The 54,068-nt window shown below is 70.7% G+C and carries 56 protein-coding genes and 3 pseudogenes (2 of these 59 cut by a window edge); 30 read left to right on the top strand and 29 right to left on the bottom strand.

Going from position 1 to position 54,068, the window contains the following annotated elements; genetic code table 11:
* Together WA670_RS31665 and WA670_RS31660 are read left to right on the top strand one after the other, a co-directional pair.
* Positions 1 to 1,063, top strand: the 3' portion of a protein-coding gene (locus tag WA670_RS31665; RefSeq protein ID WP_134728347.1) for a permease. Its footprint begins 77 nt before the window's first position; 1,063 of the gene's 1,140 nt are visible here — the last part of the coding sequence; its start codon lies off the left edge, out of view; its stop codon occupies positions 1,061 to 1,063.
* 360 nt (positions 1,064 to 1,423) lie between these two features.
* Positions 1,424 to 1,615: a hypothetical protein gene (locus WA670_RS31660; protein WP_336159760.1), complete on the top strand. Its 192-nt coding sequence runs from the start codon at positions 1,424 to 1,426 to the stop codon at positions 1,613 to 1,615.
* A 105-nt stretch (positions 1,616 to 1,720) separates the two neighbouring features.
* Here WA670_RS31660 and WA670_RS31655 read toward each other — a convergent pair whose 3' ends face one another.
* Positions 1,721 to 2,641 (bottom strand): LysR family transcriptional regulator, encoded by a 921-nt coding sequence (locus WA670_RS31655; protein ID WP_336159758.1) that lies wholly within the window; start codon positions 2,639 to 2,641, stop codon positions 1,721 to 1,723.
* Between the two features lie 89 nt (positions 2,642 to 2,730).
* Between WA670_RS31655 and WA670_RS31650 the strand changes: the two genes are divergently transcribed.
* Together WA670_RS31650 and WA670_RS31645 are read left to right on the top strand one after the other, a co-directional pair.
* Entirely contained in the window at positions 2,731 to 3,921 is a 1,191-nt protein-coding gene (locus WA670_RS31650) for a cytochrome P450 (protein WP_037806094.1), read from the top strand.
* 18 nt (positions 3,922 to 3,939) lie between these two features.
* Entirely contained in the window at positions 3,940 to 4,263 is a 324-nt protein-coding gene (locus tag WA670_RS31645; protein ID WP_037806095.1) for a 2Fe-2S iron-sulfur cluster-binding protein, read from the top strand.
* Positions 4,264 to 4,276: 13 nt separating this feature from the next.
* On the opposite strand, the gene WA670_RS31640 is transcribed toward WA670_RS31645, so the two are convergent.
* Positions 4,277 to 5,179: a LysR substrate-binding domain-containing protein gene (locus WA670_RS31640; RefSeq protein WP_336159755.1), complete on the bottom strand. Its 903-nt coding sequence runs from the start codon at positions 5,177 to 5,179 to the stop codon at positions 4,277 to 4,279.
* 116 nt (positions 5,180 to 5,295) lie between these two features.
* Between WA670_RS31640 and WA670_RS31635 the strand changes: the two genes are divergently transcribed.
* From WA670_RS31635 to WA670_RS31625, 3 genes are read left to right on the top strand one after another with little or no spacing between them, the layout of a single operon-like run.
* Positions 5,296 to 6,063, top strand: coding sequence for an enoyl-CoA hydratase/isomerase family protein (locus tag WA670_RS31635; RefSeq protein WP_336159753.1), 768 nt, complete (start codon positions 5,296 to 5,298; stop codon positions 6,061 to 6,063).
* 11 nt (positions 6,064 to 6,074) lie between these two features.
* A complete protein-coding gene (locus WA670_RS31630) occupies positions 6,075 to 7,628 on the top strand; it encodes an acyl-CoA synthetase (protein WP_336159751.1) in 1,554 nt (517 codons plus the stop codon).
* 14 nt (positions 7,629 to 7,642) lie between these two features.
* Entirely contained in the window at positions 7,643 to 8,944 is a 1,302-nt protein-coding gene (locus WA670_RS31625) for an MFS transporter (RefSeq protein WP_336159749.1), read from the top strand.
* A gap of 10 nt (positions 8,945 to 8,954) precedes the next feature.
* Here WA670_RS31625 and yczR read toward each other — a convergent pair whose 3' ends face one another.
* Complete coding sequence (gene yczR / locus WA670_RS31620) at positions 8,955 to 10,481, bottom strand: aminotransferase-like domain-containing protein (protein WP_336159748.1); 1,527 nt, start codon at positions 10,479 to 10,481, stop codon at positions 8,955 to 8,957.
* A gap of 20 nt (positions 10,482 to 10,501) precedes the next feature.
* Between yczR and WA670_RS31615 the strand changes: the two genes are divergently transcribed.
* From WA670_RS31615 to WA670_RS31595, 5 genes are all read left to right on the top strand, one after another.
* A complete protein-coding gene (locus WA670_RS31615) occupies positions 10,502 to 11,746 on the top strand; it encodes a Tm-1-like ATP-binding domain-containing protein (RefSeq protein ID WP_336159747.1) in 1,245 nt (414 codons plus the stop codon).
* Complete coding sequence (locus WA670_RS31610) at positions 11,733 to 12,554, top strand: phosphoenolpyruvate hydrolase family protein (RefSeq protein ID WP_336159746.1); 822 nt, start codon at positions 11,733 to 11,735, stop codon at positions 12,552 to 12,554. The genes WA670_RS31615 and WA670_RS31610 overlap by 14 nt, the downstream gene beginning before the upstream one ends.
* Before the next feature lie 19 nt (positions 12,555 to 12,573).
* Positions 12,574 to 12,996, top strand: coding sequence for a cupin domain-containing protein (locus WA670_RS31605; protein ID WP_037806104.1), 423 nt, complete (start codon positions 12,574 to 12,576; stop codon positions 12,994 to 12,996).
* Between the two features lie 101 nt (positions 12,997 to 13,097).
* Positions 13,098 to 14,459 carry a solute carrier family 23 protein gene (locus WA670_RS31600; protein ID WP_336159745.1) on the top strand — a complete coding sequence of 454 codons (1,362 nt, stop codon included), beginning with the start codon at positions 13,098 to 13,100 and terminating at the stop codon, positions 14,457 to 14,459.
* A gap of 34 nt (positions 14,460 to 14,493) precedes the next feature.
* On the top strand, positions 14,494 to 15,318 hold the full coding sequence (locus WA670_RS31595; protein WP_336159744.1) for an SDR family NAD(P)-dependent oxidoreductase: 825 nt from the start codon (positions 14,494 to 14,496) through the stop codon (positions 15,316 to 15,318).
* Between the two features lie 26 nt (positions 15,319 to 15,344).
* On the opposite strand, the gene WA670_RS31590 is transcribed toward WA670_RS31595, so the two are convergent.
* Entirely contained in the window at positions 15,345 to 15,869 is a 525-nt protein-coding gene (locus tag WA670_RS31590; RefSeq protein ID WP_336159743.1) for a GNAT family N-acetyltransferase, read from the bottom strand.
* A 49-nt stretch (positions 15,870 to 15,918) separates the two neighbouring features.
* Here WA670_RS31590 and WA670_RS31585 point away from each other — a divergent pair, with 49 nt between their 5' ends.
* From WA670_RS31585 to WA670_RS31575, 3 genes and pseudogenes are all read left to right on the top strand, one after another.
* Positions 15,919 to 16,488 carry a CGNR zinc finger domain-containing protein gene (locus WA670_RS31585; RefSeq protein WP_336159742.1) on the top strand — a complete coding sequence of 190 codons (570 nt, stop codon included), beginning with the start codon at positions 15,919 to 15,921 and terminating at the stop codon, positions 16,486 to 16,488.
* A gap of 123 nt (positions 16,489 to 16,611) precedes the next feature.
* Positions 16,612 to 17,304, top strand: coding sequence for a helix-turn-helix transcriptional regulator (locus WA670_RS31580; RefSeq protein WP_037806107.1), 693 nt, complete (start codon positions 16,612 to 16,614; stop codon positions 17,302 to 17,304).
* Between the two features lie 68 nt (positions 17,305 to 17,372).
* Positions 17,373 to 18,692 (top strand): annotated as a pseudogene (locus WA670_RS31575) (amidase family protein).
* Positions 18,693 to 18,700: 8 nt separating this feature from the next.
* Here the strand turns inward: WA670_RS31575 and WA670_RS31570 are convergent.
* The 5 genes from WA670_RS31570 to WA670_RS31550 form a co-directional block, all read right to left on the bottom strand.
* Positions 18,701 to 19,336 (bottom strand): TetR/AcrR family transcriptional regulator, encoded by a 636-nt coding sequence (locus WA670_RS31570; protein ID WP_336159741.1) that lies wholly within the window; start codon positions 19,334 to 19,336, stop codon positions 18,701 to 18,703.
* Positions 19,337 to 19,340: 4 nt separating this feature from the next.
* Positions 19,341 to 19,910 (bottom strand): D-alanyl-D-alanine carboxypeptidase family protein, encoded by a 570-nt coding sequence (locus tag WA670_RS31565; RefSeq protein WP_336159740.1) that lies wholly within the window; start codon positions 19,908 to 19,910, stop codon positions 19,341 to 19,343.
* Between the two features lie 143 nt (positions 19,911 to 20,053).
* Positions 20,054 to 20,350: a YrhK family protein gene (locus tag WA670_RS31560; RefSeq protein ID WP_037806109.1), complete on the bottom strand. Its 297-nt coding sequence runs from the start codon at positions 20,348 to 20,350 to the stop codon at positions 20,054 to 20,056.
* A 296-nt stretch (positions 20,351 to 20,646) separates the two neighbouring features.
* Complete coding sequence (locus WA670_RS31555) at positions 20,647 to 21,447, bottom strand: pentapeptide repeat-containing protein (protein WP_037806110.1); 801 nt, start codon at positions 21,445 to 21,447, stop codon at positions 20,647 to 20,649.
* Between the two features lie 46 nt (positions 21,448 to 21,493).
* Complete coding sequence (locus WA670_RS31550) at positions 21,494 to 21,910, bottom strand: hypothetical protein (RefSeq protein WP_336159739.1); 417 nt, start codon at positions 21,908 to 21,910, stop codon at positions 21,494 to 21,496.
* An 86-nt stretch (positions 21,911 to 21,996) separates the two neighbouring features.
* Here WA670_RS31550 and WA670_RS31545 point away from each other — a divergent pair, with 86 nt between their 5' ends.
* The 4 genes from WA670_RS31545 to WA670_RS31530 all read left to right on the top strand — a co-directional run bounded on the left by WA670_RS31545 (position 21,997) and on the right by WA670_RS31530 (position 25,345).
* Positions 21,997 to 23,169 (top strand): sensor histidine kinase, encoded by a 1,173-nt coding sequence (locus tag WA670_RS31545; RefSeq protein ID WP_336159738.1) that lies wholly within the window; start codon positions 21,997 to 21,999, stop codon positions 23,167 to 23,169.
* A complete protein-coding gene (locus WA670_RS31540; RefSeq protein ID WP_037806115.1) occupies positions 23,166 to 23,771 on the top strand; it encodes a response regulator transcription factor in 606 nt (201 codons plus the stop codon). The genes WA670_RS31545 and WA670_RS31540 overlap by 4 nt, the downstream gene beginning before the upstream one ends.
* Positions 23,772 to 23,842: 71 nt before the next feature.
* Positions 23,843 to 24,421, top strand: coding sequence for a TetR/AcrR family transcriptional regulator (locus WA670_RS31535; RefSeq protein ID WP_134728331.1), 579 nt, complete (start codon positions 23,843 to 23,845; stop codon positions 24,419 to 24,421).
* A gap of 45 nt (positions 24,422 to 24,466) precedes the next feature.
* Positions 24,467 to 25,345, top strand: a complete 879-nt coding sequence (locus WA670_RS31530) for an alpha/beta fold hydrolase (protein WP_336159737.1) — start codon at positions 24,467 to 24,469, stop codon at positions 25,343 to 25,345.
* Between the two features lie 9 nt (positions 25,346 to 25,354).
* Here WA670_RS31530 and WA670_RS31525 read toward each other — a convergent pair whose 3' ends face one another.
* From WA670_RS31525 to WA670_RS31510, 4 genes are all read right to left on the bottom strand, one after another.
* Positions 25,355 to 25,843, bottom strand: a complete 489-nt coding sequence (locus WA670_RS31525; RefSeq protein ID WP_336159736.1) for a DinB family protein — start codon at positions 25,841 to 25,843, stop codon at positions 25,355 to 25,357.
* A 162-nt stretch (positions 25,844 to 26,005) separates the two neighbouring features.
* Positions 26,006 to 27,097 carry a hypothetical protein gene (locus tag WA670_RS31520; protein WP_336159735.1) on the bottom strand — a complete coding sequence of 364 codons (1,092 nt, stop codon included), beginning with the start codon at positions 27,095 to 27,097 and terminating at the stop codon, positions 26,006 to 26,008.
* A 199-nt stretch (positions 27,098 to 27,296) separates the two neighbouring features.
* Positions 27,297 to 27,632 (bottom strand): hypothetical protein, encoded by a 336-nt coding sequence (locus tag WA670_RS31515; RefSeq protein ID WP_336159734.1) that lies wholly within the window; start codon positions 27,630 to 27,632, stop codon positions 27,297 to 27,299.
* A 145-nt stretch (positions 27,633 to 27,777) separates the two neighbouring features.
* Positions 27,778 to 28,407 (bottom strand): helix-turn-helix domain-containing protein, encoded by a 630-nt coding sequence (locus WA670_RS31510; protein ID WP_336159733.1) that lies wholly within the window; start codon positions 28,405 to 28,407, stop codon positions 27,778 to 27,780.
* 169 nt (positions 28,408 to 28,576) lie between these two features.
* Here WA670_RS31510 and WA670_RS31505 point away from each other — a divergent pair, with 169 nt between their 5' ends.
* On the top strand, positions 28,577 to 29,077 hold the full coding sequence (locus tag WA670_RS31505) for a hypothetical protein (protein WP_336159732.1): 501 nt from the start codon (positions 28,577 to 28,579) through the stop codon (positions 29,075 to 29,077).
* Between the two features lie 4 nt (positions 29,078 to 29,081).
* On the opposite strand, the gene WA670_RS31500 is transcribed toward WA670_RS31505, so the two are convergent.
* Positions 29,082 to 30,062, bottom strand: a complete 981-nt coding sequence (locus WA670_RS31500; protein WP_336159731.1) for a GNAT family N-acetyltransferase — start codon at positions 30,060 to 30,062, stop codon at positions 29,082 to 29,084.
* Positions 30,063 to 30,114: 52 nt separating this feature from the next.
* Positions 30,115 to 31,005, bottom strand: coding sequence for a LysR family transcriptional regulator (locus WA670_RS31495; protein ID WP_336159730.1), 891 nt, complete (start codon positions 31,003 to 31,005; stop codon positions 30,115 to 30,117).
* Positions 31,006 to 31,137: 132 nt separating this feature from the next.
* Here WA670_RS31495 and WA670_RS31490 point away from each other — a divergent pair, with 132 nt between their 5' ends.
* The gene (locus WA670_RS31490; protein ID WP_336159729.1) at positions 31,138 to 31,839 is read left to right on the top strand and encodes a flavodoxin family protein; all 702 of its coding nucleotides are present in this window, start codon (positions 31,138 to 31,140) and stop codon (positions 31,837 to 31,839) included.
* Positions 31,840 to 31,884: 45 nt separating this feature from the next.
* Here WA670_RS31490 and WA670_RS31485 read toward each other — a convergent pair whose 3' ends face one another.
* Entirely contained in the window at positions 31,885 to 33,006 is a 1,122-nt protein-coding gene (locus tag WA670_RS31485; protein ID WP_336159728.1) for an FAD-dependent oxidoreductase, read from the bottom strand.
* A gap of 78 nt (positions 33,007 to 33,084) precedes the next feature.
* On the opposite strand from WA670_RS31485, the gene WA670_RS31480 reads away from it, so the two are divergent.
* Both WA670_RS31480 and WA670_RS31475 read left to right on the top strand, forming a co-directional pair.
* Positions 33,085 to 33,780 (top strand): TetR/AcrR family transcriptional regulator, encoded by a 696-nt coding sequence (locus tag WA670_RS31480; protein WP_037806128.1) that lies wholly within the window; start codon positions 33,085 to 33,087, stop codon positions 33,778 to 33,780.
* Positions 33,777 to 34,940 (top strand): tyrosine-type recombinase/integrase, encoded by a 1,164-nt coding sequence (locus WA670_RS31475; RefSeq protein ID WP_037806130.1) that lies wholly within the window; start codon positions 33,777 to 33,779, stop codon positions 34,938 to 34,940. Before WA670_RS31480 ends, WA670_RS31475 begins: the two co-directional genes overlap by 4 nt.
* Here WA670_RS31475 and WA670_RS31470 read toward each other — a convergent pair whose 3' ends face one another.
* From WA670_RS31470 to WA670_RS31460, 3 genes are all read right to left on the bottom strand, one after another.
* Positions 34,941 to 35,735 (bottom strand): MBL fold metallo-hydrolase, encoded by a 795-nt coding sequence (locus WA670_RS31470; protein ID WP_336159727.1) that lies wholly within the window; start codon positions 35,733 to 35,735, stop codon positions 34,941 to 34,943.
* Between the two features lie 82 nt (positions 35,736 to 35,817).
* Complete coding sequence (locus tag WA670_RS31465; RefSeq protein WP_238606386.1) at positions 35,818 to 36,561, bottom strand: hypothetical protein; 744 nt, start codon at positions 36,559 to 36,561, stop codon at positions 35,818 to 35,820.
* Positions 36,562 to 36,588: 27 nt separating this feature from the next.
* Positions 36,589 to 37,275: a TetR/AcrR family transcriptional regulator gene (locus WA670_RS31460; protein ID WP_336159726.1), complete on the bottom strand. Its 687-nt coding sequence runs from the start codon at positions 37,273 to 37,275 to the stop codon at positions 36,589 to 36,591.
* Positions 37,276 to 37,358: 83 nt separating this feature from the next.
* Here WA670_RS31460 and WA670_RS31455 point away from each other — a divergent pair, with 83 nt between their 5' ends.
* Positions 37,359 to 38,495 (top strand): FAD-dependent oxidoreductase, encoded by a 1,137-nt coding sequence (locus WA670_RS31455; protein WP_238606388.1) that lies wholly within the window; start codon positions 37,359 to 37,361, stop codon positions 38,493 to 38,495.
* Between the two features lie 4 nt (positions 38,496 to 38,499).
* Here the strand turns inward: WA670_RS31455 and WA670_RS31450 are convergent, their stop codons facing one another.
* Together WA670_RS31450 and WA670_RS31445 are read right to left on the bottom strand one after the other, a co-directional pair.
* A complete protein-coding gene (locus tag WA670_RS31450; protein ID WP_336159725.1) occupies positions 38,500 to 39,435 on the bottom strand; it encodes an AraC family transcriptional regulator in 936 nt (311 codons plus the stop codon).
* 582 nt (positions 39,436 to 40,017) lie between these two features.
* Complete coding sequence (locus WA670_RS31445; protein ID WP_336159724.1) at positions 40,018 to 40,857, bottom strand: alpha/beta fold hydrolase; 840 nt, start codon at positions 40,855 to 40,857, stop codon at positions 40,018 to 40,020.
* 113 nt (positions 40,858 to 40,970) lie between these two features.
* Between WA670_RS31445 and WA670_RS31440 the strand changes: the two genes are divergently transcribed.
* Positions 40,971 to 41,447, top strand: a complete 477-nt coding sequence (locus WA670_RS31440) for an anthrone oxygenase family protein (protein ID WP_336159723.1) — start codon at positions 40,971 to 40,973, stop codon at positions 41,445 to 41,447.
* A 19-nt stretch (positions 41,448 to 41,466) separates the two neighbouring features.
* Here the strand turns inward: WA670_RS31440 and WA670_RS31435 are convergent, their stop codons facing one another.
* The 5 genes and pseudogenes from WA670_RS31435 to WA670_RS31415 all read right to left on the bottom strand — a co-directional run bounded on the left by WA670_RS31435 (position 41,467) and on the right by WA670_RS31415 (position 45,261).
* The gene (locus WA670_RS31435; RefSeq protein ID WP_238606391.1) at positions 41,467 to 41,955 is read right to left on the bottom strand and encodes a GyrI-like domain-containing protein; all 489 of its coding nucleotides are present in this window, start codon (positions 41,953 to 41,955) and stop codon (positions 41,467 to 41,469) included.
* Positions 41,956 to 41,987: 32 nt separating this feature from the next.
* On the bottom strand, positions 41,988 to 42,311 hold the full coding sequence (locus WA670_RS31430; protein WP_037806147.1) for a YciI family protein: 324 nt from the start codon (positions 42,309 to 42,311) through the stop codon (positions 41,988 to 41,990).
* Positions 42,311 to 43,039: pseudogene (locus tag WA670_RS31425) on the bottom strand (alpha/beta fold hydrolase); the annotation flags it as partial. The pseudogene WA670_RS31425 and the gene WA670_RS31430, both read right to left, overlap by 1 nt.
* A 144-nt stretch (positions 43,040 to 43,183) precedes the next feature.
* Positions 43,184 to 44,425: pseudogene (locus tag WA670_RS31420) on the bottom strand (RNA polymerase sigma factor); the annotation flags it as partial.
* A gap of 86 nt (positions 44,426 to 44,511) precedes the next feature.
* Positions 44,512 to 45,261: a TetR/AcrR family transcriptional regulator gene (locus WA670_RS31415; protein ID WP_037806149.1), complete on the bottom strand. Its 750-nt coding sequence runs from the start codon at positions 45,259 to 45,261 to the stop codon at positions 44,512 to 44,514.
* Between the two features lie 106 nt (positions 45,262 to 45,367).
* Here WA670_RS31415 and WA670_RS31410 point away from each other — a divergent pair, with 106 nt between their 5' ends.
* Together WA670_RS31410 and WA670_RS31405 are read left to right on the top strand one after the other, a co-directional pair.
* Positions 45,368 to 47,836 carry a DEAD/DEAH box helicase gene (locus WA670_RS31410; protein ID WP_336159722.1) on the top strand — a complete coding sequence of 823 codons (2,469 nt, stop codon included), beginning with the start codon at positions 45,368 to 45,370 and terminating at the stop codon, positions 47,834 to 47,836.
* A complete protein-coding gene (locus tag WA670_RS31405) occupies positions 47,833 to 48,480 on the top strand; it encodes an SWIM zinc finger family protein (protein ID WP_134662710.1) in 648 nt (215 codons plus the stop codon). Before WA670_RS31410 ends, WA670_RS31405 begins: the two co-directional genes overlap by 4 nt.
* Positions 48,481 to 48,991: 511 nt before the next feature.
* Here WA670_RS31405 and WA670_RS31400 read toward each other — a convergent pair.
* The 3 genes from WA670_RS31400 to WA670_RS31390 all read right to left on the bottom strand — a co-directional run bounded on the left by WA670_RS31400 (position 48,992) and on the right by WA670_RS31390 (position 51,100).
* Positions 48,992 to 49,726, bottom strand: coding sequence for an SDR family NAD(P)-dependent oxidoreductase (locus WA670_RS31400; RefSeq protein ID WP_336159721.1), 735 nt, complete (start codon positions 49,724 to 49,726; stop codon positions 48,992 to 48,994).
* A gap of 141 nt (positions 49,727 to 49,867) precedes the next feature.
* On the bottom strand, positions 49,868 to 50,464 hold the full coding sequence (locus WA670_RS31395; protein WP_336159720.1) for a TetR/AcrR family transcriptional regulator: 597 nt from the start codon (positions 50,462 to 50,464) through the stop codon (positions 49,868 to 49,870).
* 45 nt (positions 50,465 to 50,509) lie between these two features.
* Complete coding sequence (locus tag WA670_RS31390; protein ID WP_336159719.1) at positions 50,510 to 51,100, bottom strand: TetR/AcrR family transcriptional regulator; 591 nt, start codon at positions 51,098 to 51,100, stop codon at positions 50,510 to 50,512.
* Between the two features lie 103 nt (positions 51,101 to 51,203).
* Between WA670_RS31390 and WA670_RS31385 the strand changes: the two genes are divergently transcribed.
* The 3 genes in view from WA670_RS31385 to WA670_RS31375 are tightly spaced (at most 19 nt apart) and all read left to right on the top strand, a layout consistent with a single transcriptional unit that may run on beyond the window.
* Entirely contained in the window at positions 51,204 to 52,715 is a 1,512-nt protein-coding gene (locus WA670_RS31385; RefSeq protein ID WP_336159718.1) for a CocE/NonD family hydrolase, read from the top strand.
* Positions 52,716 to 52,734: 19 nt separating this feature from the next.
* Positions 52,735 to 53,517, top strand: coding sequence for a cyclase family protein (locus tag WA670_RS31380; protein WP_336159717.1), 783 nt, complete (start codon positions 52,735 to 52,737; stop codon positions 53,515 to 53,517).
* Positions 53,514 to 54,068, top strand: the 5' portion of a protein-coding gene (locus WA670_RS31375) for a fumarylacetoacetate hydrolase family protein (RefSeq protein WP_336159716.1). Its footprint extends 366 nt past the window's final position; only the first 555 of its 921 coding nucleotides appear in the window; the start codon lies at positions 53,514 to 53,516; the stop codon falls past the right edge of the window. The genes WA670_RS31380 and WA670_RS31375 overlap by 4 nt, the downstream gene beginning before the upstream one ends.

Raw genomic sequence — 54,068 nt, 5'->3', positions numbered from 1 at the left:
CCTGCTGTCCGCGGTGGTGCAGGCGGTGGTGCGCAGATCCACGATCGTGCGGTTGATGGGCGACCGGCGGCCGCGGACGCTGGCGGTGTCGTCGTTGCTCGGCGCGGCGTCCTCGTCGTGTTCCTACGCCGCGGTCGCGCTGGCCCGTTCGCTGTTTCGCAAGGGGGCGGACTTCACCGCGGCGATGGCGTTCGAGATCGGTTCCACGAATCTGGTGGTCGAGCTCGGGGTGATCCTGGCGTTGCTGATGGGCTGGCAGTTCACCGCGGCGGAGTTCGTCGGCGGGCCGATCATGATCGTGCTGCTCGCGGTGCTGTTCCGGCTGTTCGTCCGGAAGAAGCTGATCGACCGGGCCCGGGACCAGGCGGAGCGCGGGCTGGCCGGTTCGATGGAAGGCCACGCCGCGATGGACATGTCGGTCCAGGCGGAGGGTTCGGCGGCGGCCAGACTGCTTTCCCCGCAAGGATTCACCGCGGTGGCGCAGGTTTTCGTGATGGAGTGGGCGGCGATCCTGCGCGACCTGCTGATCGGCTTGCTGATCGCGGGCGCGATCGGCGCGTGGGTGCCGGACGCGTTCTGGCGGGCGTTCTTCTTCTCCGGCGACCCGGTCGTCTCGGCGGTGTGGGGGCCGCTGATCGGGCCGGTCGTCGCGATCCTGTCGTTCGTGTGCTCGATCGGGAACGTCCCGCTGGCGGCGGTGCTGTGGAACGGCGGCATCAGCTTCGGCGGGGTCGTCTCGTTCCTCTTCGCCGATCTGCTGATCCTGCCGATCCTGAACATCTACCGGAAGTACTACGGCGTCCGGATGACGCTCGTCCTGCTGGCCACGTTCTACGCCGCGATGGTCGGCGCGGGTTATCTCGTCGAGCTGATTTTCGGGGCCGCCGGGCTGATTCCCGGGCAGCGGCAGGCGATCGTGGCGGCCGCGGGCGTCTCGTGGAACTACACCACCTGGCTGAACATCGCCTTCCTCGCGGTGGCCGCGCTGCTCGTCGTGCGGTTCGTCCGCACCGGCGGACTGGGCATGCTGCGCATGATGAACGGGCCCGCCGACGGGCGATGACGCGCCGCCACGGCGGTTTTCGGGGCGGCTCCGGGTGTTCCGGGACCGGTCCCGGAACACCCGGCTTAGCGTTCCCGCATGCGATACCTGATGGCCAGGACGATCCTCACAACCCTGACGGTCGCCGGGGCCGTCTCCGCGTGCGGCGGTTCGCCGACCGCATCGACGACTACGCCGCCGTCGTCTCCGGCCCCGGCGAGTACCAGCGCGACCGCGGCATCGAGCAGCGCCGCGCCCACGACCAGTAAAGCGCCGTTCCCCACGGCGGCGGACGGGACCAACCTGCGCGCCTGCGCCGACGGCGAGTGCGAGATCCTGGTGACCGGGCCGGTGACCATCCGCTTCAACAGGAGCCTCGGGATGAGTTCGCTGGACATCACCGCGGTCTCGTCCGCGGGCGTCGACTTTCAGTCCATTTCGCCGTCCGGGATGGTGATGTCGGCGATGGGCCAGACCCCGAACCAGGGTGGCGCGTCCAGCATCAACAAGCTGTCGTTCGAGGTGGTCGCGCTCGAGAGATCGAAAGCCGTCGTACGGTTCACGCACACCTGAACAGGCTCGGTGCGGATAGAACGCGGGCGTTGTGGCCGGTCCAGCGTATGCACGCCGCTGTGCGGTGCCAACCGATCCGTCGATACCTGGACCGGGACCTGACCTTCAGGCGCGGCGGCGCGGATCCAGCCGGTCAGCGTTGCGAGCGGCGAACTCGACCAGCGCGGCGGCCCGGTCGTTCAGGCGGACCTCGCGGGGCCACATCATCACCACGTTCGCGGCCGGTTCCGCGGGTTCGAGGTCGCACAGCGCGAGCGGCAGGTCCTCGTACGACCGGTTCACCGTGGGGCGCTGGATCAGCACCGAATAGCCGAACCCGCGGGCGACCAGCGAGCGGGTCAGTTCGAAGTCGGCGGTCCGGTGCGCGACGCGGGGTTCGATGCCGGCCCGCTCGTACAGTTCGCGGGTGTGCTGGGCCGCGGGCGGGAAGTCCAGCATGATCATGGGCTCGTCGGCCAGTTCGGCCAGCTGTACCGTGTCGCGGCCGGCCAATCGGTGCGCGGCGGGCAGCAGCGCGTACGGCGGGGCGCTGTACAGCGGAACGGAGTCCAGTCCGTCCGGCAGTGCCATGTCGTAGCCGACAGCGACATCGAGCCCGCCGGTCAGCAGCCGCTGCGGCAGTTCGGCTTGGCTGCCGGTGACCACCGACAGATCCACGCGCGGGTGCTGGTCGCGCACCCACTCCATCAGGATGGGGACCACCGTCGGCGCGACCGTGGAGTAGCACCCCAGCGCCAGCGGCCCGGCGAGTTCGCGGCCTCCGCCCGCGGCCGCCCGTTCGAGTTCGTCGGCGTCGCGCAGCAGGCCGGCGATGCGCTCTCGCAGGTACTGGCCGGTCGGCGTCAGCGTGATGCCGTGCGCCTTGCGGCGGACCACCAGTTGGGTGCGCAGCACGCGTTCCAGTTCGGTGAGCGCGGAAGCCACCGCGGTCGGAGTCACGTGCAGTTCCGCGGCGGCCGCCGAGATCGACTTCGCCTCCGCTACCGCCGCGAAGTACTCGAGCTGGCGGAGGGTGTAGCCAGGCATAACCAAACCTCAGCTGTGGTTGTTCGCAGGTTATTTGAACTTTACCTGTCGTGGTGGCCTGGCTCACGCTGGGAGCGAGGAGGTCGACGATGACACTCGACACGACAGCGGCGCGCGAAATCCCGACCGCGGACTGGGTGGAAATCCCCGCCCTGTACACCGACCCTTACCCGATCTACGAACGGCTCCTGGCGCGAGCGCCGATCCATTGGGTTCCGGCGCTGGATCGCTACCTGGTGGTGGGCCACGAAGCCTGCCACACCGTCGAACTCGACCAGGAACGGTTTTCCGCCGACGAAGCGCAGTCGTTGATGAAGCGCTCGATGGGCCACAGCATGCTGCGCAAGGACGACCCCGAGCACGATGCCGAGCGCAAAGCGTACGGCGGGGTGTTGCGGCCGAAGGCGGTCAAACAGCAGTGGGAAGCGGTCTTCGAGCGCAATTACCGCACGTACGCGGAAAAGTTGCGTGCCGCGGGCCCGGGCGCCGACCTCGTCGCCGAGTTCGCCGCGCCGTATGCCGCCGACAATTTGCGTGCCGTCCTCGGGTTCCGCAATGCCGGTCAGGGGGATCTGCAACGGTGGTCGCAGACGCTCATCGACGGCACCGGCAACTACGCCGACGACCCGCGGGTGTGGGCCGCCGCGGAGCGCTCGTCCCGCGAGGTGGACGAGGCGATCGACGAACTGTTGCCGCTCCTGCGCGCCGAACCCGACGGCAGCCTGCTGTCCGTGCTCGCCTCCTCCGGAATGCCGGTGGATGCGTTGCGCGCCAACGTGAAAATGACCATCGGCGGCGGGGTCAACGAACCGCGCGACGCGCTCGCGACCACGGCGTGGGCGTTGCTGACCTATCCGGCGCAGCGGGCGGCGGTGCTCGCCGGGCAACGGTGGCGGGATGCCTTCGAGGAGTCCCTTCGCTGGGTCGCGCCGATCGGCATGTATCCCCGGCAGGCGACGCGAGACACCGAACTGGCCGGGCTCGCGGTGCCCCGGGGCGCGCGGCTTGGCATCGTGCTCGGTGCGGCCAACCGGGATCCCGCGGTGTTCGTCGATCCAGCGGTCTTCGATATCGACCGGCCGCGCAAACCGCACCTCGCTTTCGGCGGGGGCAACCATTTCTGCGCAGGTGCGTGGGTCGCCCGCGCGTCCGTGGTGAGCGTCGCGCTGCCGCGGCTGTTCGCCGAATTCCCCGGGCTGCGCCCCGATCCGGCCCGGCCCGCGACGGTGGGCGGCTGGGTCTTCCGCGGCGTGCTTTCCCTGCCCGTGCACTGGGACTGAATCCTCGAGGAGAACCGAATGCCCAAGGTCACCTTCCACCGCGACGGGGCGGTCAGCACTGTCGCGGTCGCGGCGGACAGCACCGTCATGCGTGCCGCCGTGGAGAACGGCGTCGACGGGATCGTCGGCGAATGCGGCGGACAGGCGATGTGCGCGACCTGCCATGTCTACGTCCGCGAGCCCTACCTGTCGGCGGTGCCGCCGCTGTCCGAGGACGAGGACGAAATGCTCGAGTGCACCGCGGCGCCCCGCGACGAGCGACGCAGCCGCCTCGGCTGCCAGCTGAAACTGGGCGGTGCGCTGGAAGAAATCGAAGTGGACGTGCCTGACACCCAGCTCTGAATCCGGGTGCTGATCAGTCCACAGTGGACATCCCGTGCCCGGCGGCCCGCAGGGCTTCCTCGGCCACCGCGGCGAATCCGGCGATGACGTCGTTGGCGCGCGTCGGCACCCAGACGACCGAACTCGCCCACCGCAGCCGGTTCTCGTCGAGCGGACGCCAGGTGAGGCCGTCGGGCAGCGGGTGTTCCTCGTTGAAGTGCACGCCCATTCCGGCGAGCACGAGCCCGTGCGTGAAGTTCGGGTTGCGCGCGTGCCGGATCGCGCCGGGCAGGAAGCCGTTGTCGCGGCAGATCGCGAGGATGTGGTCGTAGAGCCGCGGCGCCATCTCGCGCTGGAAGATGACCAGCGGGGCGCCGTTGAGGTCGCGCAGCCGCACGACGTCCGCGTCCGCGAGCCGGTGCGCCGCCGGCAGCACGACGCCGAGCGGCCGGGACAGGACCGGCCCTGACTCCAGTCCGACGGTGTCGGAGGGGTGGCGCACGAGTCCGACGTCGAGCTTGCCCTCCCGCAGCCGGGCGATCTGTTCGTCCGTGCTCACCTCGTGCAGCTCCAGCAGCACCTCCGGCGCTTTCGCGGCGAACGCGGCGGCGATCGTGCGCAGCACCGTGGGCATCGTGTCCGGGGGAATTCCCGCGCGCAGCGTGCCCGACGTGCCGGGCAGGATCCGGCGCATCGCCTCCCGCGCGCTGTCCACGCCTTCGAGCACCGGACGCGTGTGTTCGAGCAGCAGCGCGCCCGCCTCGGTGAGCCGCACGCCGCCCCGGCCCCGATGGAACAGTTCGACGCCCAGCTCGCGCTCGAGGTCCCGGATCCGCTGCGACAGCGGCGGCTGCGCCATGTGCAGCCGTTTCGCGGCCCGCCCGAAGTGCAGTTCCTCGCTCAGGACGACGAAGTACCGCAGATGCCGCAGCTCCATCCGCCGAACCATACCAACCTGATATCGCCGCAGGTCGCAGTTGGTGTTGGCCAGCGGCGGGCTCGCGCTGTTTTTCTTGTCCGCGACGCAGACGACGAGCGAAGGAAACGACCTCCATGTGTGAAACAGTGCTGCTCGACCGCCGGGACGAGATCGCGGTCCTGACGTTGAACCGGCCGGAGAAGCTCAACGCGTGGACCCACGCGATGCGGGAGCGGCTGATCGGGCACCTGCGCGAACTGGACGAGGACCCGACCTGCCGCGGCGTGGTGCTGACCGGGGCCGGGCGGGCGTTCTGCGCCGGGCAGGATCTGGCCGAGACGGCCGCGATCCGCCCGGACGACCACGCCGCCGCGGAGGCCTGGATCGACGATTTCGACCGCCTGTACCGCGCGGTCCGCGAGCTGCGGAAGCCGACCGTCGCCGCGGTCAACGGCGTCGTCGCCGGTTCCGGCTTCCAGTACGCGCTGGTGGCTGACCTGCGGATCGGGCACGCCGGGGTCACTATGGGCCAGCCCGAGGTGGCCTCCGGGATCCCCAGCATCACCGGGATCTGGGCGATGTGGGACATCCTCGGCCGCGCCAAGACCGCCGAGTTCGCCCTCACCGCCCAGCTCGTCGACGGCGTCGAAGCGCACCGCCTCGGCCTGCTCACCCGGCTCGTCGCCGAGGACGAGGTGCTCGATGCCGCCGTCGCACAGGCCCGCGCGATCGCCGCGCTGCCGCCGGGCGCGGTCGCGCTCACCAAGGCCCGGCTCCGCGAACTGGACGACGACGCGCTGGCGCAGGCGGTGACCGCGGCCAAGAAGATCCACGCCGAGGCTTACGCGACGGGGGAGCCGCAGCGGGAGATGGCGCGGTTCCTGGCCGCCAAGAAGCGCTGAAAGGGCATCGGGTGAACTACGACGAACTGCGCGCCGGGCACGACTGGGAAGTCCCGCCGCGCTACAACATGGCCGCCGACGTGGCCGACCGCCACGACCGCGCCGCCACCGCGCTGATCTTCGAGGACCACCTCGGCACGCACCGCGAGATCTCGTGGGGCGAGGTGCAGGACCGCTCCCGCCAGGTGGCCGCGCACCTGTGGAACCGGGGAGTGCGGCCCGGCGACCGAGTGGCGGTGCTCCTTCCGCAGCGGCCCGACACCCCGGCCGCCTACCTCGGCGTGCTGCGCACCGGCGCGATCCTGGTGACCATGTCCCTGCTGTGGGCCGACGAGCCCATCCGCTACCGGCTGGCCGACTCCGGAGCCACCGTGCTGGTGACCGAACCCGAGGCGCGCGACCGCGTCAGCGGCTTCGCCGGGCACATCGTCGAGATCGACGACCCGGCGATCGAAAAACTGCCGCCGCGATTCGAGACGGCGGACACCGCCGCGGACGATCCGGCGCTGATCTTCTACACCTCGGGCACCACCGGCAAGGCCAAGGGCATCGTGCACGCGCACCGGACGCTGCTGGGGCACAACGAGTTCCGCTATTGCCACGACCTGCGCCCCGGGGACGTCTTCTACGGAGCCGGGGACTGGGCGTGGTCGATGGCGAAGCTGCTGGGGCCGCTGCGCGCCGGCGCGACGCAGCTGGTCTACCGCCCGGCCGGCGGGTTCGACCCCGAGGGCCTGCTCGATTCCCTGTCCCGCAACGGGGTCACCACCGCCTTGGTGAACCCGACGTTCCTGCGCAAGATGGCCGCCGACGTCCCGGACGCGGGCCTGCGCTACCCGTACAAGCTGCGGGTGGTGTGCTCCTCGAACGAACCGCTGACCGCCGACCTGATCGACTGGTTCACCGGGCAGTTCGGCGTGCCGCTGCTGGACTACTACGGCTCCACCGAGTCGTACCCGCTGGTGGGCAATTTCCCCGGGGTGCCGGTGAAACCCGGTTCGATGGGCCGTCCGCTGCCGGGCTGGGACGTCGCGCTGCTGGACGCGCGCGAGCAGCCGGTGCCGCAGGGCGAACCGGGCGAGATCTGCCTGCGCGCCCGGTCGAACCCGCAGTACCCGCTGGGGTACTGGAACCGGCCGGAGGACTCCGCGGCGGTCTTCGGCGGCGGCTGGTACCACACCAACGACCAGGCTTTCGCCGACGAGGACGGCTATTTCTGGTTCCTCGGGCGCACCGACGACGTGATCAAGACGTCCGGGTACCGGGTCAGCCCGTTCGAGGTGGAACACGCCCTGCGGGCCCACCCGGCGGTGGCCGACGCCGGGGTGGTCGGCGTTCCGGACCCGGTGCGCGGCCAGGCGGTCAAGGCCTGGGTGCAACCCGCGCCCGGCTACGACGGCGGCGACGCGCTCGCCGAAGAACTGCGCGTATTCGCCAAGGAGACGTATTCGCGTTTCGCCTACCCGCGGCACATCGAGTTCGTGAACGTGCTGCCCCGGTCCGCCACCGGCAAGATCCGCCGGGCCGACCTCCGGGACCGCGATCGCGGCCCCGGCACCGACTGACGAGGAGCCGGCCAATGACCGTCCGGACCGAACAGCCCGCGACCCTTTCCCGCGGCAGGCGGAAGATCGCTCTCGCCTCGGGCATCGGCAATTTCACCGAATGGTTCGACTCCGCCGCCTACGCGACGATGTCGTCCACTATCGCCGCCGAGTTCTTCCCCAAGAACGACCCGTCGGCGGCACTGCTGGCCACGTGGGCGATCTTCGCGGGCGGGTTCGTCGCGCGACCGCTGGGCGCGGCGTTCTTCGGGCACTACGGGGACCGGATCGGCCGCAACCGGACGCTCGCGCTGAGCGTGCTGCTGATGAGCGGGGCCACGTTCCTGATGGGCGTGCTGCCCACGTACTCCGCGCTCGGGGTCGCCGCGCCCATCTTGCTCTTCGTTCTCCGGACGCTGCAGGGGTTTTCCACCGGCGGCGAGTACACCGGCGCTTCGGCGTTCATCATGGAGCACGCGCCGGACGGACGCCGCGCCCGTTTCGCCAGCACCGTGCCCGCCACCGTCGGCCTGGCCAGCGTCGCCGGATCGGCGGTCGGGGTGCTGCTGACCTCCACTTTGTCCTCGGGCGCGCTGCACACTTGGGGCTGGCGGGTGCCGTTCCTGCTGGCCGGCCCGCTCGGGCTGATCGGGCTGTACCTGCGCCGCCGGGTCGAGGACAGCCCGGTGTTCCGGCAGCTGCAAAGCGAGAACTCCGTGCAGCGCAAGCCATTGCGTGACGCGCTCCGCTCGCACAAGCGGCAGATCTTCACGCTCTTCGGCTACAGCATCACGAACGCGATCGCGTACTACCTGATGAGCAGCTACATGATCACGTACATGGCCGACGAGCTGCACTACTCGCGCACCCAGTCGCTGATCGCGAGCGTGGTGTCGATGCTGTGCTACAGCGCGGCCTGCCCGTTCATGGCGTCGGCGAGCGACCGGTACGGACGCAAACGGATGCTGCTGGTGTCGTGCCTCGGGTTCGCCGTGTGCACGCTGCCCGCGTTCGCGCTGATGCACGCCGGATTCGCCGGGGCGCTGGTCGGCACCGCGGTGCTCGCCGTGCTGGTCGCGGTCATCGGCACGTCGAACGTGCCGGCGATGGTGGAGATGTTCCCGGGCCCGGTCCGCGCCAGCGGCTCGGCGATCGGCTACACGGCGGCGTATGTCCTTTTCGGAGGGACCGCGCCGTTCGTGGCGACCGGGCTCGTCACGCTCACCGGCAACTCGCTGGCGCCGGGGGTTTACCTGATGGCGATCGCGGTGGTGTCGTCCCTGGTGGTCGGGTTCGCGTTCCGGGAGACCAAGAACCTGGACCTGGCGAGGCGGTGACTGGGCGAGGTCACCTGACGCTCGCGATGCCAGCCAACCGTGCGACGGCTTCCTCCAGGCGGCCAGTCCGGCCAAAGGGAAGCCGGAGCATCTCGGCCTGCCCGCCGACTGACGAAAACGCCGGTCCCGGCGTGAACCGCACACCCGAGAGCCTTGCCGCGTCGGCCAGGCTCTCGGTGTCGACTCCGGGGGCTCTGACCCACAGCCCGCTTCCTCCGTCCGGCCGGGTCCACGACCAATGCGGCAGGTGCAGCGTCAGGGCCTGTTCGAGTTCCGCCAGGCCGTCGAGCAGCGTGGTTGCCCGTGTGTTCATGGCTTCGGCGATGTGCGGCAGCAGTTCCTGCGCCAGGATCTGGCTCGGCAGCGACGTTCCGAGGTCCATCGCGACCTTCGCTCGCTGGAACCGCTCGATCATCGGACGCGGCCCGCGGATCCAGCCCACCCGCAGGCCTCCCCAGAACAGCTTCGACAACGATCCGATGAGGACCGACTGCGCGGGGTTGACCAATCCGAACAGGTTCGCGGCCGGCGGCGGGCGGAAGGCGAGGTGCGCGCTGGACGCGTCTTCGATCACCACGAAGCCGCGTTCGTTCGCGAGATCGGCGACCGTCTGCCGTTTTTCCGCGGACATGTGGACGCCGGTGGGGTTGTGCGAGGTGGGGAGGAGGTAGACGAAACGCGGATGGGTGCGCCGGGTGATGCGTTCCAGCGCCTGGACGTCGGCGCCGTCGCGTTCGACCGCGATGGTGTACATCTGCGCGCCGCGGGCCCGGAACGCTTCGAGCGCGCCGCGGTAGGAAGGGTCCTCCACGACAATGGGCTCGTTGTCGTCGATCCACGTGCGGGAGATGATCTCCAGAGCCTGCTGGGACCCCGAAGTCACGAGAATCTGGTCGGGGTCGGTGGGAACTCCGGTGCTCGTGCAGAGCGCGGCGATCGACTCGCGGAGGGGGAGGTGGCCGCGCGGTTCGTAGCCGTCGGCGGCCAGCAGCGCGTCGATGCCCCGGTCGGCGGCCCGCCGCCAGGCTTCGCCGACCATGGGCAGGCCGGGGAGGCTGCCGCTGGAGAGATCGACGAACTGGCCGGGACGGGATTCGTCGCCGGCCCGGTCGGAGAAGCTGCTCAGGCGGCTGTCCGGCTCGAAGCTGGGCAACGCCGGGCTTTTCCGGCTGCCGTCGGGCCGGTGCAGGCGGGAGCCGCTTCCCTGCCGGCTTTCCAGCAAGCCTCCCTCGCGCAGCAGCGAATACGCCTCGGTGATCGTGGTGCGGCTGACGCCCAGGGCAGCGGCCGCGGCGCGTTCGGCCGGGAGGACCGAGCCGAAGGGGATCTCTTGCGCTTGCAGCGCGTCGAGAAGCGCCGCGGCCACCTGCTCCGCTTTGCGGCCGGCGTGCTGCTGCCACCCGGCGATGGCCTGCGCGAATTCCGTCGCGGATACCTGGCGCACCGAGTCCTCCAGCCAATTTCGGCCGATTGGCCTAGATGATCCAATTATCGTCTGGGCACACTCTAGCCCGGCCGGACAACGAAGACGGCGCACGATGATCCGTAGGGGAGTCAATGGCTACCGTGGCGATGCTCGGGACCCTCGATACCAAGGGCGCGGAGTTCCAGTGGATGCGCAGCCAGCTCGAAGGCTTGGGCCACCGCGTGCACCTGATCGACGCCGGTGTCGCCGGCCAGCCGGTGGGCACGCCCGAAACCACGCGCGAAGAGGTCGCCAGGCGCGCGGGAACCAGCATTCGCGAGCTGATCGAGGACGACGACCGGGGAAAGGCGCTGGCCGCGATGAGCGCCGGAGCCGCCCGGGTCGTCGCCGAGCTCGCCCGGGACGGCTCGATCGACGGGTTCCTTTCGGCGGGCGGTTCGGGAGGCTCGTCCATCGCCGCCGCTGCCATGGAGGCGCTGCCGGTCGGCTTCCCGAAGCTGCTCGTGAGCACGATGGCTTCCGGGGACGTCTCGCCGTACGTGGGCGCGTCCGACGTGACCATCATGTACAGCGTCGTCGACATCGCCGGAATCAACCGGCTTTCGAAGGCAGTGCTCGGAAACGCCGTGGCAGCGATAGCGGGGATGGCCGAGCGCTACGCCGCCCGCGAACCCGGGCCGGACGAGCGGCCGCTCGTGGCCGCGTCGATGTTCGGGGTGACCACGCCGGTGGTCGAAGCGTGCCGCGCCATTCTCGAGGACGCGGGATACGAGGTTCTCGTCTTCCACGCGACCGGTGCCGGCGGCCGCGCGCTGGAAGGGTTGGCAGCGGGCGGTTTCCTGGCCGGCGTCCTCGACCTCACCACCACCGAACTGGCGGACGAACTGGTCGGCGGGGTGCTCACCGCCGGTCCGGACCGGCTCACCGCGGCCGGGGCGCACGGCATCCCGCAAGTCGTCAGCCTCGGCGCGCTGGACATGGTCAACTTCGGAGCCCGGGATACGGTTCCCCCGCGGTTCGCGTCGCGCCTGCTGTACGAGCACAACGCGACCGTCACGCTGATGCGCACGACCGTCGAGGAGTCCGCACAGCTGGGCGAGATCCTCGGACGCAAGCTCGCCGCGGCCTCCGGCCCCACCGCACTGGTCGTCCCGGGCCGCGGAGTGTCTGCTTTGGACACTTCCGGCGGCCTGTTCGAAGACCCCGCCGCCGACGAGGCCTTGACAACCGCCGCGGTCGCCGCCGTCGCCGACAGCCCAGTCGAGGTGCTCCACGTCGACGCGCACATCAACGACCCCGAATTCGCCCGCGCGGCAGCAGAGACCCTGCTCCGCTACCTGACGGTGTCCGAGGAGAACAAGAATGCAGAGAACTGACCGCCTTTCCGCCTGGCGCGCCAAAATCGGCTCCGGCGCGCCGATCATCGGAGCGGGCGCCGGAACCGGTCTCTCCGCGAAGCTGGCCGAGGCCGGCGGGGCGGATCTGCTGGTGATCTACAACTCCGGGCGCTACCGGATGGCCGGCCGCGGGTCGCTCGCCGGACTGCTGCCCTACGGGGACGCCAACGCGATCGTGGTCGAAATGGCGAGCGAAGTGCTGCCGGTGGTGTCGGAGATCCCGGTCTTCGCGGGCGTGTGCGGAACCGATCCGTTCCGCGTCATCCCGAAATTCCTCGACGACCTCAAGGACATGGGATTCGCCGGGGTGCAGAACTTCCCGACCGTCGGGCTCTACGACGGCGTCTTCCGGCAGAACCTCGAAGAGACCGGGATGGGGTACCGGCTCGAAGTGGACCTGGTCGCCGCGGCCCGGGAGCGGGACCTGATCACCTCGCCGTACGTCTTCGACCCCGAGCAGGCCAGAGCCATGACCGCGGCGGGAGCGGACATCGTCGTGCCGCACCTCGGCTTGACGACGTCCGGTTCCGTCGGGGCGCGCACGGCAGTCACGCTCGAGGTCGCCGTCGAGCGCATCCAGCAGATGCGCGACGCCGCAGTGGCGGAGAACCCCGACGTAATGGTGCTCTGCCACGGCGGCCCGATCGCCGAACCCGAGGACGTCCGCTACGTCCTCGAGCACACCACCGGGGTCGCCGGATTCTTCGGCGCCTCGTCCATGGAACGCCTGCCGACCGAGCGGGCGATCGTCGACCAGGTCAAGGCATTCACCGCGCTGCGCGCGTGACCGAACCGAGGAGAACCGCATGCATGTCGAACCGGAAAAGACGCCGACGATGGTCCTCGACTGGGGAACCCTCAAGTGGCTGGTGAACCCGTCCACGATCGAGGGCGCCGAAACCACCGTCGGCGAAGTGATCGTCTACCCCGGACGCGGGCACGCGATCCACAACCACCCCAACGCCCAGGAAGTCATCTACGTCATCGAGGGCGAGGGAGTGCAGACGGTCGGCGACAGCGACGCGTTCCCGATCAAGACCGGCGACGCGGTGTTCGTGCCGCGCGGCGCGGACCATTCGACCTTCAACACCGGATGGCGGGCCCTGCGGCTGATCGTGACCTACAGCCCGGGCGGGGAAGAGCGCAACTTCCGGTCCCTGCCCGACTACGAGGAGGTCCCGGCCGGGATCACCCCGACCTGGGTCCGGGAAGCGCGCCCCGCCGAATGATCCGTTCAGCCGGGCAAGCCTGACCTCCCGGCCGCCGCTCGTGCGTGGGGGACGCACGGCGTGATCCACGCCCAGCCCGCCCCGTTCCGAGGGAGACGATCATGGTCGATCGGCCCAGAACCGCCCCGAACACCGCCCCCGCCGACGCCGACGCAGCCGTCGACGAGGTGCCGAGGCTCGGACGGTTCGCGCTCTACAGCGTCCAGCACCTGCTGACCTTCTACGCGACGGTTCTCGTGCTTCCGGTCATCATCGCGGCCGGCATCCACCTTCCCCAAGCGGAGACAGTGGTGTTCCTCGCCGCCACGGTCCTCGCCGGCGGCATCGCCACAATCGTGCAGACGGTCGGTGTCTGGCGGATCGGGATCAGGAAACCGCTGGTGCTCGGCGGTTCGGCCGTGGTGATCGGCCCGGCGATCGCCATCGGCAACGCCAACGGCGGCGGCATCGGCGGACTGCTGGCCGTCTTCGGCGCTTCCATCGTCGCCGGGCTCGTGCTCGCCGCCGCCTCGCCGCTGTACGGGGCGCTGCTCCGGGTGTTTCCGCCGGTGGTCACCGGATCGGTGATCGCGATGGTCGGGCTCTCGTTGCTGCCGATCACGGTCAAGCTGATCGGCGGCGGCGAGCCGGGCACGAAGTCGTTCGGGAGCGCGGCCAATCTTGCGGTCGCCGCGACGACCGTCGTGACCGTTCTCCTCATCTACCGGTTCGGCAAAGGCCTGCTGAAGAGCATCGCCATTCTCGTCGGCCTGGTCGCCGGGGGAGCGGTGGGCGCCGCCGTCGGGGTCGCCGACTTCAGCGGAGTCGCCGACGCGAACTGGTTCTCGTTCGTGGTGCCGTTCCACTTCGGACTGCCGACGTTCAATCTCAGCGCCGTCCTGGCGATGACCGTCGCCGTCCTGATCGTGGGCGTGGAATGCACGTCCAGCTACTTCGCGGTCGGCGAGATCCTCGGACGGGGCCCCACCGACAAGGAAGTCCGCCGCGGGATCCTCGCCGAAGGCGTCGCCGCCGTACTGGGCGGGATCGTGGGTTCGGTCCCGCCGACCACGTTCAACGGCAACATCGGCCTGGTGCGAGCCAGCAACGTGAAAAGCCGCTGGGTCGTGGCCGCCGCCGGTGTTCTGATGGTCGTGCTCAGCTGCCTGCCGAAGGTGGCCGCCGTGGCCGCGGCGTTGCCGGCTCCCGCGGTCGGCGCCGCCCTCATGACGCTGTTCGGCATCATCGCCACGGTCGGCATCCAGACCCTGGGAAAGGCCGACCTGCACAACGACCGCAACCTCATCGTCGTCGCGATAAGCCTCGGAGCCGGTTTCGTCCCGACTTCCTACCCGGAGATCTTCAACGCCTTCCCGCAGGGCCTGCAAATGGTGCTGCAAAGCGGAATCGTCGTGACCGCAGTCGTGGCAGTGGCCCTCAACCTGATCTTCAACGGGCTGCAGCGGCACGCTCCCGCCGAATAGGCGAATCCGCCTGCCCAGCAAGGAGAAATGCATCATGCACATCAAGACCACGGCGACCCGGACCCTGCCGGTCCGGCACCCGGAGGTGTTCCCCGTCCACGCGGGCAAGCGCTTCATCGTCACCGGCGCGGCCGGCGGCCTGGGCCGAGCGACCGCGGAACTGCTGCTCGCGGAAGGCGCGCGCGTCGCCCTGATGGACGTCCGCGGCGACGCCGTCTCCGCCGCGGCCCGCGAACTCGGCGGGCAAGCGGCGCCGTTCGTCGTCGACCTGAGCTCGCCGGAGAGCATCGCGGACGCGGCAGCCGAAGCCATCTCGCACTTCTCGGGCATCGACGGCCTCGCCAACGTCGCCGGCATCGTCCGCCATTCCGACCCGCTGCAGATTCCGCAAGCAGACTGGGAAAACCAGCTCGCGGTCAACGTCGTTGGCCCCTACGAACTCTCCCGGCTCGTGGCACAGCACCTGATCGAGGAGAACCGTCCCGGCGCGATCGTGAACGTCGCCTCCGAGGCGGGAAAGGTCGGCCACGCCCAATCGCTCGCCTACAGCGCGAGCAAAGCCGCGCTGATCAACGAAACCAGGATGATGTCGGCAGCGCTGGCCCACGCGGACATCAACGTCAACTGCGTGTGCCCCGGAGGCCTGCCGACCGCGATGCTCCGCCAGGTGGCCGACGCCTATTCCGACCGCATCCACGAACCGGCGGGCGACATCTTCGACGCCATGATCACCGAACAAGCCGGACGGCACCTCGACCTGACCGAGGTCGCCCGGGTCATCTCGTTCCTCCTGTCGGACAACGCGTTCGCGATCCGAGGGCAGGCGGTGAACGCGGACGGCGGCGGAACTCCGTATTGATCGCGACTGGCCCGTCCGGTTCCCGTCTAACCGGCAGCGTCCGCCGCGCCGGGACGGACGGTTTTGACGTATCGGTGGACTGGGACGCCGACAGTGCCACGCCGGGTGGGCGCTTGGTGGACCATCGGCCCGGCGTCGCGCCAGCCCGCTCGCTCGTAAAGCCGCCGGGCGGTGGCATTGGCCGGAACGACGGCCAGCCACGCCTCCCGGTGGGTTTCCGCGATCAGGCGCTCGGCGGCATCGAGGAGAGCGGACCCGACACCCGTGCCCCGCGCGGCCCGGTCCACTCCGAGTTGGATCACCTCGCCGTCGCCGACCCCGACGATGACCAGCCCCAGCAGACCCGGCCCGCCGTCGGTGGCGACCAGCGTCGTGCTCAGGTGGTCGGCCGCGAAGGTGGTGAAGTGCTGGGAATCGCGCACCGCCATGAGCTCGTCCGGGACACGGCCGCGGTGCCCGTCGAGCCACGCGGCCTCCCACATCGCGGCGATCCGCGGCAGGTCGGACGGTTCCGCCGCACGCAGGACCGGTGCGGGCGAGGTACGCGTCATGGGACTTCCTTCCGCCGATGGACGTCACTGCCGTAAGCTGTTTATGCCAGTGACGCTACTGAACAGGGAGGCAGGCAAGCAAGTGCGCCTGGACGCTTACGCCGACACCGGGCTGCTGGTCGCGATCGACCTCGTCAACCGCCTAGTCCTGCACCCGGACGACAGCGTCTTGGCCGAGATCCTCGCCGTCGACCCGCCGTCAGCGGCCCAGGTGACGGCCGACGACGCCCCCGGATTCACCGCACTCGCCAACGCACTGCGGCCGGTACTCGACAACCTGCGCACCGGTGACGAGGACAGCGCCGCGACCAGGCTCAACAAGCTGCTCTCCGCGTACCCCGCCCACCCGCACCTGGCGCGGGAAGAAGGACGCTGGCGCTTGCACCATCACCCGGCCGAAACGTCCCTGGTGCCGATGTGGTCGGCGATCTGCGCGGAAGCCCTCGCCCGGTTCCTCGCCGACGGTCACGCCCACCGGATCGGCGAGTGTGAGGCACCTGGCTGCGGACGGCTGTTCGTCGACACCACCCGCAACCGCATCCGCCGCTTCTGTTCGACCGCCTGCCAGGACCGCGTCAAAACCGCTGCGGCGCGTCGCCGCCGGACTGCTGAGGGCTGAAATTTCTTGGGCCATGTCCGGCGCAGTCTGCTGTCTTCAGGGGTTGCCTCGTAGACTCTCGTCCGAGCAGGGAGCCGACGGAGCTGAAGTCGCGCTCGCTACTTCGCACCGAAGCGAGGCAGTATGGCCCAGGAGTACGCACTGACGTGCGAAGCGATCGACATCGTCCTCTCTGACTCGCCGCTGAAGGCAAAACGCCTCCACCTCGGCGAGGTCCTGCGCCGCATGTTGCGCGCGGACATCTTCGCCTCCTATGTCTGCGATTCGTCCGGCCCCTACTCCGACCCGGTCCAGCTCGACCTCGGCGACGACGCGCTTCGCGCCTACGACAGGCATTTTCGGCACGTCGACGACCTGACCCCGAAGCTTTTCGCGCGGGGGAGCGCTTCGCGGATCACTCCGGCCGCCGGGGTATCCACCGAGTTCGTCCAGGACTTCCTGCATCGCGGCGGGATGTACCACGGCATGAACTACTTCGCCGCCGGAGCCGGTCCTGGTTCGGTGGACCTGCGGCTGTGGCGGGGACGCGGCGGCCGCGCGTTCACCGAGGACGAGGCGCGGGTTTTCCGGTCATTCGGGGACCTGGTCGCGCGGACCTGGCCGAGGGAGGCCGTGTCCGGGCAGAAGCCGTTGTCCCGGCGCGAAGCGCAGGTCGCGGAGCTGGTCGCGGACGGGTACAGCGACAAGCAGATCGCCGCGGCCCTCGGGATCGCGCCGCCGACTTTGCGGACCCACCTGAGCAACGCGTTCGCCAAGACCGGAGCCGCCAACCGCGCGGCCCTGGCGGCGCATCACCTCCGCCATCGTCAGAAATGACGATGGCGGAGACCGCACGGCATGCCGAGACTCCCGGATAAGCCTCATTCGCTGCAAAGGAGCCCCGGATGCCGCTTTCTCCGGCGGGCGTCACCGCCCACCCCGCTGTCCTCGAGCCGGTCGGACGACCGGAACCGGGGGAGTGGACGCAAACCTGTACTGCCGAAGACATCGCGACCCAGTTGCCGCTGGCGGGCGGGAAGCCGTATCCGCTCGCGGTGAAAGCGAACATCGCGGTGCGCGGACTGCGCCGGTCCGCGGGATGCGAGCTGCTGGACCTCGGCCCGGAGGGGGCCGACGCCCCGGTCGTCGCGCTGCTGCGCCGCTCCGGCGCGGTGGTCGTGGGCATGGCGAACATGCACGAACTCGCCTTCGGGATCACGTCGCAGAACGCCTCCTACGGCGCGGTGCGCTTGCCGGATCGTCCGGGCTATCTGGCAGGGGGATCCTCGGGCGGCAGCGCCGCGGTCGTCGCGCGCGGCCACGCCGAGGTCGCACTGGGCACGGACACCGGGGGCTCGATCTCGATTCCCGCCAGCCTGTGCGGGGTCGCCGGATTCCGCCCCAGCACCGGACGCTGACCGACGGCGGGCATCGTCGGCCTGTCGTGGACACGGGACGCCCCCGGGATCTTCGCGCGCTCGGTGCGCCGCCTCGCCGAGATCGACCGGACGATACTCGGCGAAACAACGGAGCAGGACCTTCCGCGGCCCCGGATCGGGGTGCCCGCCGAGCTGTTCCGCGAACTGCACCCCAGCACGCGAGCGGCGACCGACGCGGCCTTCGACGCGCTCGGGGACGTGGTCGAGCTGGTGCCGGTGCACCTCGAGGAGATCTGGGAGCTGAGCCACGCGGCGGCGATGCCGATCGTCTGCTGGGAAGCCCGCCGGCTGCTCGGAGACGCCGTCGCCCGCGCCCTGGGCATGAACCCGGAGGAGGCGTTCGCCCGGCTGGTCGCGGGAGTGCGCAGTCCGGACGTCCGGCAGATCCTCGAAGCGGAGGCATCGTCCCCGGTGTCGCCCGACGAATACGCGATCGCCCAGCGACAAACCGAGCAAGCGCGAGCGCGCTACACGGAACTGCTGCACAGGCACGCACTCAACGCGCTCGCGTTTCCCACCACGCCCGCACCGGCTCCGCCCGTCGACTGCGACGGCACCGTGGAACATCTGGGCAGCCGCGTCGACGCTTTCGAGCTCTACACCCGGAACACCACGCCAGGCGCCATGCTCGGGGCGCCCATGGTCACCTTCCCGCTCGCCACCCCCGCGACCGGCCTTCCGGTCGGGCTGACCGTCCAAGGAGGACGGTTCGACGACCGCCGGACCCTGCGCCTCGCCGAACGAATGGCGGAAACACTGTCGGACATCGTCAACCAGGCCGGTTGACCACCCGGCTACCGCGACTTCTTGGTTGTTCTGCGGAGTTTGCCGCGCAGCGCGCGGAGGGCGATCGGCCCGAGGTCGTCGACCACCTCGATGAGCACGGCCAGCCGGTCGAGCGCGTCCAGGGCCGCCTCGGTCCCCTCCGGGTCGACGCCCTCGTAGAGCTCCAGTCCGACGAACCCGGCGCTCACCGCGCGTGCGAGGCCCGGCGTGTCGATCACCTCGGCCACCGGGGAGTCGGCCAGCAATCTGGTCAAGGCACTCTCGATCGGGGCGATCCACAGCTGCAGGGCCGTCGCGGTCGCTTCGGCGAGTTTGGGGTCGGCCTGCGCGCCGGCGAGCATCTGGGCGAGCACCGTGACGTTGCCTTGCGCGCGTTCGTCGGCGTGCAGGGCGCGGCCGAGCGCAAGAAGCTGCCGCAGGTCGGTGACCTCGTCGAGGCGTTCGGCAAACGGTGCGACCCTGGCCTGGGTCGCGGCGAGGCACGCGGCCTGCAGCAGGTCGTGGACGGTGCCGAAGTGGTAGAAGACCAGCGCCTGGTTGACCCCGGCGGTCGCCGCGATGCTCCGCGCCGTGGTGCCGTTGAGGCCGTGCGTGCGGATCGTCTCGATCGTGCCGTCGATCAGGCGTTGTCGGGTGTCGGCCACGGCTTCACCGTAGAGGCCCCGACAGCCGGTGACCGACGGCACCCGGGTGTGGCAGCCGCTCCGGACGCCCGCCGGGCCAGTACTCGAAATGCCACCACTCGTTGTCGTACACCTGATACAGGTGATGGCGCGCGCCATACCGCTCCAGCCAGCGCGAGCCCTCGACGGGCCGCACGTCCAGGGCGGTCCCCGCGACGTGTCGGGACTCGTCCGGCGGCAGCGCCCGCAACCGGGCCGCCGCCGGCGACCCGCTCCGACGGACTTCCTCGGCGAACAAGCGCTCCTGCTCCCCGGCATCCCGATATCCCGAGGTGAGCCCGATGAGCTCACCGTCTCGCCATAACGCCTGCGTGCGCGCCGCAATGAACGCGGCCCGGGTGGCGGGCGTGAGGCCGGTGAGGTCCTCGGCGGGGAAACGCACCGCCAGCGCCCATTGACAGGCGGTGCGCCGAGCCCGACCCGGCGTGATCACGAACGCCACCGGCAGCAGCGCTCTTGCCAGCATCCGGGTGACCGCCTGGTACCAGCGATCGCGGCGAAGTGCCCGGCCGGGATCGGGACGGACGCTCGTCATTGCTACCCCCACTCCGGCCGTGTGCGCGACCGCCAACCCGCTTTTGAGCAGTTGCTCAAAACAGAGGATAGACGAGATTTGAGCAACTGCTCAAGCAGGTCTCCGCCCGAGATCGCTGGCCGCGGAGCAGGGGGGCGAGCCGGTCAGAAATCGGGCGTGGAATCCACGGCCCCGTCGCGGCGGATGCGGCGGAGGTGCACCGCGCGGGTCAGCCGGATCACCGGGCGGATCAGCAGTTCGATGCTGCCGATCAGGAAGAACCAGGCGGCCAGGGTGGCGAGGGACTCGTAGAAGAACAGGATGCTTCCGGCGACGAACCAGAGGGCGATGAGGATGTCGTTGCCGATGCTCAAGGTTTCGTACCGGCGACGGATGATCAGTTCGTCGTGCCCGAAAGTGAGCACGAGGTCCGCCGTGTCCGGTCCGTTCGGGTGCGCCATGCCGCTGCATACCCGGGTGCCAGTACGGCTAATCCGCGCCGGACGCGATCTCCGCCTCCTCGCCGCGCGACCGCCGCGAAATCCGTAAGGGTTGAACTGCACTGAACCATTACCGCACGATGGCGGCATGGAAGAAAACCGTTGCCCCCGCTGTGGCTGGCCCTTGGCCGAGCTGCCCTCGTCCGCTGTCGTTCCCGCGTCGGCGGGCAGCCGGGCCGACTACGTGCGTTGTGTGTGCGGCAGCTGGATCGCGCGGCTCGGCGGGGTCGTCGTCGGGTCTACCCGCCCGCGCTGACTCACCAGTGTTCGGGGCGGTCCAGCCGCGGCGGCAGCTTGGTCTCGGCGTCGCCGCGGGCTGCGTTGACCTGGGACTGGGTAAGGAAAATGCTGTCGGTGAAGTCGGTGCCGCGGACGTCGGCGTCGCGCAGGTCCGCACCGATCAGGTCAGCGCGGCGCAGATCAGCGCCTCGGAGGTCGGCCGCGATCAGGTAGGCACCGCGCAGGTTTGTGCTGCGGAGGTCCGCGCCGGCCAGTTTCGCGCCGATCAGGTCGGCACCTCGCCGGTCCTTCTTGCGCCCGGCTCCGGCACGGACCAGTTCGCTGGTGCGCACCAGCAGCGGGTTCACCTGCGCCCGCCGGGCGTCGACGTCGATAGCCAGCACCGCATCCGCGTCCCCGGCAGTGATCTGCTCCAGTTCGGTGATCTCCGCGTCCAGGTCCGCGTGGATTTCGCGGGTCGTCGCCAGCGAGCGCGCCTCGGTGAGGTACCAGAGCAGTTCGTGCAGATGCCGCATCACCGGGAGCGCGGCGAACATCCGCTCGCGGGTTTCCGGGGCCTCCCGCCAGCTCCGGCCGCCGAAGGTCACCTGCGACACCTGCTGTCCGGCCCCGAAGCAGTCGTACCCGGTGCAGCCCGCGAAACCCTTGGGGCGCAACCGGTCGTGGATGCCGCAGCGGAAATCGGACCGCAGGTTCGGGCACGGGTCGCCGGCGCGCTTGTCGATCGCGAAATCGGCGGATTTGGTGAAGGTGAGCGCGACGCAGCAGAGGGCGAAACAGCTCGTGCAGTCGGCGGTCAGGGTGCGGCGGTCGGGCAAGGTCTCTCCAGCGAAGGCGGGCGAACCTGTCCAGCGTAGTCGCCGCTCAACTGCCCGCGACGACCACGACGCGTCGGCGGCGCGATCGCATCGCCAGCGCCGCGAGCACGAACACCTGCAGCTCAGGCTTGACGCCGGACAGGTCAGCGGTGCCCGCGGTAAGGGTGCCGACGGTGTTCCCGGCCTGGTCGAGCTGCACGTGGTCACGACGCCCGGTCCGCCGGAAACGCAGCTCCGCACCGCCGCTCTCGACGCTCCAGGTGCGCGTGCCCGGCCGGTGAGTGCTCGCGAGCACCGACCCGTCGGCCGCCAGCAACTGGTAGCTGCGCAGCCGGCGGCGGATCCGGTAGCTGACGCCGTCCAGCCGGAACTGCCCTCCGGACCGGCCCTCGATCACGGTGAGCAGGCGGCCGTCGCTGGTGATTTCGTATTTGGTCAAGCCGGACTTCGCTATCTGCAACATAGCCAAACTCCAGCATCGCCCCGTCCGAACCGCCCGTGCCGTTTGTCATGGGTGATCATCGGCGAGGCGGCCGTACCATGATCGACATGCGCGAACCCGATCCGGACCGGTTCTCGGCCCGCCAGTGGCCGGACTGGAGCTTCTGGACGGACGCGCACCGCGGAGCGCCCGGTCTGCACCGCGGCCGCGTCCGGTCCGTGGTGGTCAACGGCCTGATGATGGGCTTCCTGGCCACCTGGGTGATCGGGATCGCGGACGGGCAGTACGGACAGGTGCGCACCGGGCTCGTCTTCGGCTTCCTCGGCTGCTACGCCATCGCGTACCTGCTGGTGCTGTGGTTCGGCCCGCTCGCGCTGCGGCGGCAGCGGATCGCGATGGTCGCGGCGATGTTCGCGCTCGGCACCGCGCCCGCGCTGATCCTCGGTTCCCCGGCGTATCTGACCGGCCTCACCTACGCCATCGCCACCGGGCTCATGCTGTTGCCGCTGCGGTTTTCCCTGCTCCTCGGCACCGGAGCGGCCGTCGCCCAGATCGCGTGGATGCTGGTCAGCGACGGGCGGGTCGCCTGGGGCCAGGTCCTCACGCTCGTGGCCGTCACCGCGATCCTCGGCATCGTCTACGCGCTGACGTTCACCATCGGCCACCTCCGGCTGGCCCGCGAGCAGATCCGGCGGATGGCGGTGGACCAGGAACGGCAGCGCGTCGCCCGCGACCTGCACGACGTCCTCGGCCACAGCCTCTCCACGATGACCCTGAAACTCGGCCTGACGCGGCGGATCCTGGAGACTTCGGACAACACCGACGCGGCGCTCGCCGAGATCCGGGACCTGGAGGACCTCTGCCGGGAAGCCCTCTCCGACGTCCGCGCGACCGTGTCCGACTACCGCACGGTGTCGTTCGCGACCGAAGTCGCCGGCGCCCGGATGGCGTTGCGCGCCGCCGGCGTCCAGGCTGAACTGCCTGCCGCGGCCGACGCCGTGGCTCCGGAACTGCAGGGCGTTTTCGGTTACGTAGTAAGGGAAGCCGTGACAAACGTACTCCGCCACTCCGACGCACAGCGCTGCGTCGTCCGCGTCGGACGGGACTGGCTGGAGGTCGCCGACGACGGCACTGTCCCGGCCGAGGTCGTCCCCGGACACGGTCTGACCGGTCTCGCCGAGCGGATGGCCGCGGTGTCCGGCTCCCTCGAACACGGCCGCGGCCCGCACGGCGGCTTCCGGGTGCTCGCCCGGGGCCCGGCGACCGGAGGTGCGGCGTGATCCGGGTCCTGCTGGCCGACGATCAGGCCCTCGTGCGCGGCGCGCTGGCTTCCCTGCTGCGGATGGAATCCGACATCGAGGTGGTCGCCGAGGTCGGCTCCGGCCCCGAGGTCCTGCCCGCCGCGCAGCGGACCGCCCCGGACATCGCGCTCGTCGACGTCCAGATGCCCGGCCGCGACGGCCTCGCCGTGACCGCCGAACTGCGGCACGCGCTGCCGGAGTGCCGCGTGCTGATCTGCACCACCTTCAGCCGCCCCGGTTACCTGTCGCGCGCGATGTCCGCGGGCGCGGCCGGGTTCGTGGTGAAGGATTCGCGCCCGGAACAACTGATCAACGCGATCCGCCGGGTCCACGCCGGACTGCGGTTCGTGGACCCGGCGCTCGCCGCCGAATCGCTGGCCAGCGGCGCGAGCCCGCTCACCGACCGCGAGGCGGACGTCCTGCGCGCCGCGGCGGAAGGCGGAACAGTCGCGGACATGGCGCAGGCGCTGGGCCTGTCGGCGGGGACGGTGCGTAATCACCTGTCGTCGGCCATCGGCAAGACGCAGGCCCGCACGCGCGCGGAGGCGGTCCGGGTCGCCGAGACGAGCGGGTGGCTGTAGCGCTCCGGACGTAGCCAATCCAGGGCCCCCTTTCTTGATCGGACGTTCCAGAAAGGCGTAGAGTGCGGATCATGGTCCGCACCCGAGAGTTCGACACCGAGGCCGCGGTGAGCCGCGCGATGGAACTGTTCTGGTCGCGTGGCTACGAGGCGACCTCGGTGCGCGATCTGACCCAGCACCTCGGCATCGGGCAGGGCTCGCTGTACGCCGCGTTCGGCGACAAGGACGGCCTGTACCGGGCTGCGCTGGAGCACTACCGGGCCACGCTCGCGGCAACCGCCTTGGACAGCCTGAAAAACGGGGCCGACGCCCGCTCGGCGATCCGGACGCTCCTGGTCGAGCGGATCCGGATCGCCGTGTCCGACGACGGCCGCGGCTGCCTGGCCGTCAATGCCGTCTGCGAGCGCCTGCCGGGGGACGCCGCGACCCGGCGCACCGTGCGGGACATGCAGGACGCGAGTCAGGACGCGATCGCCGAGGTGCTGCGCGTCGCGGCGGAGCGCGGCGAGATCGCGACACCGCACGATCCGGCCACGCTGGCCGCCTTTCTGGTCACCTTCCTCAACGGACTGCTGGTCACCGCGAAGATCACCCCGGACGCCCGCGCCCTCGAACCCCTCGTGGAGGTAGCCCTCGTCGCCCTCGGCTGATGTTTTACGTCCTCAATATGGAACGCTCGATCAAGAAAGAGAACGATGCTCGACCACGACAGCACTCCCGTCCGCACCGGCCGCGCCGCGGTCAACGGAACGAGCCTCCACTACCGAACCGCCGGGTCCGGCCCCGCGGTCGTGCTGCTGCACGGCGTGCCGAAGACCGGTTACCACTGGCGGCACCTCGTCCCGAAGCTCACGCCGCATCACACCGTCGTCGTCCCGGATCTGCGCGGCCTCGGCGATTCCGCCCGTCCCGCAGGCGGATACGACTCCGCGACGATGAGCGACGACGTCGCCGAGCTGATGGCCGCCCTCGGCCACGAGACCTACGCCGTGGTCGGCGAGGATTGGGGAGCGGTGATCGGCTACCAGCTCGCCGCCCGGCACCGCGACCGCGTGCCGTCGCTGGTGTTCGCCGAGGCGTTGTTCCCCGGGTTCGGCTTCGAGGACCACACCGCGCTCACCGCCGAGAACGTCGCCGGCGGCATGCACCTGTGGCATCTGGGCTTCTACTTCCAGCCGGACGTCCCCGAAATGCTCATCGCCGGCCACGAACGCGAACTGATCACCTACATGATCAAGTTCGAGCGCAGCCGCCCGGACAGCGCCACCCCGGACGCGATCGAAGAGTACGTGCGCTGCTACTCCATGCCCGGCGGCATCCGCGCGATGCTCGCGATCTACCGGGCGATGCTCGTCGACGCCGAGCAGAATCGGCAAGCGGCGCAACGGAAACTGGACATCCCCGTCCTCGCGCTCGGCGGGTCGGCGTTCATCGGCGAACGCGCCGAGTCCCAGATGCGGATCATGGCGGACGACGTCACCGGCCTCGTTTTCGACGCCGGGCACGACCTCGCCGAGGAAGTGCCCGACGAGATGGCCGACGCGATCCTTCCGTTCCTCGCCAAGCACCGGTAGCCGGAGAGGTCAGGGGAGCGGCTGGTCGATCTGCTCGCGCAGGATGTCGCCGTGTCCCGCGTGCCGGGCGAACTCCTGGATCATCGCGAGCAGCGTCCAGCGCATGCTGACGGTTCCCTCTCCGGGAAACTCCTTGGTGTCGCCGAGTTCGAAGCGCGCGGCGATCTCCCGCGACCGCTGGCTGGCGCGTTCGTATTCGGCGATCACGTCGGCCACGGTCTCGTCGTCGGTGACGGTGAAGGTGCCGACGTCGCGCTTCGAGTATCCGTCGCATTCGGACTCGGCGAGCCCGGCCCAGAACCGCTGAAACCAGATCCGTTCCGCCGCGGCGGCGTGCTTGACCACGGAAATCGGCGTCGACAGCGACGCGACGAGCCGTCGCCGCGCGTCGGTTTCGGACAGGCCGCGGAGGGTCTCGACCAGCGCTTCGCGGTTGCGGTCGAGCGTGTTCTCGAGCAGTGCTCGTTCGGTGCCGTTGGTGATGCGTTCGGTGGGCATGGTTCTGCTCCGTTTCTCGGGCATGACTGGGGACGACCTGACGAGGCCGGGGATTGCTGAAGTGCTCACGGGAGCGCGCCTGCACGGGCCAGGAAAGGCACCGCGGGCGATGACTGTCAGCCGGTCAACCCCGGCGACGGGAGGTATTCAACCACAACCCGGTCAGGCGCCGCCGTCCTCCGACTGCTCGGTCTCTTCCGCCTGTTCCGCCTTCTCGGCCTCGCGGAGCCGCTGCAATTCGTCGATTTCCGCCTGCTGCGCATTCACGCGAGCACGCAGTTCCCCCAGCTCAGCGTGCAGCGGTGCCAGCGTTTCGGCGTAGATCTTGGTCGCCTGGCTCAACTGCGCAGCCGACTCCGCGACCCGCTGATCGGCCGCCAACTGCACACCCCGGACTCGCTCGTCCGCCTCCGCCGCCTGCTCGCGCAACCGCTGCTCTTGCTCCCGCATCCGGCTCTCGTGCTCGGCGGTCAGCGATGCCCGAAGTTCCTGCTGTGCCTCCGCGGCCGTCCGGCGCGCCTGTTCAAGATCCTCGACCGCCGTCGCACGCAACGCGGAGATCTCGCGCTGCAATGCCGTGACCCGGTCATGCGCGGCCGCCGCTTGCTCGAGCGCACGCTGCCGGTTGTTCTCGGCTTCGTCGCGGACCGCCAGCGCCCCTTCCTGCGCTTTCCTTGCCGTGGCAGCGTTGGCGAGCGCAGCGTCGCGCTCCTCCCGGTCCACTTCGGACTGTTTCCTGGCCGCGTCCTCGGCCGCTCGCGCTTCCTCCGCCGCCGCTACCGCGTGTGCGCGCTCGGCGTTAGCCACCCGGGCCTGCTCCAACGCCTCGTCGCGGGCGGCTTCGGCCTCTTCCCGCGCTTTGAGGGCGGCCGCGGTCTGGTCGGTGACGTGCGTGCGCAGCGCCGACAGTTCCGCGTGCAGCGGGTCCAACGCCGACAGCGCCGACCCGAGCTGCTCGTCGAGCGCCCGGGTGTCGAGCTGAGTCATCGGCTGGTCGGGGCCGTAGACGGTCACCCAGATCTCGCGCTGCTCGTCGAGCATCGCGCACGTGACGACCTTCGCACCCCACCGGCCGTACCGCTCCGGATCGGCCGGGCAGTAGGGCGTCGGCCGCCCGCCTTGCCGGGGGATGGGCGGCAGCGGCCGACCGCAGTACGCGCAGCCAGCCTCGTCCCCGGCGGCCAGCGCCCGCACGGTCGCTTCCCGGCGTTCCTCCCGGCTTCCGCGCCGGATCGGCGGCCCCACCGTCTCCATCAGTGCCCCTTTCCGCAGGTGGGAACCACTCTACAGTTAGAGTTTCAATACTCAAACCCTAGGTATCAGTTAGCGAAGCGGAACCGGTCGACGACGGCAGTGGCTGTGAACTATATGGATAACTGAGATTATTGATATAGTTAGCGCGCAGAGCGGGTGCCCCGCCTGTGCGAGCTTGGCGGGGCACCCGAAAAAGTGGTCAGCGGCACTGGGTGCCGACGCCGCCGGTCACTCCGCCCTTGAGGTAGTAGGCGGCCACGTAGCCCTGTTTGTAGGTGTTGCCGAGCTGGCGGACCCAGATGTCGTTGCCTTCGATGTTCTCGCCGTGGATCCAGCAGTAGGCGTCGTAGCCGTTGTTGGCGGTGACGTAGTCGACCTGCTGGCTGTGGGTCGTCGGCAGCTGGCGGACTCGCGCGTCGTGCCACGGCGTGACGCGGTAAGGGGCCAGCGCGGGTGCGGCGAGCGCTGGGCTGATCGTCGCTCCGGCGGCCGCGAGGGTCAGTGCGGCCACGGTCAGCGTCTTCGAGATCCTCATCGTGTTCCTCCCTGGTGATGGCGTTCCCCGGTCGCCACGGTGGTGGCCGATCGAGAACAGCACCAGTGCCGGGAGCGCGGCCAGAAGACCGGGTGTCCTGCCGTGTCCTGTTCTGCGCCGGACACGCGGACCTGCGGTTTCCCGGTCAGCTGTGCCGGTAGGACCGGACGGAGGTCGAGCGTTCGGTGCCGCCCAGGTGGTTGAGGACGGTGTGCGAGCCGGTGCAGTCCGGGGCGGGAAAGCCGAGCTGGCGTTCTTTGCTGCTGTTCATCTCCGAGCGGGCCTCGAACGGCAGGGCGGCGCAGTGGTTTTCACTGGCCCAGACCGGATCGAGCGTGATCTTCTGCCCGCCGAACTCCGGTTCGCTCCAAAAGCAGACGAACCCGGGCGCGCACTCGCCGACGGTCGCGGACGGACGGTTGAACACCCAGAACGTCACTGTCACGGCAGCCAGCAGCGCCGTGGCGGCCACTGCGACGAACTGCCATCGGTGCCCCGGCCCGGCCGGTTCCTTCGCCGCCGGACCGGACGCGCACAGCCGCTTGCGAACCGCGTCGAGTTCGTCGAACAGGTCCTCGCGGCCGCATCCGTGCAGGTAACAGCGCAGCTGACCGGCGGTCGGCACCTGGCCGTTCTCGAGGTAGGACACGCGCTGCCTGGTCAGCGCCTCCGAGCCGATCGCGGAACGCCGGGAGAGCGCGTGCTGGGTCATCGGCCCGCGCAGTTCGCGCAGGCGTTCGCCGAAGGTTTTCGCGTCCGGACTGCGCTCCGCCATGCTTCGCCCCTCGCCAAGCCGTCCGGACCGCGGATCAGCGTAGCGAGCGAAACCCCCAGGTCCCGGCGGCGAACGCGGTGATCCACCGTTCCGGGGACTCCGGACCGGTGGACGCGCAGCCACCGTGCCAGGATCAGCCGCCACCACGTCGGAGGTATGGGGGACGCTGATGACCGAGAGCGAGCTGCCGGGGTTTTCCTTCTCTCTGCGACCCGCTACGCGCGCGCCCGGCAGCGTCGCGCCAATGCTGAACGGCGATCTCGACTACGACGCGCTGGTCATCGAGGCATGCCAGGTGCTCGCCACGACGGATTGCGCGTTCACCGTCCGCGGCTTCGGCGGAAACTGGCCGGTGGACGTCGCCTACGACCTGTCGACGCTGGTCGAACAGCTTCCCGGCCTGCTGCGAGACCTGCGCGCCCGCCATGACGGCGAGATCGACTTCTACGGCCAGGGCATCGAGCGGACCCTGCACTTCCGGCCGCTCGCCGGGCAAGTACAGATCACCTGCGTGTCCAGGACATCCTGGACTCCGGATCCCGCGGTCGAGATCATCGACGGCACCCGTCTGGAAGAGATGATCCTCCGGCTGATGTCCGTGTTCAGCACTTCGCTGGAAACCGCGCGCTCCCCGCTGGCCGATGCGCCGCCGTTCCCTTCCTGGCGGTGAACCCTCACAACTCCCGGCTCACCACGCTGCCCGTCCGCACGGTCGCGAACCCCAGCCGGTGGTTCACCGCGATCATGTGCGTATTCGCCGCACCCGTACCCGTCCAGATTTGCGCCACGCGGGGGCGGTCCGTCGTGAACCACCGCAGCATCTCCGACTTCATCGCCAATCCCAGCCCGCGCCCGCGGTGCGCGGCGAGCACCGCGGTGTCGCCCTGGTGCAACCTCTCCGGCAGCAGCGGCCGCGCCTCCAGCTCCGTCAAGCCGACCACCTCGCCCGCCGAAGAAACCGCCACCACTGTCCGATGCTCGATGCCCCGTTCGCGATACGAGGCTTCGATCCGCCGGACCCGGTCCACCGACCAATCCGGCGCGCCGAACTCGGACTTGCCCAACGGCGCATCGCCGATCGCCGCGCGAGCCTTCGCATACGCGGAGACCAGTGACTCCGGCGCGGCGCCGACCCACCGCATCAGCCGGTATCCGGCAGGCACCGCGATGTCCCACCGCCTGCGGTCGACCTCGCTCAGCTCCATGATCTGCAGGACAGCCGTGTGCACGATCCGGAATCCGAGCCTCTGAGCCCAGCTTTCGCCAGGACCGCCGGGGGTCAGGTTCCAGCCCTCCGCCCGCGTTCGGCCGCGCGCCCGCAGCATCGGCTCCAAGGCGCGGAAGAACTCTGTCCCGATGCCCTGGCGCCGTACGTCCGGATGGACGTGGAGCCGCACGAGGGCGAGCTGTTCGTTCCCGTCGCCGGGCAGCGTCACGATCGCCCTGGCGACGAGCCGGTCGTCCCGGTGGGCGGTCCACACCAGCTGCTCGCCCGCCTGGATCTGCGGCGCGCGCACTCCGAAGATCGTCTCCTGCCGCGTCATCGGCGGACGTTCCGGGGAATCCAGCCGGCAGGCGGAAAACTGCAGCTCGTGCAGTGCGTCCCAGTCCGCGTCGCTCGCCCGGTCGGCGTCGAAAAGCCGTACGTCCAGCACTGTCGCCCCCCCCTGATCGAAATCAGCCCCTTCTGGCAACCTACCTATGTCCCTACGCTGGCACGGAAGCGCGCAGCAGCAGGTCCCGCAGCGCGAGCGCGACCTCCGACGGCTTCTCGGGCAGGAGGACGACCTGGTCGGCCGTGGTCGACGGGCCGGTCAGCGGGATGATCCGCAGGCCCGGCGGCTGGTGGTCCAGCGCCGACTCGACGGTGATCCCGATGCCCGTCCCGGCCGCGACGTGGGCGGCGATCGCCTGCACGCTGTCGGCGGTCCGGATGATCCGCAGATCCGCCCCGCTGATCCGGAACGCGGACAGCAGCCGGTCGCAGAGCCCGCTGTTGATCTGGTGCGGCCAGGTCAGCAACGCGGTCGAGGACAGTTCGGCCGCGCTCAGTTCCTTGTGCCCGGCAAGGGAATGCGCGGCGGGCACCAGTGCGACGAACCGTTCGGCGGACAGCACCCGCGCCCGCACGCCGTTGATCCCGCCGGTCGCCCAGCCGATGCCGAGTCCGACGGTTTCCGCGCGCAACGCGGCGAGTTGCGCGGTGGTCGGCATCGGCTCGGGCACGATCGTGACGTCCGGGAACTGCTCGCGCAGCCGCGGCAGGCAGCGCAGCAGCACCTGGTGGGCGGTGTATTCGGCGTGGGCGACGACGAGCGTGGTGCGTTTCCGGTCGCCGCCGGCGAGGGAGCTGCCGCGTTGCTGGAAGCGGCGCAGCTGGGCGAGGGTGGCGTGCGCGTCGGGCAGAAGGGCTTCGCCGAGGTCGGTCAGCGAGACGCGGCGGCTGGTGCGGTGGAACAGCTTGCCGCCCAAGGTTTTCTCGAGGCGGCGGACGGCGTCGCTGACCGTCGGCTGCCCGCGGTGCAGGCGCTCGGCAGCGCGGCCGAAATGCAGTTCCTCCGCGACCGTGACGAACGCTTCCAGCTCGATCCTGTCCACCGGACCAGACTAGCCCGATCGATCGGTGTCACCGATCGCTGGGTGCTGGAGAACGGCGTTGATGACGTCCGCGGATCGGGATGAGATGGAGAGCAAGCAGGGGATTTCCCCACGACCGGAAGAAGTTTTCGCATGACAGCCACTGCCGTTGACGGCATCCCCGAGGCCACGGTGACCGTGGTCTGCCATTCGGTGCACGGGCACACCCGCCTGCTGGCCGAGCATCTCGCCGAAGGGGCGCGGCAGGTGCCGGGCGTGCGGGTGCACGTCGTCGATCTGCGCGCCGAGGACGTCTCCGCGGGCCGCTGGCACGACAGCGAGGTGATGGCGCTGCTGGACCGTTCCGACGCGATCGTGATGGGCTGCCCGACGCTGATGGGCAGCGTGTCCGCGGTGTTCAAGACGTTCATGGAGGCCGCGTTCACGCCGTTCACGACGCAGGCGTGGAAGGACAAACTCGCCGGCGGGTTCACCATGTCCGCGTCGCAGAGCGGGGACAAGCTGACGGTGCTGCAGCAGCTGTCGGTGTTCGCCGCGCAGCTGGGCATGCAGTGGATCGGCGTGGGCGACATGCCGGGCAACAACTGGAGCGGCGGGTCCCGCGACGACGTCAACCGGCTCGGTTCGTGGCTGGGGCTGATGAGCCAGAGCCACGCCGACCTCGGCCCGGAGGACGCCGGGTCGCACGGCGACCGCGTCACCGCGCAGCGCTACGGCGAGCGGATCGCCCGGCTGACGCAACGGTGGGTCAACGGCGTGCCGTACGAAACCGGCCGGATGACCGAGCACGAGGCCCGTGCGCTGTCCGCTTCGCTGCGGGAGGCGGTCGCCTGAGCGCGGCGGGGGTGCGGTCCGTGACCTGACCGCACCCCCGGAGTCCTACGTCCCGGCGACGAACTCGGCGAGCAGGCCGTGCGGTGCGTCAGGGCCGAACATCTGCCGTTGCAGGTGCGCCCCCTCGGCGGCGGTTTCCGCGCCGCGCGGGAACATCGCGTGCTCGTACTCGGCGAGGGCGGTCTCCACGTCGTCCGGATGCGCGGCGAGGGCGAGTCCGAGTTCGGCGCCGTCGAGCATGGCCAGGTTCGCGCCTTCCCCGTTCGGCGGGGCGAGGTGCGCGGCGTCGCCGACCAGGGTCACGCCCGGCACCCGCTTCCATTCGTGCCCGATCGGCAGCCCGTAGTGCGGCCGGAGGACCGGCGGGGTATCGCTTTCGGTGATGAGCGTGGTCAGCGCCGTCGACCAGCCCTTGTACTCCGCCGCGATCCGGGCGGCCGCGGCGGCTGGGTCGGCGAAATCGATGCTGTCGAACCATTCCAGCGGCCGGGTCAGCCCGATGTAGGCGTGCAGGATTCCGTCGCGCTCGCGGTGTGCCGTGATGCCCTGGTCCGGCGAGAGCGCCAGCAGCATCCCGCCGCCGACCGCCTCGGCCGTGGCCGGAAACCGCCGATCGGAGTCGTAGACGAAGGTCTCGACGGCCGACGCGCCGGTGTACTCCGGCTTCGCCGAAGACAGCAGCGGCCGGACCTTCGACCAGGCGCCGTCGGCGCCGACCAACAGGTCCGTGGCGATCGTGCTTCCGTCGGCGAACGCGACCTCGTAGCCCTGAGCCAAGGCGCGCACGCCGCTGACCTTGTGTCCCCAGTGGACAGTGCCCTCCGGCAGCGAGTCGATCAGCAGCTGCCGCAACTCGCCGCGGTGGACCTCGGGGCGGCCGCCGGTGCCGTCGTCGGGTTGTTTGAACAGCACTGTCCCGTCCCGGGACAACAGCCGCAGCTCTTGTCTCCCTTCCAAAATCAGGTCGCGGAATTCCGAAGTCAGCCCGGCGGCTTCGACGGCGAGCTGACCGTTGTAGTCGTGGATGTCGAGCAGGCCGCCCTGGGCGCGCGACGCCGGGGAGGGCTCGGCCTCGTAGACGGCGGCCGGGATTCCGTGGACGTGCAGGACGCGGGCGAGCGTGAGGCCGCCGAGCCCGGCGCCGACGATCGTGACGGAGGTGTTCATGACAGGGCTCCTTCTGCCGAGAGTTCTGGTACGCCATTCCATATTGGAACGGCGTACCAGATGTGTCAAGATGGGCGCATGGCTACGGGGACGCGCCGGGCACAGCGGCGCACGGAGGCACTCTCTCGGGAGCGCATCGTCGAGGCGGCGGTGGAACTGCTGGACGCGGCGGGCGAGAGCGGCCTGACGTTCCGGGTGCTCACCGAGCGGCTCGCGACCGGGCCCGGGGCGATCTACTGGCACGTCGCGAACAAGGGCGAGCTGCTCGTCGCGGCGACCGACGCGGTGGTGGCCGACGCGCTGGCGGCGGAGCCGGCCGGATCGCCGCGGGAGGAAGTGCACGCGGTCGCGCTCGGCCTGTTCTCCGCGATCGACGCGCATCCGTGGCTGGCCGCGCAGCTGCTGCTCCAGCTGTCCCGCAGCCCGGGCGGGCCGGTGACGCCGCGGATCCTCGAAAGCCTCGGCCGCCGGGTCCGCGCGCTGGGTGTGCCCGAGGAGCACTGGTTCACCGCGACGTCGGTGCTGATGCACTACGTCCTGGGCGCGGCCGGGCAGAACGCGGCGAACAGCCAGGTCGCCGAGCCGGACGCGGACCGGGCCGAATTCCTTGCCGCCACGGCGGAAGCGTGGGAGAAGCTCGACCCGCGGGAGTACGAGACGACCCGGCTGATGGCGAGCCAGATGCGCGAGCACGACGACCGCGAGCAGTTCCTCGCCGGGATCGATCTCGTGCTCGCCGGGGTCGCCGCGCGGTATCCGGGCGGGCGCGCATGACCCTCGCGCTCACCGATGCCGGGGGAGCGGGCAAGGACGCGCGGGAGCGGTTCGGGGAGTTCCTGCGCGTGTACGCGTCGCTCAACACCCGCGTCGCGTACGCGACCGATCTCGGCATCCCGCTCGACTGGGTGCCCGGCTATCAGCCGCCCGATCCGGGACGCCGCCGCGGCCGGGCCCGACGGACCGATCCGGATGCGCTCGCATGGCTGCCGTGGTGCCTGCGCAACGGGTTCACGTCGTTCGCCGACGTCCGGGTGGAGCACGTCGAGCAGTGGCTGGACGAGCTGGCGCGGGCCGGGTACCGCGACGCGACGCGCGGCCGGATGCTGTCGGCGGTGTCCGCGTTCTATCGCAAGTACCTGCTGCGCGAAGGCTTGGCCGGGCACAATCCGGCCGCGCTCGTGGACCGGCGGGCGCAGCATCTCAACCGGCCCTCCGGAGTCCCGTCGCAGACCGCGCGCTGGTCGTTCGACGCGTGCCGGGCGTTGCTGCTCGCGGCGTGGCTGCTGGCCGGCCACAGCCGGAACGGCCTGCGCGACCGGGCGATGGTGGAGATCCTGGTCGGCACCGGCGTGCGCGCGGAGGAACTCGTCGGCGTCGATCTGGGCGACTACCGGCGGCCGACCGCGGGCGGCTTCGGCGTGCTTCGCGTGCACGGCAAGGGATCCAAGGACCGCGAGGTCGCGCTGGCCGCGCCGGTGGCCGACGCGCTCGACGCCTATCTGGCCGACCGGGCCGCGCCACAGGTCCCGGCGCTGCGCGGGCAGGTCGGCGCGAAGCGGGCGGAGCCGTTGTTCGTCACCAGCACCGGCGCGCGCGTGCACGTGTCGCATGTGACGGCGTTGCTGCGCCGGTTGTGTGCGACGTTCTGCCAGCCACCCAAGACCGCGCGGCTGCAGGAGGTGCTCAACACCGCCGAGGCCCGGTTCGTCGCGACGCACCTGCAACCGTTGTGCGACACCATCCATCCGCATTCGGCGCGCCATTCCTACGCGACGCACGCGATCGAGCGAGGGGTCCCGCCGCGCCAGGTGCAGCGCGACCTCGGGCACGCCGCGTTGTCGACCACCGAGGGCTACCTCCACGACGAGAACGCCATCCGGGATTCGGCCGCGCACGAACTGGCTCCTGCCCTGCATCGCGGCTGGCTCGGCTGATCAGCCGAACTTCGCGGCCTGTCCCCGGTGCAGGTCGCTGACCCATTCCCAGCCGGGCTTGGCCGACGGGCCGATCCTGGGATCGTCGGGCTCGCGGCCGTCGCGCAGGGCGTGCACGTACGCGCGATCCAGCTCGATGCGCGCGCGGACCTGACCGGCTGCGACAGATCCGTGGCCGGGGACGACGACGTCGACCTCATCCGCCACGGCTTCCAGCAGCTGCAGCCCGGTCAGGTAGTCCCCGATCGGGTCGGCGGTGCGGCCGAACATCGGGACGAGCACGTCGGACAGCATGTCTCCCGCGACGAGAACCCCGCGTTCCTCGATCAGCAGCGCCGCGTGCCCCGGGGCGTGTGCGGGATGTTCGATGATCCGGGCGCGCGGGCCGTCCCAGGGAAGGTACGCGGTTCCGGCGGGCAGGCCGGTGACGCGGCCGAACAGGTCCATCGGCACGTCGTCGGCGATTTCCGGCGGCAATCCTTCGGCGACAAGGGTTTTCCAGTCCGGCTTTGCCAGCAGGTCCCGCAGGGAGGCGGCGCACCGGGCGGTGCCGTAGCGGGGGACGTCGCCGAATTCGGCGTGCCAGAGCACGTGGTCCCAGTCCGGATGCGTCGCGAAGCCCGCTGCGACCGGCTGGCCGAGTTCGCGGAGATCCTGGGCGAGGCAGCCCAGTTCCTCGTAGGTGAGCCCGGGGTCGACGAGCAGCACGCCGTCGCGGCCCTGCACGACGACCGCGTTGTTCTCGAGCACCTCGCTCTGGTGCACCAGCACGCCTTCCGCTGCCTGGCTCAACATGGCGCCCCCTTCGCTCGTGGAGCGCGACAGTAGCCCGAAGTGATAGCAAAGTGCAAGCACTAGCCTGGTACCGCGGCAGCGGTCAGGCCTCGATGAACGGCTCGGTGCACAAGGTGCAGGTGATCGGCCCCAGTTCCAGGATCGACCGGGCCGCGCGGATCCGGCGCGGGGGTTCGCAACGGCAGATCGCCGCGACGTAGTTCGGCCCGCCGCGGTGCGCGCCGCGGCCGTCGACCGGGGCGATCACCACCGGCGGCGCGAGCGGTTCGGCGATCTCGTCCGGCGTTTCCGGGTCGTCCGGCGGGGCCGCGACGGCGCGTCGGGCGACCTCCTGCTCGGTGTGCCGCCACACGGTCAGCGCGGCTTCGAGCCGGGCGAGTTCTCCTTGGTACGCCTCGAGTGTCGCGGGGAGCGCGGTGGTGGCGGACCAGCCGATCCGGTCCGCCTGTTCGGCACGGAGGCCGAGTTCGGCGGCGAGCGCGGCGAAGCGTTTGTTGTGGTAGCGGCCGTCGCTGACGTCGACGATGTCGCGGGTGGCGGCGAGTCCGTGCGCGGCTTCGTGGAGCGTGGTGGAGAGGATTTCGGCCGCGCTGCGCCGCAGGCCTTCGGCGCCGAGGAAGAACTCGGCGCGCGGTTCGACGCCGTCGCCGACGTGCCAGCGGGACCGGGCGAAGTGGCCGTGGATTTCGGTGGTGGTGCCCATCGTTCCCGAGGCCAGCACCAGAATCGCTTCGGGAACGTCCGCATGCCGCCGCCGGATCTCGGCCCAGAGCTGTTCCATCGCGTGCATGACACGGGTCGTGGGCCCCAGTGCGGCGGTGTCCATGCGCCTATCTTGCCGCTTAAGCGGTAACTAGCCGAGGGCGAGTCCAGCAAGCACGCGCTCGAGGCCGGCGGCGAAGACGGTGTCGCCGTCCGGGTGCACGGCGTCGCGGGCGGTGCGGAACAGGGTGGGGTAGCGGCCGGTGTCGAACATCCGCTTCAGATACGGCGCGGCGGCGCGGTGCCAGCCTTCCTCGTCGAGGCCGGTGTCGCTGATGAGCCGCCGTTCGCGGATCTCGCTGCGGACCGCACCGGTGACATAGGAGTGCACGGTGAAGACCGTGATCACGGCGTCCTCGATCGGGCCCGGACCGGCCGCGGCGGCGAGCGACGCCTCCAGGTACGCGAGCGCGTTCGGGCCGAGGCCGGGGCGTCCGCCGATCAGGTCCGCGAACCATTCGTGCCGCTGGACGGCGGCGCGGCAGCCGTGGGCGAGCGCGCGCAGCGCGGCCACGCCTTCGGTGTCCGGGTCGGGCAGCCGAATCTCGCCGTAGACGGCGTCGGTCATCAGGTCGAGCAGTTCTTCTTTGGTGTCGAGGTAGCCGTAGAGCCGCATCGGCCCGGCGCCGAGCGCGGCGGCGACTTTGCGCAGCGACACCGCTTCCAGCCCGCCTTCGTCGGCGAGCGCGCAGGCGGTCTCGACGATGCGGGCGCGGCTCAACGGCGCCGGCGCCGCGCGCGCCGGCGGTTCGGGCCGTTCCCACACCAGTTCGTCCATGCTCGCTCCTTTTCGGGTGACAGTACCGGGACGGTTCCGATACGGTGTATTTCGCCAATACAGTGTATCGAGGGGATGTCATCATGCGAATCGTGATCGCCGGGGGCGGGCTCGGCGGGCTGACGTGTGCGCGGGTGCTGCACGCGCACGGGATCGACGCCGTGGTCTGCGAACGCGATGCCAGCAGGGAAGCGCGAGTCCAAGGCGGCACGCTCGACCTGACCGTCAGCGAGGGCCAGTGGGCGCTGCGCGAGGCCGGGCTGGAGGCCGGTTACCGCGCGATCGCCCGTCCGGAGGGCCAGGACATGGTCCTGTACGACTCCGCGGGAACCTTGCTGCGGCGGGAGGTCACCCCGGACGAGGGGGAAGAACGCTGGGGCCGCCCCGAGGCGGACCGGCCCGCCCTGCGGAAACTGCTGCTCGACGCGCTTCCGGAAGAGACTGTCCACTGGGGACACGCGGTGACGCACGCGGAGCCGCTCGGCGACGGACGCCACCGCGTCCACCTGTCCGGCGGCGAAACCCTGGACTGCGATTTCCTGATCGGCGCGGACGGCGCCCGGTCGAGGATCCGGCCGCTGCTGACCGACGCGGAACCGGCGTACTGCGGCGCGCACGGGATGGAGCTGGTCATCCACGACGCGGACCGGGCGCACCCGGCTGCTTCGGCGCTCGTCGGGCGCGGCAGCTTCTCCGCGATCGGGGATCAGCAGACGCTTTCCGCGCAGCGCAACGGAGACGGCACCATCCGGGTCCATCTGACGCTGCGGTGCAGCGAGGACTGGATGGAGTCGTCGGGGATCCCGTTCGACGACCCGGATCGCGCTCGCGCCGCGCTGAAGGAGCTCTACGCCGGGTGGCCGGCGGAATTCCTGGCCCTGGTGGATGCCACGTCCGGGCCGCTGCTGGCGTATCCGTTGACCGCGCTACCGGTCGGGGTGCGGTGGGAGAACACGCCCGGCGTGACGCTGATCGGGGACGCGGCGCACCTGATGTCGCCGTTCGCCGGGCAGGGCGCGAACCTCGCGATGCGCGACGGCGCCGAGCTTGCGCTGGTTCTCGCTGAAGGCGGCGATGTGCGGAAGTTCGAGCAGGTGATGCTCGAACGCGCCGAGCCGGCGGCGCGGATGTCGGCGGACAACCTGGAGCTGTTCCTGTCCGACGGCGCGGCGGAGAAGGTGCGGCACCTGTTCGCGAAGATGTTCGGGGAGGAAGACTGACGTCTCAGGCAGGTTCACGCAGCCGGTAGTGCTGCGGGCTGCGCCCGTACTCCCGTTTGAACGCGGCGCTCAGCGTGAAGGGGCTGCGGTAGCCGACTTGCCGGGCGATGGCGGTGAGCGTCGCGTCCGGGTGCTGGCGCAGGAGGTCGGCGGCGAGGGCGAGCCGCCAGGTAGCGAGGTAGGTCATCGGCGGTTCGCCGACCGCGTCGGTGAACCGCCTGGCGAGCGCGGCGCGGGAAACGCCGGTCGCGCTCGCGAGACCGGCGACGGTCCACGGATGCTCGGGCTGGTCCTGCAGCAGGCGCAGGGCCAGCCCGGCCACCGGGTCGCCGTGCGCGCGGTACCAGGCGGGCGCGGCCGGGCGGTCGAGCCATTCCCGCAGGACGCGGACGAGCAGGAGGTCCAGGACCCGGTCCAGGACGGCTTCCTGCCCGGGGACGTCACGTTCGATCTCGTCGGCGAGCATCGCGACGAGCGGATCCGGGCTGGTCCCGGCCCGGGCGGTGACGACGCTCGGCACGGCGGCGAGCAGACGGCGCGAAACCTCGCCGACCGTCGGGTAGGTGCCGGTGAGCAGCACGGTCGGACCGTCGGGGTCGCCGCCCCAGGTGCGGACGCCGAACTCGGTCAGGTCGGTGAGATGCCCGCCGTCGGGCGTGACGCACTCCTGCCCCGGCCGGATCACGGCCTGCGGCGGCGTCCCCGGATCGTCGGCCACGAGGTAGGGATCGGGCCCCCGGACGACTGCCACGTCACCGGTGTCGAGCCGGACGGCTTCGGCGTTGTCGGGCACGAGCCAGGCATCGCCGCGGACCACGGCGAGCACGGTCAGCGGCGCTTCGTCCTCGATCCGCAACGACCACGGCGGGCGCAGCACGGACCGGAGCAGGAACGCGCCGTGCGCACGGGGTCCTTCGAGCAACGCGGTGAGCGGGTCCACCTGGCCGAGACTAGCGCCGCGGCAAGGGAAAACTTCGTGTTTTCGCGGGTTCCCTTGCCGCGGCGCGCTTTCTTCTGCCCGGCCGGGCAGATCGCCGTCCGAGCGCTGGCCCGGTGTCGAGCAAGTCCGCTATTCCGGCTCACCGGCCGCGGCGTTGCGGGCGGTGGGACAGGGGCGAGGAAGCCCGCTAGTTTCCGGTTCCCAGCCGCGCCGACAGCCGCTGCGGGCGCTGGCCCAGTGTCGGTTGCGTCCCCCGGCTGCACAGACCGCCGTAGTGAGCGCAGCCCAGTGTCGAGGAAGTCCGCTATTCCCCCCTCCGGCCGCGCAGACGGCCGTCGCAGTCGGGCTGTTTCCGCCTCCCGACGGCGCAGACAGCCGTACCAAGCGCTGCCCGAGTGTCGACGAGGTCGATTGTTTCCTCATCCCCGGCCGCACCCACCGCCATCCCGAGCGCTGGCCAGGTGTCGAGCAAGTCCGCTATTTCCGCGCTGTCAAGGAAATCCCGCGATGCTCCGCGATCGCAGTGCCGGGCAACCGTCAAGCTGGCGCGGATGTGGCTGGGAATCAGTCCGGCGCTCGGTGTCAGGCGGCGAGCATCGCTGCGGCGACCTCTTCGGCGGCAGCGTCCGGAATCGCGCTCGCGGCGTCTTCCAGGACGACCAGCCGCGCGCCGGGGATCTCGCGGGCGAGCGCTTCGCCGTTGCCCACCGGGAAGAACACGTCCCGGCGGCCGTGCAGCACTACCGTCGGGAGCGCGATTTCCGGCAGGCGTTCGCGCCAGCGCGGCGTGCAGTCCAGTTTGGAGAACACCATGCCGAGGTGGTTGGCCATCTGCACGGCGGGCTCCGCACTGGGCGCACGGTCGAAGATGCGGGCCGCCACGGTTCGGGCAGCGTCGGGGTCGTTGCCGAGGACTTTGGCGCTGGCGGCGGCCCGGTCGGCGACGGCGGCGCGGTCCGACCAGTCCGGCATCGGCAGCGAGAACAGTTCGCGCATGGCTTTCTTGTCGTGATCGGGCAGGTCCGCGTCGACGGGACCGGGGGCCACGGGGCGCGTTCCGCAGAGCGTGAGGGCGGAAAACGCGCCGGAGTGGTCGAGGGCGGCGACTTGGGCGACCATCCCGCCGACGCCGATGCCGGCCAGGTGAGCGGGCCGGTCGTCGAGTTCTCCGGCGAGCGCGGCGGCGTCGGCGGCGAGGTCGCGCAGGGTGTAGGCGGGGGCGTTCGGGTCGATCGTGGTCGAGGTGCCTGCGTCGCGGAGGTCGTAGCGCACGACGTGCCGTCCGCCGCGGGCAAGGGCTTCGCACACGGCGTCGGGCCAGGACAGCATCGTGGTGCCGCCGGCGAGCAGGACCAGCGGCGCGGCCGGGTCGCCGAAGTGCTCGGCGCCGAGAGTGACGCCGTTGGGGAGCGAGTGCTGCATGGAGGTCTCCTAGCGAGACGATGACGCATGGCTCCGAGCGGATAACCGATGGATCGTCTCGCGGTCTGCGGGTTGACTGGGGTGCGTTGGGGGACAAGACGAAAGGCAAGGCGATGGTGATCGTTTCCAAGGCGGCGCTCGTGGCGGCGGTGGTCGCGGCAGGCTTGATCGCGGGGTTGTTCTACGCGTACACGGTGTCGGTGATGCCGGGCCTCGCCCATGCCGACGACCACACGTTCGTGACCGCGATGCGCCGGATCAACGAGGCGATCCTCAACGGCTGGTTCATGCTGTCGTTCCTGGGCGCGCCGTTGCTCGCCGTCGCGGCCGTGGTGCTGCACTTCACCAGCGGCGCGCGAGGCGGGTTGCCCTGGCTCATCGCAGGTTCCGTGCTGTTGGTGGCGATGGTGGTGGTGACCGGCGCGATCAACGTGCCGATGAACAACGCCCTCGCCGCGGACACGGTCGATTTCGCCGCGCTGCGGGCCCAGTTCGAGGAGCCGTGGGTGCGCTGGAACCTGGTGCGGACGGTGCTGTCCGCGGCTGGATTCGGGTGCCTGGTCGGTGCGGTGGTGTCCCGGGGCGCGTGACCCCGGGACACCGGTGAGGTCAGTCGGCGAGCCGGAAGCAGAGGTCGGTGTCCCAGTTGTTCGCGTCCGGCTCGATCTGCGGGTTGGTGCGGTAGATCTCGAGCCGCGCGACCCAGTGTTCGCCGTCGGCCTCGACGGTGCGGTCCCAGCGCACGTCCTCCTTTTCGCCCCAAGCGAGGAGGTCGGCGGTGGCGGCGAAGAGGCCGCTGGGCGCTCCGTGGTGGGTGGCCTGTGCGTATTTCCCGGCGGGCAGGACGTCGTTGAAGTACTCGTCGCCGAGGTCGAGCGGTTCGGTGACCGGCACGCCGACCTCGACGGTGACGGTCTCCATGTCCGCGCCGAGCACCAGGTACCGGAAGAACGGCGCGCAGGCGGGTTCGAGGCCGCGTTCGGCGAGGGCACCGATGATCGCGGCGATCCGGTGCGCGACCTCGGCCATGCCGTCGGGGCCGACGGTCGCGCGGTAGCCGACGTAGCGCTGTTCGTTTCTGTCCACAATGGAGGGCAAGAGGGGTTCCTTTCCGGGAGCGGGTGCGGGAGTCAGCCGAGCAGCGGGCGTACTTCGATGGTGCCGTAGGTCGCGGCCGGGTGCCGGGACGCGTGGTCGACGGCCTCGTCGAGGTCGGCGCATTCGAGCACGGCGTAGCCGCCGATCTGGTCTTTGGTCTCGGCGAACGGCCCGTCGGTGAGCAGGACCTCGCCGTCGCGCACGCGGACCGTGGTGGCTGTCGCGGGCGGGTGCAGTCCGCCGCCGCCGACGAGGATGCCGCGCTGGAGCAGGTCCTCGGACCAGCCGCCGCAGCCGATCGCGAGCTGTTCAGGGGTCGGCTCTTCGGAGCCGGCGATCATCAGCAGGTAGCGCATCAGTTCTCCTCGTTGAGGGTTTCGGCGAGGCGGGCGGCGAACGCCTCGGGTTCGGCGGCGAAACCGCCGTGGTCGCCCGGGAACCGGACCGGCTCGCTGCCCAGCGCCCGGGCCAGGCCGACGCCCGCCTCGTACGCCGGGGTCCCGACCGCCTCGCCGACCGCGACGACGATCCTGGTGTCCCCAGCGGCGAGCGCTTCGAGGTCGGGTTCCCACGTGCCGATGGCGCCCATCAGCTTGCCGAAGAACACCTCGAAGTTGCCGCGCATCTGCTTGCCCTGCTCGATTTCCTCGGCGGTGGGGTGCTCGGGCGGCGGCGGGATCTCGAAGCCGCTGGCGGCCATGAACGCTCCGATCGCCGCGTCGACGCCCTGCTCCCGGTAGATCCCCGGGATGTCCGGGTAATCGGCCAGCAGGTCGCCGAGGTAGTGGCTGACCGGCGGTTCGTGCGCGACGAGCGTCCGCACCGCGCCCGGGTAGCGCGTGGCGTGTTCGAGCATGGTGATCGCGCCGCCGCTGTTGGCCAGCACCGAGACCGGCCCGGCGTCGAGTTCGGCGAGCAGCCGCTGGACGTCCTCGGCGTGCTGGCCGACCAGGTCGTCGTCGAGATCGGTGGTGCGGCTGCGGGAGATCCCGCGCGGGTCGAAGGTGACGACGGTGTAGCGGTCGGCGAGGCACGGGCGCAGCGCGGCGAACCCGGTGGCGTCCGCGGGCCCGCCGGGCACCAGGAGCAGCAGCGGCCCGGATCCGGCGACGTCGTAGTGGATCTGCGCGCCGGGTGCGCTGAGGGTCTTGGTGATCATGACTGTCCTTCCGGAGTCGGTTCTGCCCTCCCGACGAACGGACGAGGCGGAGACAGACACCTCCGGCGAAGAAATTTCCGAAAGTCTTCTCCGGAGGTAGCTGCGTTCGGCTCCGGTGGGGGCCAAGGCGAGCGCTTCGGTGTACGCGACCTGGGCTTCTTCGGTGCGGCCGAGCCTGCGGAGGAAGTCCGCGCGGGTGGCGGGCAGCAGGTGGTAGCCCGTCAGGTCTTCGGCCAGCCGGTCGGCGAGGGCGAGCCCGGCTTCGGGCCCGACGGCCATGCCGACCGCGACGGCGCGGTTGAGTTCGACCACCGGACCCGGCCGGTAACGCCGCAGCTGGAGATAGAGCCCGGCGATCTGCGCCCAGTCGGTGTCTTCGGCGCGCGCGGCACTGGCGTGGCACGCGGCGATCGCGGCCTGCACTTGGTACGGCCCGGGGCTGCGCCGTCGCAACGCACTTTCCAGCAGCGCGGTGCCTTCGGCGATCGCGGCGGTGTCCCACTGGCTGCGGTCTTGTTCCTCGAGCGGGATCAATTCGCCGTCGGGGCTGTTCCGCGTGCCGCGGCGGGCGTGTTGGAGCAGGAGCAGCGCGAGCAGGCCGGCGGCCTCGGATTCGTCCGGCATCAGGGAATGCAGCAGCCGGGCCAGCCGGATCGCTTCGACCGCCAGATCGGGACGCTGGAGGTCGTCGCCTTCGCTGGCCGAGTACCCCTCGTTGAACAGCAGGTACAGCACGCCGAGCACCGCGGCGGTGCGCTCGGGCAGCAGGTGCGCGGGCGGTACCCGGTACGGGATCCCGGCGGCGCGGATCTTGCGTTTCACCCGGACGAGGCGCTGCGACATCGTCGACTCGGACACGAGGAACGCGCGGGCAATCTCGGCGGTGCTGAGCCCGACGAGCGTGCGCAGCGCGAGCGCCACCTGCGCTTCGAACGCGAGCGCGGGATGGCAGCAGGTGAAGATGAGCCGGAGCCGGTCGTCTTCCACCATGTTCTGTCCACCGTGGACGGCTGCCGGTTCGTCCGGGACGGCCAGCAGCGCGGCCTCCCGGAGTTTGTCCGCTCCCGCCGACGCGCGGCGGAGCCGGTCGACGGCACGGTTGCGGGCGGCGGTGGTGAGCCACGCGCCGGGGCGGTCCGGAACGCCGTCGCGCGGCCAGGTGCGCACGGCGAGCGCGAACGCGTCCTGGGCGCATTCCTCGGCCAGGTCCCAGTCGCCGGTGACGCGGATGAGCGTGGCCACGACGGAGCTCCACTCGTCGCGGAACGCCTGCGCGACCGCGGCTTCGGCCGCGTCGTGCTGCCCGGTCACTGCGTGCCCCTCCCTATGCGGGCCGGCGAACGGATTCCGCCGGCACTGTCCGAACGGTAAACCGGGGCGCCGACAATTTCGCGCGGTCAGGCTCCGGCGAGCTGGCCGATCCCGTCGAGGATGCGCTCGAGCCCGAACCGGAAATGGTGCTCGGGATCCGAAGATCCGCCGTAGGTCTGCCCGGCGGTGGTGCCGACCCGGCTCGCGCGCGGGAAGTGCACCGGATCAGCCGCCGGGATTTCCGCCAGCACCGGCGCGGAACGGTTCCACCAGTCGACGTCGCTCAACCCGCTGCGCCGGGCGGCGCGGGTCGCGTCCACCGAACCGCGCGCCGCGCCGGCGACCAGTCCGTTGAGCAGGCTGACGATCGCGTCGAGCTGGACGTCGTCGAGGTCGAGTTCGTCCATCGCGGCGAGTTCGCGCTCGTATTTGGCGAAGGTGTGCGGGCCCAGCGTCGGGCGGCCTACGCGGATCTCCAGCAGCCACGGATGCCGGTGGTAGAGCCGCCACAGGTCCTCGGCGACCGCGGCGAGCCCGGCCCGCCAGCCCTCCGGCAGCTCCCCGGGGAGCTCGCCGTGCGCGTGGTCAAGCATCAGCTCCAGCAGCTCGTCGCGGCCGGGCACGTAGGTGTAGAGCGACATCGTGGCGACGCCGAGGTCGTCGGCGATCCGGCGCATGGTGACCGCGTCCAGTCCTTCCGCGTCCGCGACCCGGATCCCGGCGGACACCACGTGCTCGACCGACAGCTTCGGCTTCGGGCCGCGGCGCGGGGGACCCGGCACGCCCCACAGCAGTTCGATGGCCCGCCGCGGATCGCCCGGTTCCTCGGTGTCCATATCGCTCCTTGTACGCAGTACAGAGTTTTCCGGTAGACTATCCCGGAGAGGCCAGCCAGGGGAGGGCGGAGCGCTGAATTCAGTAGTGGTGGAGCCGGGCCGGGTCGTGTTCTGGAGACCGGACGGCGCGGAGCCGGACGGTCCCGGGGCGCCCGGGACCGTCGAGGTCGTGCTGCCGGACGGGGTGCGCACGGTGCCCGCGCTGCGGTTGCCGACCGCGGACGCGGTGCCGGTGCTGCGGACGCTGGCCGGTCCGTCGGCGAGGTTCTGGGCGCTGGCCGCCGAGGCCGCGGAACGGCTCGCGTCGGCCGGGTGGACCGGGGCGCTCGACCCCGACGAGGAAGCCTGGCTGCGGCGGCTCGCCGACGCGATGCCGCCGCACGCGCACGCGACGCCGATCCCAGGCGACCCGGCGCGGTTGCCGGAGCCGTATCCGCTGCTGATGCGATTCCTCGGCGACGTCGCCGGAGTGGAGCCCGCGCTGCGGGTGTCGCTGCGGATCGAATCCGACGACCTGGCGGGCGGCCGGTTCCGCGCGGTCGTCCAGGTGCACGGCGGGACCGAACCGCTGGTGGACGCGGAAGAACTGTGGCGCACCGGCAGCCAGGAGGCGCGGCACGAGGTCCTGCTGGCCTTGCGGCACGGAGCCGAGGTGTGGCCCGCGCTGGCTCCGCTGCTGTCGGCGGCGGTTCCGTCGTCGGTCGCGCTGGGAGACCGCGAGATCGCCGAACTGCTCGCGGGCGCGCTCGACGCCGCGGAGCTGGCGGTGCACTGGCCCGCGGAGCTCACCGGGCTGGCCGCGCGAGCGGTCGTCCGGCCGGGCGACGCGCCGTCGGACGCGCGGTCGTTCTTCGGCGGCGACCGGGTGCTGCAGTTCGACTGGCAGCTCGCGCTCGGCGACAGCGAGCTGAGCGTCGCGGAACTCGACGCGCTCGCCGAGGCCCAGCGTCCGGTCGTCCGGCTGCGGGACCGGTGGGTGCTGCTGGACCGCACGACCGCAGACCGCGCCCGGGACCGCACGCTCAAACCGCTCACCGCGATCGAGGCGCTGGGCGTCGCGCTCACCGGGCGCACCGAGGTCGACGGCGAGCAGGTGGAGGTCCGCATCGACGGCTGGCTGGAGGAGCTGCGCGAGCGGCTGTCGGCCGACCCGGCGCCGGTGCCGCAGCCAGCCGGGCTGGCCGCGACCCTGCGCGACTATCAGCTGCGCGGCTTGCAGTGGCTCGACACCGTCACCGGCCTAGGCCTCGGCTGCTGTCTCGCCGACGACATGGGGCTCGGCAAAACCGTCACGCTCATCGCCCTGCACCTGCACCGCGGCGCCGGTCCGACGCTGGTCGTGTGCCCGGCTTCGCTGCTGGGCACGTGGGAAACCGAGATCCGCCGGTTCGCGCCCGGGACGCCGGTGCGCCGGTTCCACGGCACGGCGCGGTCGCTGGAGGATCTCGGCGGCGGGTTCGTCCTCACCACCTACGGCACGCTGCGCACCGATCCCGCGCCGCTGGCCGGGGTGAGCTGGGATCTGCTGGTCGCCGACGAGGCCCAGCACGTGAAGAACCACCGTTCCGACACGGCGAAAGCGTTGCGGCTGCTGCCTTCCTCGGCGAAGGTCGCGCTCACCGGCACGCCAGTGGAGAACACTCTCACCGAACTGTGGGCGATCCTCGACTGGACCACGCCCGGACTGCTCGGCCCGCTCGCCGATTTCCGCAGGCGCTGGGGGAAGCCGGTCGAATCCGGGGCCGATCCGGCGGTCGCCGAGCAGCTGTCGCGGCTGCTGCGGCCGTTCCTGTTGCGCCGCCGCAAATCCGACCCGGGCATCGCGCCCGAGTTGCCCGCCAAGACCGAGACCGACCGGCCGGTGTCGCTCACCGCGGAGCAGGCCGCGTTGTACGAGGCGACCGTGCGCGAGCTGATGGCGGACATCTCCGCGAGCGACGGCATGGCCCGCCGCGGCCGCGTGGTCAAGCTGCTCACCGCGCTCAAGCAGATCTGCAACCACCCCGCGCAGTTCCTCGGCGAGCCCGACGACAGCCCGCTCGCCGGGCGGTCCGGCAAGCTCGAGCTGCTCGACGAACTGCTCGACACCATCCTCGCCGAGGACGGCGCGGTGCTGGTGTTCACCCAGTACGTCGTGATGGCGCGGCTGCTCGAACGGCACCTCGCCGCGCGCGGCGTCCCCTCGCAGCTGCTGCACGGCGGCACCCCGGTCGCGCGGCGCGAGGAGCTCGTCCGCGGTTTCCAGAACGGCGACGTGCCGGTGTTCCTGTTGTCGCTCAAGGCCGCGGGCACCGGGCTCACCCTCACGCGGGCCGACCACGTCGTGCACTACGACCGGTGGTGGAACCCGGCGGTCGAGGACCAGGCGACCGACCGCGCGTACCGGATCGGGCAGACGCGGCCGGTGCAGGTCCACCGTTTGGTCGCGGAAGGCACGGTCGAAGACCGGATCGCGGTGATGCTGCGGGAGAAACGCGCGCTCGCCGACGCGGTGCTCGCCTCGGGCGAGGCCGCGCTCACCGAACTCACCGACGCCGAACTGGCCGAGCTCGTCACCCTCCGGAGGCAGCGATGACCGACCGGGTCCGCGGATTCCCCGCGTTCCCCGCCCGCCCCGGCCGCGGCCCGTTCGCCCGCACCTGGTGGGGCCGCGCGTGGCTGCAGGCGATGGAGGACACCGCGCTCGACCTGCGGCAGCTGAAGAAAGGCCGGAGCTACGCCGCGGCGGGCCTGGTCGGCCCGATCACGGTCAGCCCCGGCCTGATCACCGCGACCACCGAGGACGCCGACGACGGCCCGTACCGCACCGGCGTGCACCTGGCCGAACTGTCCACAACGGACTGGGAACTGCTGCTCGACCGCGCCGCCGACCACTCCGGCCACCTAGCCGCACTGCTCGACCGGCACCTGCCGCCGGAGCTGGCCGAGGTCGTCCCGCTGCTGCCCGGCATCGGCGACCTCGACCCGGACTGCGACTGCCCCGGCTGGGAACTCCCGTGCCGGCACGCCGCCGCCCTGTCGTTCCAGGTCGCGTGGCTGCTCGACGCGGACCCGTTCCTGCTCCTGCTCGCCCGCGGCCGGACCGAACAGGAAATCCTCGACGAACTCGGCCGCCGTACTGCCACCCGGGTCACCACCGGGGTGCTGGCCGCGGACGTGTATGCCCGGGAGGTGCCGCCGCTGCCGGATCTCGCGGAGTTCACGCCGCGCGTGCGGTGACCGGCGCTCGTGCGCGGCCGGGTGCGTGCAGCGCTCGGCGGGATCGGGCGGATTGGCTTTCGCCGCCGGATCCCGCCGAGTTCACGCCGCCGTTCTGCCGAGCGTGTGCAGCCGGATTGCTCGCATCGCTCGGCAAGACCGGTGGCTTTCGCTGCCGGAGTTCTCGCCGTCTTTCCGCCGACCTGCGCTCACGCACAGCCGAGGGCACCCGCGGCACCCGTTATAACCGGCGGCTTGGCCTTGCGCTGCCCGATTTCGCGGAATTCCCGCCGCGCGTCCGCTGACGAACGCTCGCGCACGGCCACGTGCGTGCAGCACTCGAAAGCTCGGTGGTTTGGCTTTCATCGCCGAGCCTTGCAGAGTTCCCGCCAGACCCGCGCTCGCATGGAGCCTGCTTCCCTGCTGCGCTCGGCAAGACCGGACAGTTCGGCTCCGGCAGCGGTCGACGCCCGCTGCTTCCCTTGCCCGGCACCGAGTTCTCCCTCTGTCCCGGTGATGTTCTCGCGGGTTCTCACACCTGAGCGAAACCCCCGTCGGCAAAGAACTCGGCGCCGTTGACATAGCTGGACGCGTCGGAGGCAAGAAAGGTCGTCACGGCGGCGATCTCCGCGGGTTCGGCGAGGCGACCCAGCGGGATCGCGCCTTCGGACTGCCTGAGCGCCTCGGACGGGACCAGTTCGAGAAGACCGGGCGTACGCGTGCCGCCAGGGGACACGACGTTGACCCGGAACCCGTGCGTGCGCGAGCTGAGCGCCCAGCCCCGGGCGAGGTTGCGGATCGCGGCCTTCGATGCCGCGTAGACCTCGAGTCCCTGGCCGGGCCGGGTGGTGGCGGTCGAACCGGTGAGGATCACCGAGGCGTTCGGGCTCAGCAGCGGCAGTGCTTGCTGCAGGGTGAAGATCGTTCCCTTGACGTTGGTGGCGAACACCGAGTCGATCAGCTCCTCCGTCACCTCGCCGAGGGGAGCCGAGATGCCGATGCCTGCGTTGGCGACCAGTACGTCGATGCGACCGGCCTGCTCGCGCACGGTTCGGTACAACGCGTCGAGGTCCTCGAGCACCGAAGCGTCACAGACCACGCCCGTCACGGCAGGCCCGAGTTCGGCGACCGCGGCGTCGAGCGCGTCCTTGCGGCGGCCGGTGATGAAGACCTTGGCGCCCTCGTCGCGGAACGCGCGTGCGGTCGCGAATCCGATGCCGGTGCTGCCTCCGGTGACCACGGCGATTTTGTCTGCCAAGACGGCCATGCCGCCCTCCTTCAAGATTATTGACCGTAAGGTCCATAACTCTCGCAGATATGGACCGAGCGGTCAATAACGAAGGCGGGAAGAGCATGCATGGACCTGGATGTGCCAGGCAGGCATCCGCGGCGAGAGCGGCGGTGCGTCTTACCGCGCTGGGACGGGCAGCAGCCGCTCGATAGTGGACTGGGCCGCCTTGGTGAGCGCGTCGACGTCCATGCCGGTACGCCCGAGCGCGGTCAGGCCGAGCTGGGCGACCAGCACCGCGCGGGCGGTCTCGGCAGGATCGGCGTCAGGGGAGAGGTCGCCTTCGCGCTGGGCGCGTTCCAGTGCCTCGGCGAGGATGTCCGTGATCGCGTCGTAGCTGCGACGCGCCTCAGCGGCCACGTCCGGAGTGCTCGCGGCCAGTTCGGCGTTGCTGTTGGCCAGCAAGCAACCTCGACGCGCGACCGCTCCGGTCGGGTCGACGGTCGGGCTGAGCAGAAACGCGCGCACCATGTCGATCCCGCGCGCCGCGGACGCCAGATTTTCGCTCAGCTTCAGCAGGTTCGCGTCGTCGTAGTCGCGCAGTACTCGCAGGAACAGGCTTCGCTTGTCTCCGAACGCCCCGTACAGGCTGCCTTTGCCGAGCCCGCTCGCGCGCAGCAGGTCATCCAGCGACGTCGCCGCGTAGCCCTTGTCCCAGAACTCGTCGCGGACAGCGAGCAACACGCGTTGTTCGTCGAACTCGCGGGGCCGGGCCATGCGCCGACCCTACTGGTTCTGGACCGTACGGGCCACAACGCTGACTCAGGCAGACGTGAGGAGCCCGTGGAGGAGCGCGTCGACGATGCGGGCGGGCAAGTCCGGCTCGAGCGGCTCGCGGGTGAGCACGATCCTGAAGTGCAGCGGCGCGACGAGCATCTCCAGCACGAACCGCGGGTTGGTGCCCTCGGGCAGTTCTCCGCGTTCGACCGCCCGCGCGGCGATCTGGCCGGACTGGGCGTAGCGGGCGTCCCAGTACTGGTCGCGCAGCTGCTGGGTGGCCGGGTCGTCGCCGGCCGAGGCCAGGGTCCGGTCGAGGGCGTTGCCGGCGGGCGAGGTCAGGTATTTCGCGAGCGACGTGGCGTAGGCGATCAGGTCGTCGCGCACATTCCCGCTGTCGGGCACCGGAAGCTGTTCGGCGGCGTCGGCGAGCAGGGCGTCGATGACGAGGTTCTCGCGGGTGCCCCACCGCCGGAAGATCGACGTCTCGTTGACCTGCGCGCGCCGCGCCACCTCGGACACCTTCAGTCCCGTCAGGCCGTGGTCCTGCAGGAGCTCGTTGGTCGCGTCGATGACAGCGGCGCGCACCCGGGCCGCGCGTCCGCCGGGGCGTCGCCGGACGTCCGAATCGTTCACGGACAGCACTCTAATACAAGTTCGCTTGCTTTAGCGGGCGCCAGTCGCCATACTCCTTGACGCAAGCTGACTTGCTTTAACGGTCACCCCCTGGAGTACTGAGATGCGCATCGAACGGGACATCGAGGTCCCCGCCCGCACCGGCTCGCCGGTCCTTGCCGACCTGTTCCTGCCCGACGACGAGGGCGCGTTTCCCGTGCTGGCGTCGACCAGCCCGTACGGCAAGGACGTGCACTGGCCGGACCGCTATCCGCTCTACGACCGCGTGCCGCAGAGCGAGCACATGGTCTGGGAGACCCCGAACCCCGAGTGGTGGACGGCCCGCGGCTATGCGGTGCTGCGCGCCGACACCCGGGGCACCGGCAAGTCGCCCGGCCGGATGGACCTGATGAGCCCGGGCGATTCCGAGGACTTCTACGACGTCGTCGAATGGGCGGCCGGACAGCCGTGGTCCACCGGAAAGGTGGCGTCCAGCGGCATCTCGTGGCTCGCGATGATGGGCTGGCGGGTCGCGGAGCTGCAGCCGCCGCACCTCGCCGCGGTCGTGGCCTGGGAAGGCGCGACCGACTTCTACCGCGACTTCATCTACCAGGGCGGCCTGTACGCCAACGGGTTCGTCGAGTTCTGGTGGGACCGCCAGATCACTCCCCAGCGCAACGGCGAGGACGGCGACGACTGGCGCGAGGTGCTCCCGCAGCGCCCCGTGCTGGACGACTACCACCGAGCGCGCATCGTCGACCTGGACCGGGTCACGGTGCCGGTGCTGTCGGCGGGAAACTGGGGCGCCCTGCATGTCCACCTGCGCGGCAACATCGAAGGCTGGGCCCGCGCGGCGTCGCGGGACAAGTGGCTCGTCGTGCACACCGGCACCCACATCGACCCCTACTACGCAGACTGGGCCCTGGATCTGCAGCTGCGCTTCCTCGACCGGTTCCTCAAAGACCAGCCCGACCGGATGGACGGCGTACCCCCGGTGCGGCTGGCGATCCGGCACGGGCGCGAGGTCGAATGGCGAGACGCCACGGACTTTCCGCTCCCGCAGACGCAGTGGCGCGAGCTCCACCTCGGCGAAGGAACCCTCGACTGGGAACCGCCCGCCGACGCCGCCACGGTGACCTACCCCGCCAGCTTCGACACCGCCCCGGTCTCCGAGCCCCTCGAGCTGACCGGCCCGGTCGCGCTGCGCCTGTGGCTCAGCTCCGAGCAGGACGACCTCGACGTCTTCGCCCGGGTGCAGCACATCGGCACCGACGGCGAGCCGATCCCGGGCGTCGGCCCCCAGGGCGGTCCGGTCCCGATGACGATGGGCTGGCTCAAGGCTTCCCACCGCGAGACCGATCCGGAGCGGTCGCTGCCGCACCGGCCGTGGCACCCCCATGCCCGCGAGATTCCCCTCGTGCCCGGCGAGCCGACCCTGCTCGAGGTCGAGATCTGGCCCACCAGCATCACCCTCGCGCCGGGCGAGCGGCTGCGCCTCGAACTGGTCGCCGGGGACAGCGACCTCGGCTTCATGACCCACGACCGTCCCGATCTCGCCCGCCCCGCGACCGGCACCGTCATCCACCTCGGCGGCGACCACGCGTCCCATCTGCTCGTCCCCGTCATCCCGCGCTGAGCGCCTGGAAGGAGTCGCCATGCGACAGCTCGTGGACATTTCGGTTCCGCTGCGGGGCGGGATCGCGTCCGACCCGCCCGGGCACCGGCCCTCGATCACCTACGTCGACCACCAGCAGTCGGTCCCGGACCTGCTCCGCTTCTTCCCGGGCGCGACGGCCGCCGATCTGCCCGACGGCGAAGGCTGGGCGATCGAGCGGATCGAGGCCACCACGCACACCGGCACCCATCTCGACGCCCCGTACCACTACGCGTCCACTATGGACGGAGGCCGCCGGGCGATGACGATCGACGAGGTGCCGCTGCACTGGTGCTTCCAGCAGGGAGTGAAGCTGGACTTCCGGAGCCTGCCCGACGGCCACGTCGTCACGCCCGCCGACATCGACGCCGAACTCGACCGGATCGGCCACCGGCTGCGCCCGCTCGACATCGTGGTGGTCAACACCCGCGCCGGGGAGCGCTACGGCCAGGACGACTACGTCGATTCCGGCTGCGGAGTCGGCCGCGCCGCCACCCTGCACCTGCTCGAACAGGGGGTGCGGGTGACCGGAACCGACGCCTGGAGCTGGGACGCCCCGTTCCGGTTCACCGCCGAGCGCTACGCCCGCGACCACGACGCCTCGGTCATCTGGGAGGGCCACCGGGCCGGCCGCGAGATCGGCTACTGCCACCTCGAGAAGCTGCACAACCTGGAGAGCCTCCCGGCCACCGGGTTCCAGATCGCCTGCTTCCCGGTCAAGATCCACGCGGCGTCGGCAGGCTGGACCCGCGCGGTGGCGATCTTCGACGAGGAGACGGAATGAGAATCGGTTCCTTGTTCGTCGACGGCGTCCAGCGCTACGGCGTCGTCGACGGCGACCGCATCGATCTGCTGCCCGAGACTGCGGACGTCTTCGAGGTGCTCGCCGCAGGGGAGACCGGGGCGGCAGGCGAGCGGTCGGCCTGGGACGAAACCGCGTCGATCGCCGTCCCGGTGCCGGTCGCCAGCATCCGCGACTTCATCACCTTCGAACAGCACACGGCCGGCTCGCTCCGCGCGATCACGGGAACCAGCGAGGTCCCGGACGCCTGGTACGAAGCGCCCGCCTTCTACTTCACCAACCCGCACGCCGCGATCGGCTCCGGCGCCCCGGTCCCGATGCCGCCCGGCTGCGAAGTGCTGGATTTCGAACTCGAAGTCGCGGCCGTGATCGGCACGGCGGGTTTCAACCTGTCGGTCGCCGAGGCCGCGGACCACATCGCCGGGTTCACCATCCTCAACGACTGGTCGGCGCGCGACCTGCAGAGCCGCGAAATGCGCGTCGGACTCGGACCGGCCAAGGGCAAGGACACCGCCACGACGCTCGGCCCGGTG

This window comes from Amycolatopsis sp. VC5-11 (genome assembly GCF_037034185.1).
GTDB classification, from domain to species: domain Bacteria; phylum Actinomycetota; class Actinomycetes; order Mycobacteriales; family Pseudonocardiaceae; genus Amycolatopsis; species Amycolatopsis nivea.
The sequence above is the reverse complement of the archived record's forward strand: the minus strand, read 5'-3'. Positions and strand labels throughout refer to the sequence as shown.

What these genes read in the sequence shown, in the direction of transcription:
- WA670_RS31625 (WP_336159749.1), top strand. Translation starts at nt 7,643, where the DNA reads ATGACCGTCCGGACCGAACAGCCCGCGACCCTTTCCCGCGGCAGGCGG.
- WA670_RS31510 (WP_336159733.1), bottom strand. Translation starts at nt 28,407, where the DNA reads ATGGCGGAGCGCAGTCCGGACGCGAAAACCTTCGGCGAACGCCTGCGC.
- WA670_RS31380 (WP_336159717.1), top strand. Translation starts at nt 52,735, where the DNA reads ATGCGACAGCTCGTGGACATTTCGGTTCCGCTGCGGGGCGGGATCGCG.
- WA670_RS31430 (WP_037806147.1), bottom strand. Translation starts at nt 42,311, where the DNA reads ATGCGCTACCTGCTGATGATCGCCGGCTCCGAAGAGCCGACCCCTGAA.
- WA670_RS31590 (WP_336159743.1), bottom strand. Translation starts at nt 15,869, where the DNA reads ATGACGCGTACCTCGCCCGCACCGGTCCTGCGTGCGGCGGAACCGTCC.
- WA670_RS31480 (WP_037806128.1), top strand. Translation starts at nt 33,085, where the DNA reads ATGGCTACGGGGACGCGCCGGGCACAGCGGCGCACGGAGGCACTCTCT.
- WA670_RS31565 (WP_336159740.1), bottom strand. Translation starts at nt 19,910, where the DNA reads ATGACGAGCGTCCGTCCCGATCCCGGCCGGGCACTTCGCCGCGATCGC.
- WA670_RS31385 (WP_336159718.1), top strand. Translation starts at nt 51,204, where the DNA reads ATGCGCATCGAACGGGACATCGAGGTCCCCGCCCGCACCGGCTCGCCG.
- WA670_RS31415 (WP_037806149.1), bottom strand. Translation starts at nt 45,261, where the DNA reads ATGGACACCGAGGAACCGGGCGATCCGCGGCGGGCCATCGAACTGCTG.
- WA670_RS31525 (WP_336159736.1), bottom strand. Translation starts at nt 25,843, where the DNA reads ATGCCCACCGAACGCATCACCAACGGCACCGAACGAGCACTGCTCGAG.
- WA670_RS31580 (WP_037806107.1), top strand. Translation starts at nt 16,612, where the DNA reads ATGGCCCAGGAGTACGCACTGACGTGCGAAGCGATCGACATCGTCCTC.
- WA670_RS31550 (WP_336159739.1), bottom strand. Translation starts at nt 21,910, where the DNA reads ATGTTGCAGATAGCGAAGTCCGGCTTGACCAAATACGAAATCACCAGC.
- WA670_RS31440 (WP_336159723.1), top strand. Translation starts at nt 40,971, where the DNA reads ATGGTGATCGTTTCCAAGGCGGCGCTCGTGGCGGCGGTGGTCGCGGCA.
- WA670_RS31645 (WP_037806095.1), top strand. Translation starts at nt 3,940, where the DNA reads ATGCCCAAGGTCACCTTCCACCGCGACGGGGCGGTCAGCACTGTCGCG.
- WA670_RS31405 (WP_134662710.1), top strand. Translation starts at nt 47,833, where the DNA reads ATGACCGACCGGGTCCGCGGATTCCCCGCGTTCCCCGCCCGCCCCGGC.
- WA670_RS31475 (WP_037806130.1), top strand. Translation starts at nt 33,777, where the DNA reads ATGACCCTCGCGCTCACCGATGCCGGGGGAGCGGGCAAGGACGCGCGG.
- WA670_RS31470 (WP_336159727.1), bottom strand. Translation starts at nt 35,735, where the DNA reads ATGTTGAGCCAGGCAGCGGAAGGCGTGCTGGTGCACCAGAGCGAGGTG.
- WA670_RS31535 (WP_134728331.1), top strand. Translation starts at nt 23,843, where the DNA reads ATGGTCCGCACCCGAGAGTTCGACACCGAGGCCGCGGTGAGCCGCGCG.
- WA670_RS31490 (WP_336159729.1), top strand. Translation starts at nt 31,138, where the DNA reads ATGACAGCCACTGCCGTTGACGGCATCCCCGAGGCCACGGTGACCGTG.
- WA670_RS31560 (WP_037806109.1), bottom strand. Translation starts at nt 20,350, where the DNA reads ATGGCGCACCCGAACGGACCGGACACGGCGGACCTCGTGCTCACTTTC.
- WA670_RS31605 (WP_037806104.1), top strand. Translation starts at nt 12,574, where the DNA reads ATGCATGTCGAACCGGAAAAGACGCCGACGATGGTCCTCGACTGGGGA.
- WA670_RS31515 (WP_336159734.1), bottom strand. Translation starts at nt 27,632, where the DNA reads ATGAGGATCTCGAAGACGCTGACCGTGGCCGCACTGACCCTCGCGGCC.
- WA670_RS31395 (WP_336159720.1), bottom strand. Translation starts at nt 50,464, where the DNA reads ATGGCCCGGCCCCGCGAGTTCGACGAACAACGCGTGTTGCTCGCTGTC.
- WA670_RS31485 (WP_336159728.1), bottom strand. Translation starts at nt 33,006, where the DNA reads ATGAACACCTCCGTCACGATCGTCGGCGCCGGGCTCGGCGGCCTCACG.
- WA670_RS31635 (WP_336159753.1), top strand. Translation starts at nt 5,296, where the DNA reads ATGTGTGAAACAGTGCTGCTCGACCGCCGGGACGAGATCGCGGTCCTG.
- WA670_RS31595 (WP_336159744.1), top strand. Translation starts at nt 14,494, where the DNA reads ATGCACATCAAGACCACGGCGACCCGGACCCTGCCGGTCCGGCACCCG.
- WA670_RS31650 (WP_037806094.1), top strand. Translation starts at nt 2,731, where the DNA reads ATGACACTCGACACGACAGCGGCGCGCGAAATCCCGACCGCGGACTGG.
- WA670_RS31600 (WP_336159745.1), top strand. Translation starts at nt 13,098, where the DNA reads ATGGTCGATCGGCCCAGAACCGCCCCGAACACCGCCCCCGCCGACGCC.
- WA670_RS31465 (WP_238606386.1), bottom strand. Translation starts at nt 36,561, where the DNA reads ATGGACACCGCCGCACTGGGGCCCACGACCCGTGTCATGCACGCGATG.
- WA670_RS31530 (WP_336159737.1), top strand. Translation starts at nt 24,467, where the DNA reads ATGCTCGACCACGACAGCACTCCCGTCCGCACCGGCCGCGCCGCGGTC.
- WA670_RS31460 (WP_336159726.1), bottom strand. Translation starts at nt 37,275, where the DNA reads ATGGACGAACTGGTGTGGGAACGGCCCGAACCGCCGGCGCGCGCGGCG.
- WA670_RS31640 (WP_336159755.1), bottom strand. Translation starts at nt 5,179, where the DNA reads ATGGAGCTGCGGCATCTGCGGTACTTCGTCGTCCTGAGCGAGGAACTG.
- WA670_RS31445 (WP_336159724.1), bottom strand. Translation starts at nt 40,857, where the DNA reads ATGCAGCACTCGCTCCCCAACGGCGTCACTCTCGGCGCCGAGCACTTC.
- WA670_RS31615 (WP_336159747.1), top strand. Translation starts at nt 10,502, where the DNA reads ATGGCTACCGTGGCGATGCTCGGGACCCTCGATACCAAGGGCGCGGAG.
- WA670_RS31655 (WP_336159758.1), bottom strand. Translation starts at nt 2,641, where the DNA reads ATGCCTGGCTACACCCTCCGCCAGCTCGAGTACTTCGCGGCGGTAGCG.
- WA670_RS31610 (WP_336159746.1), top strand. Translation starts at nt 11,733, where the DNA reads ATGCAGAGAACTGACCGCCTTTCCGCCTGGCGCGCCAAAATCGGCTCC.
- WA670_RS31545 (WP_336159738.1), top strand. Translation starts at nt 21,997, where the DNA reads ATGCGCGAACCCGATCCGGACCGGTTCTCGGCCCGCCAGTGGCCGGAC.
- WA670_RS31455 (WP_238606388.1), top strand. Translation starts at nt 37,359, where the DNA reads ATGCGAATCGTGATCGCCGGGGGCGGGCTCGGCGGGCTGACGTGTGCG.
- WA670_RS31505 (WP_336159732.1), top strand. Translation starts at nt 28,577, where the DNA reads ATGACCGAGAGCGAGCTGCCGGGGTTTTCCTTCTCTCTGCGACCCGCT.
- WA670_RS31520 (WP_336159735.1), bottom strand. Translation starts at nt 27,097, where the DNA reads ATGGAGACGGTGGGGCCGCCGATCCGGCGCGGAAGCCGGGAGGAACGC.
- WA670_RS31660 (WP_336159760.1), top strand. Translation starts at nt 1,424, where the DNA reads ATGAGTTCGCTGGACATCACCGCGGTCTCGTCCGCGGGCGTCGACTTT.
- WA670_RS31400 (WP_336159721.1), bottom strand. Translation starts at nt 49,726, where the DNA reads ATGGCCGTCTTGGCAGACAAAATCGCCGTGGTCACCGGAGGCAGCACC.